The sequence below is a fragment of the Cryobacterium sp. GrIS_2_6 genome, assembly GCF_035984545.1.
Classification (GTDB): Bacteria; Actinomycetota; Actinomycetes; order Actinomycetales; family Microbacteriaceae; genus Cryobacterium.
This window is the reverse complement of the sequence record NZ_JAXCHP010000001.1, coordinates 793418-846807: the sequence shown is the minus strand read 5'-3', so window position 1 is coordinate 846807 and position 53390 is coordinate 793418. Positions and strand designations below refer to the sequence as shown.

Below are 53390 nucleotides of genomic sequence, written 5' to 3'. Positions count from 1 at the left end.
GCCTTTCGACTTGAGTCTGACATGCAAATCCGGGCCCAGGGCGAGAAGCAGGACACCGACTCCGCGCGACTCTCGGACCGGCTGAATAAGTTGGAGCTCCGCCTCACGTCCCGGCTTGACCTCGATCAGGGGCAGGCCACGGGCACCACGGATGCGAGCGCCCTGCACCGGATCGCCATCGCACAAGGCTGGGCGATCGCGGGCGTCGTCGTCGCCATGATCGCCGCCGTCGTATCCCTCGCCATCCTCGTCACCCACCCCTAGGAGAAATCATGTCCACCATCGTCCAAACCATCACCACGAACATCTTGAAGCGGGCGTGGGGTGACATCGAACCGAAGCTGTGGGCGTGGCTCGCGACCGGTGTCACCGCAACTGTCGTCGTCAAGGCGGCCGCGTACGCAGGCATCGCGATCGATCCTGCCGCCGCTCTCGCTGTCTCAACGCTCGTCGGCCTCATCGCGGGTTACCTGAAGTCGAGCACGGAGCGTGTGGCCCCGGTCCTGCCCGCCGTTGAAGTGCCCGCTCAGCCTGCCATCGTGACCCCGGCCGCCCCGATCGTGGACGCCCCGGCCCCTGAGGTTGTCACCATCATCCCGGAGCCCCCCGTCGCAGCGATTGTGACGCCCGTTTCTGTCCCCGCGGTTGTCCCTGTCGTCCCAACCGTCTGATGTGCGAGTGCAAGCACCCCTGCAACCAGCCGGGGTGCCAGCACGACCGCGCCTGTGACTAATGCAAACACCCCAGCTAGGAGACATCATGCCCTTCACCCCCAAGGTCTACCAGGACGGTGCGGCAGGTAACACTCCGATCCTCGCGGCTGACCTCAACGCGCTCGAGAACGAGGCTGCAGCCGAAGACATCCTCATCCTGGGGTCCGCGGCCGCGAATGCATTCGCCGTCCATACCGCCGCCCTTGCCACGCACACGGCACAGATCGCAGCGGGCGATATCACCAACCCGGCATCCCCGGCCGCGGCTGTCATCGTCCCCCGGTGGACCCCCAGCACCGTCTACGCAGCATCCGCCATGGTCACCTCCCCGAACGGCGACAACGTGACCGCCCTGGCAGCGCACACCTCGGGGAGCACGTTCACCCCGGCGAACTGGGCGCTCTCACCCGTGCTATCTGCCACGTTTGCACGATCCGCTGCGGCCCGTTTCGCACCCGGACGGCGATGGGCATTCCTCGGTGATTCGATCACGTACGGCAGCAACGCAGCAGCACTCTACAGCTATGTGGACGTGGCGCTCCGTGGTGCAGGGGCACGAGCTCGAGACATCGCGGACGGGTCGATCAATGCGGGCGTGCCCGGTGATACCAGCAATGGTGCTCTCGGCCGCTTCGATGCGCAGGTGGCCGCATTCGCCCCGCAGGCAGTCCACATTCAGCTTGGGACCAACGACGTAAGTCAGGACGTAACGCTGGCCGTCTACTCCGCCAACATGAAGGCGATCGTTGCGAAGTGCAAGGCCCTCGGCATCCCGGTAACGATCGGGACCGTGCCGCCGCAGGCCGCTGGGACGGCTGGCCTCACGGACGCGCACCGTCTTCTTCGCGACTCGTACAATCTCTGGCTTCGCCTCTGGGCACCGGGCGCAGGGGTGATCCTCGCGGACACTTCTACGGCGGTGACCGACCCCGCGACAGGCGACATGCTCGCCGCCTACAGCAGCGACGGCACCCACCCAACGACGGAAGGGCACCGACTCCTCGGCCTCGCGGTCGCTGCGGCAATGAAGCAGGTTACCGACGTGCAGCCCGCATGGTTCGTATCATCCCCGTCAAAGGGTTGCCTCGTCGCAAACCCGATCATGGCTGGGGCCGGAACCATCCCGACCGGCTGGTCGGACGCGACGTGGCTCGGCGGTTCCGGGACCGTGCCGACATTCAGCCTCGTTGCCGACACGAGCGGAACCCTCACCGCCGGGCAGTGGTCGCAGTTCGCATGGACCGCAGCCGCCGCCGCATCGCAGCGCGTGCTCAGCACGGGCAACTTCCCGGGCAGTCCGTTCGCCGCGGGCACTGTGCTTCTCGTCTGCGGTCGCCTCCAGATCGATGACGTGTCCGGATGGCTCACCGCCCACGTCGTGGGCGGCGGAAATGCCAAGGTGAGCGTGGCGATCATTGATGCCGATTCGGCCGTCAACGTGGCCGTTGCAATGGTGGACGTGGACGCGGCAGGAACGATCAGCTTCGCCAAGCTCGTCACGGTCGCGGCCGCGCACACTAACATGGCCCTGACCCTGCGGGCGAACGTGCCTGTCGGGGTCAGCGTGAACATCCGGATGGGTCAAGTAGGCGTCTACAACCTGACCGCGCTCGGAGTCGGCGCGAACAACTAGGGCGTAGCCGTCAGGCAGGCAACGACGGCGTCCGCCCAGATCGTGTTCCCCTGATCGTTCGGGTGCACGCCGTCGCGGAGCTGAGTGCTCGTATCCGAGAACGCGGCGAACACATCGCAGACAACGTTCGCAGAGGCGAGAGCTTCGCGATCTCCCGCGATGTAGTCGGAGTAGTGCAGGCCGAGGGAATTGCTGCCGAGGTCGGCAATTGGTGAAGGCACGATCCCAACAATGAAGGCGTCGGGAAGTTGTGCGCGGAGATCCGCGATCGTCTGGGCGGTCAGGCTCTTGGAGTCCTTGATGCTGAGCGCCTGACCCATGTTGTTCGGAGTGCCCGGCTCAACGAACACGATGTCAGGATGGTCGGCCTCGACCGCCGCAACGCCGCCGCTTGCGCGGATCGCCTTGATTGTTTGGCCTGGGTAGCCGTGGACGCCGATCGTGAATCGGTCGCCGAGCGTGGTCTTGAGCTTCCAACCCCAGGTCTCCGCGTAGGTGCTCGCGCCGTTACCCGCTGTCAGTGAGCTTCCGAGGCTGGCCATAGCGACCGGTCCGGGCTTCGCCGCAACGAAGGTCTGGAATGCCGTCCTCGCGGCCTCCACTGTGGGCGATGCAGTCTCGGCCGGTCGAGCGTACGAAGACTCGGTGGCGCGTGGACTGAGCGCGACGACGACCAGGGCAAGCGCTGCGACCACCGTCAGGCCGATACCGACCATCGTCAGCATGCGAGTCTGCCTCGACTGGTGGTGGTTCCTCCGGCTGCGTTTCTTCCCCCGTGACATAACTTTGAGCCTACGGGGCTGCTACCCGGCAGGATGCCGAACGAGACCCCCCGAACAAGGGCACACCGCCCTCGCGTAACCCCGTCAATTCGACCCAGTACGTGTGATTCGTCCGCACGCAAATAAGGCCCTCGGCCATCCACTTCGGTGGGTGAGCCGGGGGCCTTTTCGTCGTTAACGCGCGAGCACCGCCGTCAAGCACGACGGGCAGTGACGTCCCCCGCAACTCCCCCATTCCGGGTGACACGGCGTCACATGCCAGTCGCGGCCTCATGGGGTACTGTTTAAAACTCGTTAGGCTAAACGTTAGGCTTACAAACCGTTTCCCGGATGGGGGTCGAACACCCTTGCATCCCTTTGTTTCATTGGTGCCCCCGGTTGGAATCGAACCAACGACAAGCGGATTAGAAGCTCGCTGTTTAATGGTTTTGGGGGCAATGAATCATTGAACATCCGCATGATTACGCGGTTCACATCTCGCTAGCACCCCGTAGCGCGAAGACACTTAGGCTAACGGTTAGGCTAACGTCGTGCTAGGTTCTAGACATGAGCGAAACAGGGAACACCAAGAGCAGCATCTCCCCATCCGGGAACACGGTGCCGAGCATCACCAACGCGAAAAGCCTCGAAATCAAGCTCGGCGACATTGTTGTAACCGCGGGGTCCAAGACGCAACGGGTGGTAGACGGCATTTCGAGGGGCGAGGTTCACGGCACCCGCCTGGACCGGGGCAACGTGGCCCATTCCAGGTGGCTGAACCCGGACAAGCTCACGATTCTCGGATCGGTCCTCTAGACATGCCCACCAAGACGAACACCAGAAGAACCGGAGCCGACCTCGCGCGGGAGCTCATTGCGATCACCCAGCGCATTGACGATGCCAGCTTTGGGGTGGGGGTTTACCAGTTCAACGCCGGCCCTGAACTTGCCAAGTTCCGGGCGCGTTACGCAGCGGCCTACGAAGACATGCGCGCGCTAACCGTCGAGATTTCCCAGATCTAGCTCGCAACAAAAAAGGCCTCACGGGTGTAGGAGCCCGTGAGGCCAGTTCAATCCAAGCTCTCGACAAGGAAGGAACATCATGCACTCTAGCAACCCCCGTAACGCTTCAGTCGGCAGAAGACTGGATAGGTCCGGTGTCATGTGCGGCTCAATGTGGAGCGTGCATGCCAGAAGAATCCCCGAAGGGCCGCGGCCCCCGATCATGGAGAAGGTGGCCAAGATGATGAACGACAGCCAGGAGCGCAAGGCGTGACCAAGCCTCGTGTCCCGAAGCCTGAACCCGAGGCTGTGAAGAAGACCCGCCAGCCGCGTGGGGAGCCCCGACCGTACCAGCGCGCATCCGATGGAATGTGGTGCGTGCCCGTCGAGCTCCCCTCGCGTGACGGCACACGCCGGCGCAAGGTCCTCGTCGCCAAGACCGAGGGCGCCGTGAAGCTCAAGGCAAAGAACGCCAGGCGCGACCTGCTCAAGAACGGGGATCTCTCGACGTCGAGTGTCACCGTTGAGAAGTGGATGAACATCTGGTTTGACACGATCGCGCTGAAGAAGATTGCCCCGCGTACTGCGAGCGCATACCGGGGCCAGATCAACAACTACGTGATCCCCGCGATTGGCAAGATCCGGTTGGACAAACTGACCGCTGTGCACATCTACCGGGTGGCCGATTACATCACGTCAAAGCCGAAGAACCCGAACGACCCGAGCAAGGGTTTCCTGTCCTCGACCACAGCGATGAACACGCACCGGATGCTGACGGTCGCACTCGACTATGCCGAACGCGAGTCACGCATCACGAAGAACCCCGCCAAGCTCGCTGACGCCCCACGTAAGGCCGTGGCGAACCTTGGCGTAATGACAGCCCTTGACGGCGTGAAAGTCCTACAGGCGGTCGCAGGTGACCGGCTGGGATCGCGCTGGGCGACGGCGCTACTCACGGGTGCGCGGCAAGGTGAAGTGATCGGGCTGGAGCTCGACCGGGTAACCGATGTTCTCGACCTGTCCTGGCAGCTGCAACGCATCACCTGGGAGCACGGTTGCGGCGGAACGTGCGGACGCAAGCGCGGCACCGACTGCCCGCAACAGAAGATCACGCACCCCGCCGACTGGGAATATCGACGCCTCGGAACCACCGGTCTGTGTCTCACCCGCCCGAAGTCTGCGGCAGGGTGGCGCATCATCCCCCTCGTGGAACCGCTGCGCACCATCATCGAGCGCCGCATCGCCGTGGCCGCGACCGAACCCAACCCGCACGGCCTCGTGTGGACGCAAGATCCCAAGCTGAACCGGGGCGGCGCTAAGGGTACGATACGTGTCCGGCAGCCCCTTGACGGCTCACCCCTCGACCCCTCCCCCGACAACCTCGCCTGGCACGCCGTACTCGAACGCGCCGGGGTCGCAAGTGTCCCCCTGCACGCCGCACGACACACAACCGCGTCCCTGCTACTCGAGGCCAACGTGCCCGAAGCGATCATCATGAAGATACTCGGGCACAACTCGTTCGCAGTGACCCGCGCCTATCAGACGGTCGATCGCAAGCAACTTGACAAGGCGCTGACGGCAATCTCCGCTTTGATGCCTCTCGACGTACCCCCAAAACAGGGTTAGACATGCCTAAACCCCTGATCAGCTGTCCCCATTAATGAGGACTACACAGCTTTGGGTGTCAGCGGTGGGACATACCGTTGAACCATGCACCGAGAATGGCTCGGCGCAGGGGAAGCACTGGGGTACAAATTGAGCAAGTGTGGATACACAATCACCGAATCAGCGGATGCAGCAGGGGTCGAGGAAAGAGACATCGAAGTCGCGCTCGCCACGAACAAGCTGAGCGCCCGAAGGGTCCCGTGCATGGGATCTGACCGGGCTATCGTCCTGCACGCAGATTTGGTGGCATGGCTGGAAACCATGCCGAGATGGATTGCCTAAAGCGGCGCAATCCCTCGGTCGGGCTCGGCGTTGCGTGAACTGGACGCAGCGTCGGCCTCGGCTATCACGGCCCGAGTTTTCAAGCCGAGCGCCCAGCAGATAGCGTCGATCTGCTCGATGTCGATCTGCTTCTCGCCGGCCAGTATCTTCTGCATTTGCGGTCGCGAGATTCCCACCGCGGCGGCCAGAGCTGTCTTGGTGATGTTGTCACGGCCCATGCGGGCGCGCAGGATAGACGTAATAGCTTCTGTGAGCGGACCTGGCACGCTCTTTGTTCCTCCGGGCATGCCCCCAGTGTGCCACCGATGGAACTAATCCGCTATTTTTCGCCTAAATAGTTCCATATGGTTCCTAAACGTTCCAACGTGTGCCATGCTGTTCTACATGGAACACACCAAGCTAAGAAGAGCAAGGATCGCGACTGAGCTTCGCGCAGAACTTGCCCGACAGAACAAGACCAAGGCCAGCCTGTCACGAGCCACCGACATTGCAGTACCAGTCCTGAGACGCCGCCTAGCAGGCGTCATGCCCTTCTACGTAGATGAGCTTGACGCCTGCTGCGCTTTCCTCGGGATATCAATCTCTGAACTCCTCCAGCGTGCCGACTCCGCTGAGGTTGCAGTATGACCGCCCTCGACCGCTGGTCGAATCTGGCCCCGGCCCCTATCGCCTATGACATTCCAGGCGCGGCCCGCGCTATCGGCCAGTCGGTCGACACCATCAAGAAGGCTATCGCGGCCAACACCTTGACCCCTCGGTTTCGCAACTCGAAGCCGATGATCCTCCACAGCGACCTCCTCGAGTGGGCTGAAACTGCCCCCCTGGACAAGCCGGAACCCCTGCAGAAGTAGGGCATCTGTCCCCCGTCGCTCTCGCCGGCGTCTGGGGATCAGGTTTGCCGAACCTAAAACGGCTGCACGACCAGCTCTGCCCCATGCCACACGCCGCCTCCGGGTCCGCGTGAAGGAGGGGGCGCTCGCTCATTCATAACTACACACGGAACCCCGCGAAATAGATGAGGGGAAGCCTCCGCACGGTTTAGCACCCGGCCGGAGAGGCGCAGCAGATTCGTTGCGTAGAGCGTCAGGCCCGTAAAGCCCTCGCTCACATGACCCAGGCCACAAACGGCAGGGGAGCACGACCGCTGACCCCCTGAGGTTGGTGGGTAAGGCCGTCGATGACCGCTCTAGCGCGATCGGCGGCAGACGTGGTTACAGACGGCCCTCATGGGTACCCGGTAAGGGCTAAGCGGTCACGAGGTAACCAGCCGGTCGGCTTCGAGTCCCGACCAGCCAGTGCGTGCGCTCACTGATCGGCGCACTGGCACTCACCAACAGAGAGGTCCATATGAAATACGTCTTACTCACCCTTGCCGCGATCGTCGTGCTTGTCGGTGCGTGGTTCGGCTACTGGGCGCTCGCTCAGGCCAACCAGACCGCACAGTACGGCGTGAACACGAACGGCCAGCAGTACCAGTCGGGTCTTGTCTCCCAGGAGCGCGACCGCATCGCCGGTTACGACAAGGCGCTCGACCCCGCGCAGAAGGCACAGATCAAGGTCACCTTCTGCCAGGTCTTCCCGGACCTGAAACCGGCCCCCACCGATCTGGTGCAGGCAAACGCCCGCATCTGCTTCTAACAGAAAGAGCAACCATGAACCGCAAGAAAACCATTCTCGCCTTGGCCGCCGTGGTCGCCCTCGGGCTGGCGCTGACGGGCTGCACGGAAACGCCGAGCGCCACGCAGAACGATCAGGTGGCGTCGAACAGCCAGTTGGACCGTTACCAGAAGAACCAACCGATCCCCGCCGCTGACTGGTCCCAATACAGGCAGACGGTGATCGACGTGGAGAACGCGCAGATCCACGGGGTTGCGACGACCACGTTCTTCTTCAATCAGGGCACGCCCAAGCCGATCAAGGTGTGCCCGTCCATCGGGTTCGCCGTCCCGACGACCGCGCAGCTGACCAATCCGGACCAGATCACCAACACCAGCGGGGCGGCGGCCGGCTACGGGGTTGTCGCACAGCAGGAGCCGAGCGGCGTGTACACGGGCGCATCGTCTGGAACGTACGTCGTCTGTGTCGCCTCCGATGGGAGTAAGTACATCTCCTACTGGGAGGGCGACGTGCAGACCGAGGGTGGCGCTGCCCACTGGGACAACACGCAGGGTCTGATCCTGCTCGACGGTGCACCAACCGTCACCGCAAAAACGCAGTAGCACGACGGGCGCCGAGTCGGTCGCGGGGTTGCGGAGGTTCGAATCCTCCCGGCGCTACGCACACACGAAAAAGGCCTCACCGGTTCGAGCCAGTGAGGCCATCACGCACACGAAAGGAACGTCATGGACACCGTACCAACTATCACCGGCGCCGACACGACGAGAGCCCGAGAGTCGGACCCGCTCACCTCCCACGCCGCGGCGGACAGCAACACGAACCGGGTGCACGTCAAGGCCGCCGTACTCCGGCTGATCACGGGCCGCCCGATGACGGACGAGCAGTTGACGGCCGCGTACTTCGCCGAGCTCGACTACGTGCCCGCCGACCTCGACTCACCCCGCAAGCGGCGGTCGGAACTCACCAAGGACGGCGTGATCGAAGCATCCGGCGTCACCGCCACGGGCCGTAGTAACCGACAGGTCAACGTCTGGCGGGTGACCTCATGAGCTTCACGCCCCCGAACTTTGATCCGCACGCCGACAGCATCGACGTGCCCGCCTACGCCTGGTCTGACCCGGAGATCTCCCGCCTGGATCTGATGGAGAACCGTCAGTGGGTACGCGACGCTGTGGCGCGGAGCCTCATGCTCCCGCCCATTGTGACTGCCCCGATTGCCCCGCCCCGGAAGTCGCACAGCGCACTCGCCTGGGCTACCACGGCGCTCCTACTGGCCGTCCTCGGCCTGCTCGTTCTCGCTGTGGCGATCTCCCAGTGACCGCCATCTGGAAGGTCGCACGAGTGCTCGCCGTCGTCTGGACTGTCCTCATCCTCGGCGCGATCGTCGCAGTCGTGTGGCGGGCTGCCTCGTGACCGCCGTCGAGGAGATCCAGGCAGCGATCGAGAAGCTGACTTCGCTTCGAGATGAGTGCGGCTACTTCGAGATGAACGGGTGGCTCGCCGAAGAAGTCCCCGGGGCATCGGGCGCAATCGACGATCCAGGATACGCACCGGTCACGAACGACCCACTAATGGTCACCCTGCACCGCACCATCGACGCGCAGCTCGACATCCTGTCCGATGGGCTGAACGCTCTCATGAATCCCTTGCCGTTCTTTTTCGTGAACGGTAAGGACTTCTCGTCGAACGTCTATCACTTCCACATTGAGCTCGCCCGCGCAATCAACGGGACCGCCTAATGGCTTCCTCAGGTCAGGGCGTCGCCGTCGAGATCGCCAATACCGAGTGCACGGAGCCCGTCATCCTTCTGGGCTTCGAGGTCCCTTGCAACTGGTCGGGCATCTCGGACGTCGACGTGGACTCGGACAATACCGCCTGGTGGACGTGCCCGTACTGCAGAACGCTCCACGAGACGACCGCTGAGGCGCTCGGGATGGGTGAGCCACCTTGCTGAAACTCATCCTCTGGCTCCTCTTCATCGTCGGCATCCTCGTCTTCCTCGTCGGGGCGCGCTTCGTCTGGCCTCTCTGGCCGACCCTCGGCTGGGGATTCGGCCTCATCACACCACTCATCACCGTCGCCTACATCCAGGCGACGTACTTCACAGAAACGGATCACTCATGACACAGGCAATCACCGAGCTCACTGCTCACCAGTACGGCGGCATCGTCGGCACGGCAACGATCCGGCCGGACGGGCCCGGGCTGATCGTCATCGCCGGGCCGAACGGTTCCGGCAAGTCGTCCTTCCTCAACGGCATCGAGGAGATCTTCGCCCCGGGCGGGATCAAGGGCACCCCGAAGCCCATCCACGACGGCGAGACGGAGGCGTACCTCGAGGTCGTCACGTCGAAGGCGCGACTGCGGAAGACGTACCGCGAGGGCAAGGCCATGAAGTTCGAGGTGTGGGCGCTCGACGGCGCCAAGTACCCGTCCGGTCCCGCGTTCGTCCTCGAAGCGGCAGGCGGCCAGTCGTTCAACACGAAGACGTTCATCAACCTGGACGCACCGAAACAGCGAGAGGTGCTGTTGTCCAAGGTGGCCCTGCCGTTCGACCTCGCCAAGTTGGAGGCCGAGCACAAGGCGGCGTACGACGGGCGCACGGATGCGGCACGCGAGGCAAAGCGGCTCACGGCCGTCGTCGAGGCGCTCGTGAAGCCCGCGGCCGGCACGCCCACCGTGGAGGTGTCGGCGACGGCAGTGCTCGCGGAGGCCGAGACGGCCCGCCTGCACAACGCGCACGTCGACCGGCTGCGCGCCGCGGCGATCAACGCGGAGAACGCGAAGTCGGATGCCGAGCGCGAGGTCGCCCGTCTCTCGGATCTGCTCGACGCCGCCAAGACATTCCTGCTCACCGCCACAGAGGTCGCCGCGACGACTCTCGCCGAGGCTCGCACCGTGCGCCCGGTCAACGTGGACGCCATCACCGCGAAGCTGGCGAGCGTCGAAGAGACGAACGCCACCATCCGGGCCGCCCGCGCCTGGCACGACGCCGACGAGCGAGCGACCGCGGCCAACGCTGTGGTCGCCGGGCTGAACGCGAAGCTCGAGGCGATCGCCAAGACGAAGTCGGACGGCCTCAAGGCCGCAGTCTTCCCGATCACGGGCATGTCGGTCGATGACACGGGCATCACCATCGACGGCATCCCGTTCAAACAGCAGGTGAACTCGGCGGCGAAGATCATCACCGCGTTCGACCTGGCCACGAGCGACAAGTCGGACCTGCGACTCGTCTTCATCGAGGACGGCGACATGCTCGACGCGGTGTCGCTCGCCGGGATCCGAAAGCTCGCCATTGAGCGCGAGTACTACGTCATCGTCGAGCGGGACCGGGATGACTCTCGCGAGCTCGGCGCCGTCTTCACCGCTGGGGAGCTGGCGGCATGAGCACACCGATCAAGCGGGAAGACATCCGCAAGGGCGACAAGGTACGCGAGATCCGCGAGTACACCGCAACGTGTGACCAGTTCGTCGAGGCATACCCCGGCAACACCTACGAGCTGATCAACCGCCCCGCCGAGCTGCCAACCGAGTATGGCCTCTACCAGATCAGCAACGGCATGGTGCTGGACCTGAGCATCATGGGGTGGCGCTCCCCGAATCTCATGCACTACATGGAGACCGAGGCTTCCCAGTCGGAGTCCTTCACCCTGCTCCGTCCTGTTGCCGAGGTCGCCGCCGAAGTGATTGCGGACGTGCGCAAGGTCATCCCGGCTACCATGCAGCACCCCTCGATGCAAGCCGTAATCTCCAAGTGGGTCGCCGAGTGAACGCCGCCCAGATGGCCTTCGCCCGCGATCTGGCCGACCCGGATTTCAGCCTCTCGGTACCGAATATCGCCAAGGATGTCATCCGCCAGCTCGTGGAAGAAGTTGAGGCGTTGAGCGCTGCAAACACCCTGGCGATCGGTGCCACCAAGTGACCGACATCGGAACTGACACCGGCCTGATGCCCGCACACTCGCAGCACCTCACCGGCCGCCGCGTGATCGGCATCGACCTGTCAATGACGTCAACCGGGATCGCGGTCATTGCGAACGGGGTGATCGCGACACACACGATCACCTCGAAGCCGGACGCCGGGACGCTGCGCAGCTTCCTTGCTCGGTCCGAAAAGATCGCGGAACAGATCGACAAAGCGGTGATATTCGACCGCACCGACCTTGTGGTCATCGAGGGCATGGCATTCGGCGCCAAGTCCTCCTCCCTCGACAAGATCCACGCGCACTGGTGGCTAGTGGTCAAGTACATCAGCGAGTTCGTTGATCAGGAGCCCGTGGTCATTACCTCGGGCCAGCGCTGCAAGTACGCGACCGGCAAGGGCAACGCGCCGAAGGACAAGGTTCTCGCCGCGGTGATCAAGCGCTACGCACAGGTCGACGTGAAGGGCAACGACGAGGCCGACGCTGTGATCTTCGCCGCGATGGGTGCCCGACACCTCTGGATGCCCGTCGAGGAGTCCCTGCCCCTGCTAAACCTCGAAGCCATGGACGCCGTGAGGTGGGAGGTATGACCGCCTACCGAATCCTGACCGCCACGGCAAATACCCCGGAATGGCTGACGCTCCGCAAGTCGATCATCGGGGCATCCGAGGTCGCGTGCATTCTCGGCCTGTCCCACTATTCGACACCCCTGGGGATCTACCTCGACAAGCTGAACCCGAACGTCACCGACGACATGACCGAGTGGCAGGAATGGGGCCACCGCCTCGAGGATGCGATCGCCACATGGGTCGCTGACAAGAAGGGCCTCACGGTCCTGCCGTCGCCGGGGCTGCTGCAGTCCACGGAATACCCGTGGCTCGGTGCAACCCCTGACCGGGTGACCGACCTCGGAGAACCTCTGGAACTTAAGACGTCGGATCGGTTCATGGCTGATGCGTGGGCTGACGGGGTGCCGGACAACTACCTGATTCAGGTGTTCGTCCAGATGATCGTCCTCGGCGCCCGCCGCGGGTACCTTGCGGTGCTCCACGGTGGCAACCGTCCGGAGTTCTACGTCATCGAGTGGGATCAGCAGGTGGTCGACCAGATCATCAGCATCACGAAGGACTTCTGGCAGAACAATGTCATGGCGAAAACGCCGCCTGAGCCCACAACGAGCGAGGAACTGGCGCTAACCCACCGCGACTCTGGCGAGACGCTGGACGGCGACGAGCGCTTGCTCATGGCGTGGTACCTCGACGGGCAGGAACGCAGCGCGTACAAGGAAGCCGACGCCCGCATCGAATCGGTGAAGGCCGCGTACAAGGAACTGCTCAACGTCACGAACAAGAGCGTCCTCGCCTACCAGGGAAAGGCGCTCTACACGTGGAAGCGCCCGAAGCCGACGACGTCGTTCGACATGGCCCTCTTCAAGGCTGAGCATCCTGCACTCGTGGACATGTACACCCGCGAGCACCCCGCAGCGCCCCGATTCCTCCGCAAGGACACCAAGGCGCTGAACGAAGAATTCGCGACCGACCCGCCCGAGGGCTGGGAGGCAGGACTGACCGTCTCCGACGTGCTCAGCGACTACGGCGAACTCACCATTTGGAAAAAAGAACAGAAGGCACACAATGACTGACCTCTCCGGCAAGATCGCCACCCAGCAGGTAGCGCAGCGGAAGAACCCCACCATCAAGGATCTCGTGCAGGCACAGCAGGCCGCGATCGAAGTGCAGCTGGCCGGCGCGCTCAACTCGGCCGCGTTCGTCCGGGCGGCGATCAGCACCATCGCATCCTCCCCGAAGCTGCAGCAGGCCACCCCGGCCTCCGTACTCGGCGGCATCATGCTGGCCGCGCAGCTCAAGCTCGAGATCGGCCCGGCGCTCGGACACTTCTACCTCACCCCCAGACGTGAGAAGGGCGTCGACATCTGCCTGCCGATCATCGGCTACCAGGGCTACATCGAACTGGCCTACCGGTCCGGGCGCATCGAGAAGATCGAGACGTTCCTCGTCCGCGACGGCGACAAGTTCGACCACGGCGCCAACAGTGAGCGCGGCCGCTTCTTCGAGTGGAACCCCGCCGACTACGACGAGGACCGCGCATGGACGGGCGTCGTCGCAATGGCGAAGATCAAGGGCGCCGGCACCGTGTGGGCGTACCTGCCGAAGGACAAGGTTCTCGCCCGCCGCCCGCACTACTGGGACAAGGGCACCCCATGGCAGACCAACGAGGAAGAGATGGCCCGCAAGACCGGCATCCGCGCTCTCGCCCCATACCTGCCGAAGTCCACCGAGCTCGCCAAGGCAATCGAGGCCGACGAGAACAAGGTGGAGTCGATCGCGGGGATTCACGATCTCGTCGTCACCCGCGACGAACCCGAGGTGATGACGGTCCAGGAACGGCCCGCCGACCCGATGGAGCGCACGGCCGAAGAGCAGGCCGAAGACGCGGCAGGGCAGTGATCACCCCGAAGCCTGACCCTCCAACCCGCCTCGCTGAGAAGGCTGCGTACGAGATTTGCACCTTGCGCGATATGGGCCGGTGTGTAAGGTGTGGCGCGGTCGGGACGGTGCAGCGCGACCATCGCCAGAATCGGATGCGAGGGAACACGGTCGCCTCGAATTTGCAGGCGCTGTGTCCCCGCTGTCACCAGTTCAAGTCGGAGCACCCGATGCTGGCGACGGAGGAAGGCTGGTCAGTCCCACGGTGGGGCGTCCCGTCATCCTGGCCGGCACAACGCATGGTCTGCGGGCCTCACGGTCTGCACCTCGTCTGGGTCCTGTACGACGACCTCGGCGGGGTGCGCACGGTCGACGAGGCCACGGCGCGACGGCTGATGACCGGCGACGGAACGGTGTTCTGATGTCGCTCGACAAGGCAGCAATCCTCGCATGGTTGGCCGAACGTCAGGCATCAAGCAACGACGTCGTGCACGCCGTGTACAGCGGACTCCGCACTCGCATCGAGCGGGGCGATTTCAACGAGAAGGAAGGAGGTAGAAATGGCGTGGTTCAAGGTAGACGACAAACTCCACTCGTCGAGAAAGCTGATGCAGATCCCGCGCCGACACAGGCTGGCGGCGATCGGGCTGTGGACGGTGGCGGGGTCGTGGGCGGCTGATCAGCTCACCGATGGGCATGTCCCCGATTTCATGATCGACGAATGGGGCGGCACAACGACGCTCGTTGACGCACTCGTTTCGGTGAGGCTGTGGGCGCGAGTCCCTGTCGAGTTTCCAAACTCAAGCGTCGAGTCTCGAAACTCGACGGCTGAGTTTCGATTCTGGAACTGGGAGGAGTACCAGCCTACGAAAGCTGAGGTCGAGGCGGGCCGGGAGAAGAACGCCGAGAAACTGCGGAAGTGGCGGGAACGTAACCGGGTTACACAGCCCGATGTAACCGAGTTACAGGGTGGTTACGAACCACTTGGTAACCCTGCCCCCGACCCGACCCGACCCGACCCGACCCCTATTACTTCTAAAGAAGTAATAAAAGAGAGACCCGCTAGTCGCGGTTCTCGTCTCTCTCCCGAATGGATGCCCTCTGCTGCCTCTGTCGCAACGGCGAAGACGGACGCGCCGGACATCGACTGCCAAGCCGAACACTCAACGTTCGTCGACTACTGGATCGCCCAGCCGGGCCAAAAGGGAGTCAAAACGAACTGGGAGTCAACGTGGCGGAACTGGATGCGCCGCAAGCAGGCGGACGTCAAGAGCCGGCCGACACGACAAACCCCCGAACAGCGAGCACGGGCAACCCTGGCGCTCGCAACTGACATCGACATGAAGGGAATCAGCGCATGACGCTCGACGAGTGCAAGCAGGTAGTCGCCAAGGTGCAACTGGGCGACAACAGGCAGGTTGACCGGCTCGTGATCATGGAGTGGTTCGACACCATCGGTCACCTGAACGCGGCGGATGCGATCGCGGCCGTGAAGATGCACCGGCAGGAGTCAACGGACTACCTGCAGATGGCGCACGTCATCCGGAACGCCGTGCGAGTGAGGGCGAAGCGGGCAATCGACAGCGGGCCGGTCTACTGCCGGACTCACGACTTCTACCCGCTGCCTTGCGACCGGTGCAAGGAGCACCCGGAAGAGGTCAGCTTTTGACCACCTACGTCGAAACCCCATCGGATACGGCTTTCACCGTGTTCATCGAAACATGCATGGCCGCGATGCGGATGTCACCTGACCGGTGGCTCGTGTCGCAAACGGACCGGCCTCAGGGCCAGAACAGGAAGTAAGCACATGGCAATCATCAAGATCAGCGGGACCGTCGACAGGATCTTCCAGGACGGCCGCTGCGTGAAGATCACGGAGTCGTGAAAGCGGCTAATGACCAGCGCTTTTCATGCATTTCCGATAGAATGGAGACGGCCCCAAACCGAGTGTTAGTCGCACTCGCCGGGGCCTGACCCACAAATCGTCTAACCGATTGGAGGGCTGCCATGAATGGTACCCGAACCTGCACAATCCCCGACTGTGGGAAGCCATACGAAGCGCGCGGGATGTGCGCTTCGCACTATTCGCACTGGAAGTACGTCACGCCGCCCGACGAACGGAGCCGACCTACCGAGTGCGAGCGATTCGACTCGAAGTACACAGTTGGGTCCCAGTCTGAGTGCTGGGAGTGGAAGGCCGGTGTGACAGAGGACGGCTATGGCCGGTTTAACACGTCTGGTGGGCGACGGGTAATTGCTTCCCGGTATGCGCTCGAACGGGCGAAGGGCGCAGCTCAACAGCCTGAGTTCCGCGCATGTCACACCTGCGACAACCCGCCGTGCGTGAACCCGGCTCACCTCTACTGGGGGACGGAGAAACAGAATTCCCAAGATGCCGTCGTGAGGAATCGCAAGTCGCACGGGAACAGCCACCCGACATCGAGGCTAACGGCAGCGAACGTCCGATCAATCCGTACGCGGTACGCAGCAGGGGATTTCAGCACCGTACTCGCACGCGAGTTCGGAGTCTCCCCAGCATCCATCCGAGAAGCAACGTCAGGCGCGAATTGGAAGCGCGCTGGCGGACCCATAACACCTGTGAAAAAAAGGAGCCGAAATGGCAAAGATTGAAATCGAGTCCGCATTCGTCGAAAGCTGGACAAAGCACTCTGATGAGCACCCCGCATGGGGAATCAAGACCGCCGAACCGCACTCGAAGAAGAACGACGCCGGCAAGTACGAAACGATCGGGCGCACCTTCCGCACGGTGAAGGTGTCGAGAGCGTCAGGGATCGACCTGTCCGAGTTCGTCAAGGGCGACCGGGTGCACGTGTGGGGCACAGAGGCCACGGAGACCCGCGAGCACGAGGGGAAGAAGTACTACGACCTGATCGTGTGGGCCGATCGGGTCGAACCCGCCGAACGGGGCTCTGCAGCCACAGGATCGCCGGAGACGGCTCAGGAAGCTCCGGACGAGGAACCGTGGGCTCAGGCACCCACCGACGACTACGCGGGCGGAACCCCCTTCTAGCCCTGATCCACCGGGGGCGGCACTAGTCGCCCCCGCTTTGACAACTCCACACAGACAGGAAGACACGATGACGATCGCTGACCGCACACTCACGAGAGACGAGGTTGACCGCTGGCTCGCGGCCCACCCGCTCGAACCCACACCCGCACTCTCCTACGAAGCGTTCCTCCGCGAGAAGGTCAACTTCGATAAGTCATTCGGCTTCCACATCGACCAGTCCGAAGTGAACCCGATGCTGAAACCCCACCAGCGCGACCTGGTGCAGTGGGGTGTCGCCGGCGGCCGTCGCGCGTTCTTCGCCGCGTTCGGCCTGGGCAAGACGTTCGTTCAGATCGAGACGCTGCGGCTGATCACGAAGCACCGCGGCGGCCGGGCCCTGATCGTCGCCCCGCTGGGGATGCGGCATGACTTCATCGCTGACGGGCAGAAGCTCGGCGTGGACATCTCGTTCATCAAGACCGCGGCGTTCGGCCTCCCGGCAGAGGGCATGTTCGTCACGAACTACGAGAGCGTGCGGGACGGGAAGATCGACCCGAACCTGTTCACGGCCACGACCCTCGACGAAGCATCCGTGCTCCGCGACTACGGCTCGAAGACGTTCCAGACGTTCCTGCACCTGTTCAAGGACATCGCGTTCCGCTTCGTCGCCACCGCGACGCCGAGCCCGAACCGGTTCAAGGAGCTGTCCCACTACGCCGCCTACCTCGGCATAATGGACTCCGGCCAGATCCTCACCCGATTCTTCCAGCGGGACTCTTCGCAGGCGGGGAACCTCACGCTCCATCCCCACAAGGAGCGCGAGTTCTGGCTGTGGCTGAACACCTGGGCGTGCTTCATCCAGAAGCCTTCCGACCTCGGCTATTCGGATGACGGCTACGAGCTCCCCGAGATCGAGGTCCGGTTCCACCGGGTCGAGGTCACGGACGGCGAGGTCCGCACCGACTCGGACGGTCAGGCTGTCCTCTTCGCGAACGGCGCGCTCGGCCTGTCCGGCGCCGCGCTGGAGAAGCGCAACAGCCTGCCGGCGCGGATCGAGAAGCTCACCGAGATCGTGAATGCCTCCCCCGAAGATCACTTCGTGCTCTGGCACACCCTCGAGGATGAGCGCCGGGCGATCAAGAAGGCGATCCCCGAGGCCATGGAGATCTTCGGCACCCTCGACCTCGACGAGCGCGAGGAGCGCGCGGTGAAGTTCGCCGACGGTGAGTCCCGGATCCTCGCGACCAAGCCGTCGCTGTCCGGGTCCGGGTCGAACTTCCAGCGTCACTGCCACCGGGCGATCTACGCGGGCATCGATTTCAAGTTCAACGACTTCATCCAGTCCGTGCACCGTCTCCACCGGTTCCTGCAGACGGAGCAGGTGCAGATTGACGTGATCCTGGCGGAGTCCGAGGAGTCGGTGATCGAGATCCTGCTGGCGAAGTGGGAGCAGCACAAGAAGCTGACCTCCTCGATGTCGGACATCATCCGCGAGTACGGTCTCGACGCCGGCGCCATCTCGGAGGCCCTCACCCGGACGATGGGTGTCGAGCGGGTCGAGGCGTCCGGTGCTAAGTGGATGTTTGCCCTCAACGATTGCGTTCTGGAAACCCGCGACCACATGGAGACCGACTCGGTCGACATGATCCTTTCGAGCATCCCGTTCGGCACGCAGTACGAGTACTCGCCGAGCTACAACGACTTCGGGCACACGGACGACAACGGGCACTTCTGGCAGCAGATGGACTACCTGACGCCGAACCTGCTCCGGGTGCTCAAGCCCGGCCGGGTGGCGGCCATTCACGTGAAGGACCGGATCCTCTTCGGCAACGTCGAGGGCACCGGCAACCCGACCGTGCAGGCCTTCCACGCCGAGACGATCGCGCACTTCCGGTCGCACGGCTTCGACTACCTGGGTATGCACACCATCGTCACCGACGTCGTGCGCGAGAACAACCAGACCTATCGCCTCGGCTACACGAAGATGCGCGCTGACGCGTCCTCGATGGGCATGGGCATGCCCGAGTACGTGCTCATCTTCCGCAAGCCGCAAACGGACCGGACGAAAGGCTGGGGCGACGAGCGGGTCACGAAGAACGTCTACGACCCGTCGAAGCCTGTCACCGAGGAGAACAACCCGGAGGACGGGTACTCGCTGGCCCGCTGGCAGATCGACGCACACGCGTTCTGGCGCTCGTCGGGCGACCGGCACCTCACCCCTGAGGAGCTGGCGCAGCTCAAGCCCGAGGACATGTCTCGCCTGTTCACCGAGCAGACGAAGCACGAGGTCTACGACTACGCGTCGCACATCAAGGTCGGCGAGCTGCTAGCCGGCCGGAAGCGGCTGCCGTCGACGTTCATGTCGCTCGCCCCGGCGTCCTGGCATCCGGACGTGTGGCATGACGTGAACCGCATGCTCACCCTCAACAGCGAGCAGGCCCGCCGCAACCTGACGATGCACATCTGCCCGCTGCAGTTTGACATCGTGGACCGGCTCATCATCGAGAAGACGAACCCCGGCGACCTGGTCTATGACCCGTTCGGCGGGCTCGGCACGGTCCCGGTGCGCGCCAACAAGCTCGGCCGCCGCGGCCGTGCCGCGGAGCTAAACCCTGAATCGTTCCGCGACGGGATCAAGTACCTCGAAGCGGGCGAGCGAAAGCAGGAGATGCCGTCGCTGTTCGACCTGATCGACCTCGCCATGGAGGAAGCGTCGTGAAACACGCAACCACCGATTCATCCGAGGCACCCGTCACTCCGACTGGGGCCTTTTCCTTTGCCCAGAAAGGGGCCTCATGATCGAGCACGGAACCCCCACGAACACCACATGCCACGGCTCGGATTGCCTCAATAAAGGCTCGGCAACCCTGATGACGTGCGACGAGGCGGTCATCCGGTACCGCGGCGACTACCCGTACATGAATGCCGTGAAGGCGGGCACGGCGACCGCTGAGAAGGAGACGTACACGGTCCCGAAGCCCCCGCGGCTGGTCCTCGAAACGGTGGAGGAAGCGGCGGCACGACCGGCACCGGTGAAGAAGTCCAGACGGGGGACGCTGGGTCGCCGCGTGGTGAAAGTCATGATCGGCAAGGCAGGCGTCACACACGGCACACCGTCCGGGGCGAAGGCGTGCAACACCAACTGTCCGAATGAGGAGGCTGGCGGGATTTCGTGCACGGATGCCCGGCGTGCCTGGCAGCGCGAGTACCGGAAACGGCGAATCGCAGGGGACGGCCCGCCCTTGAATCACGGCACCATTCACGCGTATCAGGGCGGGTGCACGACGGTCGAGGGTTGCCCGCTGCCCGCTGGTGAGACGTGCACTGATGTGAAGCGGGCGGCCGGGAAATTGCAGGACAAGGCACGACGAGAAGGGCGCCCGCGGTGAGCCTCACCTGGCCGCAGATCACCGCGGCCGCAGCATCCCTTCGAACGGTCGGCGGTTGCTACCAAGCACCTTGCCGACGCACTCGAACATGACCACCAACATCTACGGAAGGAAAGCACCATGGGCAAGGAAGATGAGAGCTTGATCACGATTGAGTGCTCACAGCCAGGCGGGGCCTACACGCTGTTCAGCAGCAGCCCGAGGCTCAAGGTTCATCTGGCCGGGCCCGCTGAGAGCGGCGGCACAGGGCCGTGCATCTGCGGATTCGATCGCCATGCGCGAGACGAGAACGGGCGGCACCTCGTCGGGTTCTCGGTCGGCGGCGGAATGACCGGCCCCCGCGTCAATCACGAGGTCTGCTCGGATTGCGCACGACTGGCGGGTGACTCGGCGATACGCGGAACACACGCCGATCTGTTCGCCAAGCACGCCGCCGACCTCCTGTCATCCCAGAATCATGCCGCCCTGAAATCTCAGAGCGACTTCTACCGCAAACACCCACGAACAGACGACACAGGGAGAGACGAATGACGAACCGAGACGAAATCCGCAAGGCCATCATGCAGGAGCGCATCGACCTCGGCCTGCACCCGAAGGTGGGCAATCAGAGCCTCGCAGAATCACGGCGAGTCCTGATGACGTGGACGAAGGCTGAGATCGCTGAGTTCTACATCCGCGCCGAGTCGGACGAGCTCAAGGCCATCGACCGCGCGATCGCTGCCGAGATGGCGCTCCGGGAGCACCGCGCCGAAGCATTCACTCTGAACAAGCGCGACATCCGCGACACCCCCAAATCGCCTGAGCAGAAGCGGGCATACGAGGAATGGATGCACCGAAACAAGGGCAAGAGCCTGCTGGTCGACAGCATCTTCCTTGCCGGATGGAACGCGAGAGCAGCGAGCGACGACACGAAGGACGACGAATCATGAGCGAGAACGACAAGCGTGTGAAGTGTTTCGCGTGCGGACAGCCGGTACTGCCCATGTCTTCACTGGGCGTGTCCAAGACCGAAAACATCGCCCTCTGCAACCAGCACTGGAACTGGTGGATTGCCCGGTGGCTGAACGCTGAGGACGAGCCGCCATGCGGTGCACACCTGATAACCGACACGGAGGGAAACGAATCATGAGCAACCTGGACCGCATTTACGACCAGATCGACAGGGCAGTGGAGCGCGGAGACATGACCGATGAGGAGGCCCGTCAGGAATGGCTTGGTGCCCAGCAGGACGAACGGCGATACGAGGATGGCGAGCGATGAGCAATGACAAGATGGCCAGATTGCAGAACGCGGTGGTGGAACTCGCCGGATGGTCGGGCAACGACATCGCCGGTCTAATCGAGGATGGGCTGATCGAAGGCGGAGACCTCGAATCCATTCCCACCCCTCCCGCAGGAGAGCCGGAACGGGAAGCGCTGCGAGAGGTTGTCGCCGAGTGCCTGCGAGATATCACCTACACATGTGGGCGCGTCTGGGAGGCATGGCAGTACGGGACGATGACGCAGGATGACTTCTCGCCCGCTTGGGAGGATGACGAGGTGACCGGTGGGATTGTCGATGCAATCCTCGCGGCCCTGCCCTACCGTGAGCCTGAGCCGCGAGAGGTCACGACGTTCGAGGAACTGGACGCGCTGCCGCTGTGGAGCATCGTCAAGGGGCTCAATGGCGTCGGACGCAAGACACCGGACGGCTGGTTGCTGGATGGCTACATCTACCCGCGCACGAGCGAGGACCTCGAGGAGTACCTGATCGGGCCATTCCTGATCCTCTTCACGCCGCCCGTCACCCCCAGTACGGAGCAGCCCTCGTGAGCGCGGTCCGCCGCGTGCTGATCAAGCTCGGCATCGTGAAGCGCAAACCGTACACATGCCGTCACTGCGGCTACGTGGTGCCGCTCATGGGATCGCGGCAGTGGCAAGCGGTGGTCGCCTATGACCACTTCGAGAAGCGGCACTGGGAGCCGGACGCGCAAACCCCCACCGCAGCCCACCAGCCCCCAGCACAGCCCGTAACGCCCACACCGGGCACACCGACAAGCGCGGAACCTGAAACGGCCGCAGAGAGCGAAGGAGAGAGCGATGAGTGACACGGTGATTCAGTTCCCCAAGCGACTAGGGCTGCGTTCATCCAGCGAGCAGCTCGACGCCCTGAAGGCGATGTCGATGGGCGAACTGCTGGCGGCATGGATCACGAAATACCCAGACAGCACGTTCAGCGCGGACGAACTACTCGCGGCGAAGGGTAAGCGGATCCGCGTCCAAGCGATCGGCCGAAACGAATGGACCATCGTCCAAACCGAGCACTGCGCACCCACAATTCCGGCGCGTCCTGAGGGCGCAGAGAGCGAGCAGGCACGATGAGCAAGAAGATCAAGATCAAGGTCCACGAGATCGCCACGGATGGCATGCCCCGGATGGACGAGATGACGGGGCGAGTCGCTTTCATCTTCGACGGGTGCATGGTGTCCGGTTGGCCGATCGAGGGCGGCGACCCCCTGTGGGAAGCGAACAGCGACGTTGGCAGCGGCCAGAAGTTCCTCGGCGTCACGCACTGGATCGAGTTCCCGGTTCCGGTCTGGAAGTTGACCCGATGAGCCGTAAGCAGTCATTTCGCCCGGGAGCATGGGCACCGAGCGACCACAACGAACAGGTGGCGTACCGAAAGTACATGAAGGCTCTCGTGCGGGCAACCAAGAACGCGCCCGTGTCGCTGGATAGCGTCCGTGACGCGTTCAAGGCTCTCTCGCTCGCGATCAGCAGATCGGTGTGGCGATGACTGACGCCCGCGTGCACCTCACAGCGAAGGTCAACGGCGGCCACGAGATCCGTATCAAGGAAACCGACCTCGCCGAACTGGGCATGGATGGCCTCGCCGCTGAACTCGAAGCCCGCGGATTCACCGCCGACCAGCTCGGCACCCCCGTGTACAAGCCCCACCGGATGCACTGGGTGATACCCGTGCGAGGAAGAAGCGAAGAATGAGCAACCTCCTCGAAAGGACCAAGCCAGTCACCACGGACACCGGCGACCACGACACCTTCTCGCACTACTTCGAGAAGACCGACCTCGACAAGGCATGGATCGACGGCCAGCCCATCGAAGCCCTCTGCGGCAAGTGGGACATCCCCACGAAGGACTTCACCAAGTACCCGGTCTGCGGGACGTGCAAAGACATCATCGGAAGGATGAAACCATGAGCGGCAGACAGGCCGACTACGTGCTCACCAACGACGTGCCGGAATGGCTCGCAGCCCAGGAGGCGCGCAATGAGTGACGCAGAACTCTTCCCCTGTGCCAGAGGTTGCACCTGGGACCCCATCGACGACGAACCCCCCAGGCCGAAGGGCGCACGTCACGGCATCCTCTGCGACTCGTGCTTCTACCGGATCCGGGGAGCACTGAAACTGGTCCCGGACCTCATGGCGAACATGCGCGCGCAGCTGTTCACCATGGGGACCGCCGACTACTCCGAACGGGTGTCAGGGGGCGGCGGGAATTCGCCCGCGCCGCTGAACATCGGGCCGCTCGACGCGAGTGACGCACTGTTCGCCAAGCTGCTCTCATGGTGCACCGAGTTCGCCGAAGAACTGCACGTCGCCCCGCCAGCCGTCCCGTCATGGGCGAACACCCGCGAGGTCCAAGGGTCCAAGCCCGTATCCGTGGAAGCCGCGCATATGCTCGCATCCTGGCTGTGTGATTGGCTGCTCGACAGGGCCGAAGAGATCGCACAGTCACCGTCCGCGGTCGCCTACCACGATGACCTAACCGCGGGCCACGAGGACGCACGAGGCGTGTTCAGCCTCTCAGCCATGTATGGCGTCGAAGCGCGGCCCGTGCGCCCAGCAGACAAGCGCGAGTGCGAGGTGTGCGGGGAACGTGAGATCTTTTGCAAGCCCCCCGACCTATTCGACCCTGAGGTCTCGATCATGTGCGGTCGGTGTGCTCATGTCGTCACACCGGACGCCAAGAAATATGCGGCCTATCTCGCAGAAATAGCCTGATCGAGGCCGATAACCGATAGAATGGAGACGGCCCCGACGAGTGTTTGACGCACTTGGCGGGGCCTCACCCCACATATCGTCTAACCGATTGGAGGGCTACCGTGAATGGTACCCGAAACGCTCCCGCCGCCGAGAATTGGCTGCCCATTCCAGACTTCCCAGGATACGAGGTTTCCGACCTCGGCCGCGTGCGATCGTTCATGCGCTCGGCACCGATCATCATGCGCCAGCAGTTCACCTCAACGGGCGGCTATGGGCATGTTGGGTTGCATAATGGCACGAGCCACACACGCAAGGTGCACTCTCTCGTCCTACTGGCATTTGTCGGCCCGCTGCCGAAGGGCATGGTGCGGCGCCACCTCGACGGCAACGTTCGAAATAACGCCCTGAGCAATCTGCGGTATGGCACGCAATCTGAAAACTTGCTCGACCAACGGGAACATGGGACTAATGCTCGTTCCAACAAGACCCATTGCCCGCAGGGGCACGAGTACAGTCCGGAAAACACGAAGATGGACGGCGGATCGCGCATCTGCCGGACTTGCCACAACCAGCAGGGCCGTGATGCCTATGTCCCGAAGGTCCGCCGTGATCCAATGGCGAAGACCCACTGCCCAAAGGGGCACGCTTACGACGGGACGGTCAGATCAGGTGGTTACCTGCTGTGCAGGATCTGCCACAACGCCTGGGCGCGCGCCGATTTCGCTAAGAAGATGGCGGCACGGTGATCGTCAACCAGCCGAACTACACGATCCGGAAGGCAGCCGAACGAGCCGGCCGGACAACTCGCACGATCAGCCAGTGGATTCGCGACGGCATGGAGTGCCGCGAGGTCGCCGGAATCATCGTCATCGATCACCGCGTGCTCATGGCTCGGCTCCGGTTGAATGCCGCCGCGAACCCGAGCGTCAAGGGCGGCACAACACGCCGAGAAAATGGATGCACGACTTCATAGTCAGGCAGTATGCTATGCATGTAAGGCATTCCCGTTCCCACGGTGAGTGTCCATCTGACTTTCAAAAGAGAGGGCGGCTACTTCGGTAGTCGCCCTTTTTTTGTGCCCAAAACTTGCCGAAGTGCAGACGCCGGTAGCTCACCGGCAGGCAAGCCAACGAGCGCACGAGAGCACCGAACAGGCATCGTGCACAACTGAACACGCGCTAGCCACGACGGTAGATATCGGGGCTCAAGGGTGGCGAAGTCCCAATGGTGGGGCACTGGTGTCGAATACCAGGGCACGGTTTGTAGCCGTGAGGGGTTCGAATCCTCCGACATCCGCGGATACACATAGCCCAAGCAGGTGTCTAGTCGCGGTAGCACGAGACGAAGCGATCCCCAGAGTGTTCCCCGAATCCACCGTGACTGACTGCTGCTCGACGGCGATTCGCGCAAGGCGAGCATTGGCCCCTCGCTGTATCCACCCAATATTTTCCGCGCCCGCCCACCATGAAATCCCCTGAGAGGCTACGACCTCCCCCGCAGACACTGTGTTTCGTGAGCGGGTGAGCGAGTCCTGGCCTATGCCGTGAAGGCGACTGGAAAACGGGGCGGGCGCGGAAAGCACCTACCGAAAGGCGCGACATGGGCAAGCCGAAGCGCGACCTTACCAAGTCCTACGCTCGACAGGCCAAGGCCCGCAAGCTGCCCCCGGTGACACCCCCGCATCCGTGCATTCACTGTGGCAGCCTTCCAGCGCCGTGGTGCTGGCCCGGTGTCTGGCTGTGTGACGACTGCGCCGGCTAAAGGCACCCCTTGCACGCCTCGTCTACTCCACGGGGCGTTCACCTTTCCGTCATCCCGCGTCAACACCGTCCATAGCGGTGAAGGCAGCCCTGAGGTCGTGTTCCTGTTCACGACTGGTTGACCTGCGCGGGATGACGGAAGTTCTTCGAGAGGGCGAACATGCGGCGGCTCAAATGGCTGTTCACGGCGTTCGTCACGCGCAAATACTGGATCTGGGATTTCGAGTCTTACCCCGAGGCGCATCGGTACCCGAACCGGGACAAGATGCAGCACGAAGCGATCGACTGCTGGTGCGGTCCTGCGTCGTCCGTGCACAACGACGGAGACGGCGACTGCTGGCACGTGCTTCATTGCTCACTCGACGGCAGAGAAGCCAGGGAGCGCGCATGAACCCGTTCCAGTGCCAGTACTGCAACCGCGTCTGGCCCACGATCACACTCGCCACCCTGTGCACGCACAAGGTCAAGCCATGACCGGCCGCGAAGACGACACCGAAGAAGCCTACGCAACCCAGTTCGACGCCGAGCACACGGTAGACGAAAAGTGACACCGATCGAGAGGCCCACCATGGCACTGCTGACCATCGCTGACCTCGACCAGTTCAAAGCCTCCCCCGTCGACCCCACGTACCCTGCGGACACGCGCACGTTCTACTCGCCCATCGATGACGTCCATGGGGCACTCAAGGCCGTCATCGCGTCCGCGCAGCACAGCCTTATCATTTCGATGTTCGGCTGGGACGATGACGAACTCGCCGAGATCATCGCGCACATCATCGACAACCCCGCCATCTTCGTGCAGATCACCCTCGACAAGTCCCAGGCCGGCGGGGTGCACGAGAAGGCTCTGCTGACCAAGTTCAAGCACGAGATGGACTCGAACTCCGTCGCCATCGGCACGTCTGAGCACGGGGCTATCGTTCACCGGAAAATGGTGATCATCGACGGCGTGTGGCGCATCGGCGGATCCACCAACTGGTCCGCCTCGGGCGAGACCCTTCAAGACAACGAAATGACTGTTCACCGAAACGCGGTCATCTGCGCTGAGGCCCGCCCCGTGCTCGACATCTCGCACAACAAGGCGCTCAAAGATATGGCTAAAAGGCTGGCCGTCCGTGTCTGAGCTCGCCGGCCAGATCGGCCTCGTCCGCACGCGCGGCCCGCTTGGCTGGCTGATCCGTGCCGTCACCCGCTCCCCCGTGAACCATGTCGTGGTCGCCGTGGACGAGGTGCTGTGCATTGGCGCCGAGAAGTCCGGGGCCCGCATCCGCCCGATGACACATTTTGGGCACATCGACTGGTCGTCGTTCGCACTCACGGACTCGGAGCGTTCCGGGATCGTCGCATGGTGTGAAGGCATCGAGGGCAGCCCGTACTCGTGGATTGACGACGTGGCGATCGGCCTTGAGCAGATCATGCACGAGCGCACCCCGCGCTGGCTACTCCGCCGGCTATCGGCCACAAAGACACTGCAGTGCGCCGCCCTGGCTGATGCCGCCTACGTGTATGGCGCCGGCATTCAGGTCTTCGAGGACCGCCGTTACTTCGGGTGCGTGTTCCCCGGATCCTACGTGGCCGTTTTCAAGGCGAAGGGCTGGCTGTGATGGTTGAACCTTCCGCCGCGATGCGCTCACACGCCGCTGAAACGTTCCGGATGTTCGTCGCCTACATGCAGGCGGGTTTTCTCGAGGAGCAGGCGCTCGCCCTCGTCATGCAGCACATCAAGCTAAGGACTGACCAGTGACACTCGCAGACATTGAGGCTGAGCACGGCTTCACCTTCGGCGGCAAGGGCGAATCTTCGGGTTCACCGGCCGTCGCCGCCGTCGTGTGCGGGAAGCCCGGCTGTGCGAACCTCGGACATCACGTGCAGGTGCACGCTGATACTCCGCAGCCCGTCCACTGTGGCTCGTGCGGGGGTATCCTCCTCTGCCAGCACACCACGGAGCCTGTTACGCGCTTAGAGGGCACTGTGCAGGCTCCCATCCGGGTCACCGTCGACGTGTGCACGGTGTGCGGGCTCGAAACGAACCCTTCACGGGTGGAACTACCCGCGGTCGACGTCGCAGGTTTGCCCGCTGCAGCGTTCGCCGCTCACATCGGCTGAGGCTGCTCTTTGGTGGCTAACCACTTCTTGTAGGCCTTGTGAACGCCGTTATCGGTCATGCCGAGGATGGCTGCGATCTCGCGCCACGTAACGCCAGACGATCGAGCTGCTTCGATGCGTTGGGCGCGGTCGGCCTCGAAATCGTATGAGGCGAGCGCCTTGAGGTCGTCTACGGCATCATCACGAGTCATCCACACAGTGTACCCGAGTACACAGTGTACTGGAATTGGGTAAACCCAGTCATGTATCCGCCCTCATACGGCATGCCCGACATCCTGGCCAAAACAACAACGGAGCGCACACCATGAACCCCTGGGAAATCGTCAGCTGGATCGGCGCTATCTGCACCGGTGTCATTATCATCACGCTCACTGTCGGCCTCGCGGTCGCCGTCGCTGTCGCCCCGTTCAAGACCGAGAAGACCGCAGCCCCCTCCACGGTCAACATCTTCAAGGGCCACGGCGGCGCCCAGTGACCCCGAACCTGAACGACGACCGGCCCCGTCAGCACGCCACACACTGCCGGGCACTGGCCAACCCGCCCAGCCGTGACCACCTCAGCGGCCCGAAGCTATTCAGGCTCGACGACCTCCGCGAATGCGAACACGGCCGCATCCAAATCGTCGCCAAGACCAACGGCCGCATGCAATGCCCCGGCACATGGGCGTGGGAAGACCTCCCCAAGCTGTTCAACCGCCGCGAATGGAACCGGGCAAGGGACCTCCTCGCGTTCGTACCCGAGCCGACATCTGCACCCACCGCAGTCGCGCCAGCTTCGGACAGCGCAGCGGCAAAGCGGCCTCGCCCCGTCGGAACACCAATCTCCAAAGGTTCGCAGCCCCGCACGAGTAACGCTGGCCCGCAGAACCCGCCACCCTCGCCCGGATCCGGATCTGCGCAGGCAAGCTGCCCACCCCGCGACCTCAACGCCGCATACTTCAGCCCGAGAGGGAAGGCCACCCAGTGAAGACCAGTCACGCACGCGCGATCCGCGCCGGTATCGAAGACGCCCGGGCAGGGTACTGGGACAACAGGGAGGGCTCGCTCCTCCTGAGCTTCACCGAGTACCAGCCCCGCCTGTACAGCGCAGCGTGGGAGCGCACATCCCGCAAGCCTCCGCACGCGACGCCCGTCAAGCCACCATGGCTCACGGACAACACTTCGCGCACCAACGCACACACCAACGCCCCCGAGACACTCTCCACCTGCACCCGCTGCGTCCTAGCGATCATCGGTGGCAGCACGTTGACGTATGACCAGCTACTCGCAGCACACACGGACGCGATACACGGCGCCCATGAGTGACCAACGAGCACAGACGATCACAGCCACCTGCCACCACTGCGGAACACAGGTCGACGTCCGAAGCGTGTGGGACACCACAGAGATAGACCAACACCTGGCCGAAGCGCACCCGAGCACCCGATAAGGGCGAAGGAGACCAATGAGCTACGTCGCCCCGTTCCACGCCAAGATGCACATCTCAGACCCAACAATCATGTTGCAGGCCGAAGCCGAAAGCTGGGCACACGATCAGCTCCAGCGCGAAATGGTCACATACGCCGACACTCACGGCCTCTGCGACTTCGACCCCGAAGCGGTCCAATACTCTGCACGCGAAGACACCGCGACCCTCGAGCGCACCATCACCGCCACATGGCACCCCGAAGACGCCAAGCCCATCGAAATCGAAGGCGGCGCCCACGACGGCATGCTCGTCAAATCACACAACGGGATGGCACACATCATGCTCCCCGTGGTCGTAGTCCCGCAGCTCTTCATGAGCGACGGCCCCGTGACAGTCATACCCGCCAGTGCAGCACGCTACAAGCTCGCAGGCATCAACCCACAAACCAACCGGTGGGTGTACATCCCCGAATGAACGCACACACGACCCGGACGCCTGAGCCTCACCCTTTGGTGAATGTATACCCAGTAGGGAGATTCGATGCCTCGGGCTTACGTCGTCAAGCAGATGTGCACGGCACAGAAGAAAGATGGCGGCGGCCCGTGTGGGCACTCGGCGATTGCTGGGGGGATGGTGTGTCGCTTTCATGGCGGTGCTGCCCCTCAGGTTCGGTCGAGTGCGATGGTGCGCGCGCAGCTGTCGAAGTGGGCTTTGGGTGAGGCTGTGGACGATCCGGGCGAGGTCCTGCTGCGCCTGGTCACTCAGTCGCGGATGCGCGTGGATGCGTACAGTGCCGAGTTGGAGAAGCTGGTCGCTGAGTCCCCCACGCTGCGTGATGCGCTGGTCGGTGATGCGATGGGCGAGTTCGGCAAGGTCGGCGAGTACATTCGCGGTCTTGCACAGTTGGAGTCTTTGGAGCGTGACCGTCTGGCCACCTTCGCGAGTAAGGCGGTGCAGGCGGGTCTTGGTGAACGTCAGGTGCGTCTCGCTGAACGTCAAGGCGAGCTTATGGCCATGGTGTTGACGACGGTCCTCGACTCGGCCCAGCTGGGGTTGAGTGCGGCGCAGAAGTCGCTGATGCCGGGGCTGATGCGGGAGACTCTGGTCCTGGCTGCTGCCGGGGAGTTGAATGCCCGATAAAATGGGGGCATGAACATTTTCAGGTGAGCATTTACCCTGTGGATAACTTCGGTGAAAAAGTGACCGATAAACAGTATTATGTCAGTTTCGGCCTTTTTCCTGTGGATAACCCCGGATTTCAGCCCGGCTAAACCCACCCATTCCCAAGCACTTTCCCCCACCTGATTCGCCCGCCTCACGCCCCGCCCAGTCGACGACACGCCGAACAGGACAGACAACAGGCAACCCCGGGCCGGCCACACCTCGACACGGCCGCCCGCCACGACCTCGCCACCCCAGCGAGCACGCGGCAGAGCACCCACGACCGCACCCGGCAGCCACACAATCACCCCGGCACGCCACCACGGCCACACACGAGCCACAGTGACGCACCGCCGCGACGGACGCACCCGCCGAACATCCAACGCCCCACACAGACGCACAAGGCCGCACACAGACACGACTACGCCGGCCGGTTCAAACTTCCGTCAGTTTTCAGCGCACCCCCCAAAGAGGTGACGGCCAATCCGCAATACCCCCCACACCCATTTCCCCGGTTTTTTCGACTCCAAACCGTTTTCTCCCGGTCTGGTTGGGCTGGTGTGGCGTCCCCCGGGGTTGTGGGTCGATCTGGCGGGGTTTCCGGTCTGGTTGGTCCTGCTCCCCCATAAATATTTTCTTGCCCGTTGGGCAGTCAGGAGGGCTTCCTGATGTCGGGTTTTTCCTCGCTTGATCTGGCTGCGTTTGATGCGGCGTTGGCCCGGTTTGCCCCTCCGGTTGTTCGGTGGGAGACGCCGGGTGATTTGGCTCGGGCGATCGATGTGAAGACGGTGCAGACGGAGGCGCTGTCGGTCATCGATGAGGCGCTGGTGAAGGTGCTGAATACTCCTGATGGCCGCCTGATCGTGTCCCTGCCCCCTCAGGAGGGCAAAAGCCAGAGGGTCACGAAGACGGGCGTGCTGTGGGCGCTGTTGCAGAACCCGGATCTTCGGGTGGGCATCGCTTCGTATTCGCAGACCTTGGCTGAGGGTTTCGGGCGTGAGATTCGCAACTGGATCGCGAACAATAACGGTGACGAGGGTGAGCTGGATCTGGGTTTGCGGATTGCCCCGGACAATGGTGCGGCCAAGCGTTGGCAGTTGAATGGTCACCGCGGCGGCGTCGTCTGTGTGGGTATCGGTTCCGGTTTGACGGGTCGCCCGCTGGATCTGCTGGTCATTGATGACCCGGTGGCTGATGCTGCGCAGGCTGATTCGGAGTATTACCGGAATCAGGCGTGGGATTGGTGGCAGTCGGTCGGTTCGACACGTCTGGCCCCTGGTGCCCCGGTGATTGTCATTCTGACGCGTTGGCATGAGGATGACCTGGCCGGCCGTCTGTTGGCTGCTGATGACGGTCACCTGTGGACTGTGGTGAACATTCCCGCGCTCGCTGATCACAAGCCTGAGCTGGGCGAGACGGATCTGTTGGGCCGGAAGCCGGGCGAGTGGTTGACGTCTGCCCGGGGTCGCACGGTGGAGCAGTGGCAGGCCATTCAGGTGCGTGCGGGCTCTCGAGTGTTCAACTCCCTGTATCAGGGCCGCCCGTCACCGGATACCGGCAACGTGTGGCAGCGACAGTGGTGGCAGCGTTTCACGGAGCCGATGTGGGCGAACGTGAACGGTGTCTGCCGTATGGAGTGCGACGAAATGCTCATGTCTTGGGACATGACGTTCAAGGACACGAAGGGCTCCGACTTTGTGGTCGGGCAGGTGTGGGCACGGAAGGGCGCCGACGTCTTCCTCGTCGATCAGGTACACCGCCGGATGTCATTCACGCAGACCATTGCCGCGTTCGAACGGCTGGTGCTGAAGTGGCCGCAGGCGACCGCCAAGCTCGTCGAGGACAAGGCGAACGGTTCCGCTGTCATCGACACGTTGAAATCAAAAATTGGCGGGATCGTCCCGATCACCCCGAAAGAGTCCAAGTATTCCCGCGCGAACGCTGTGGCCCCGTTCATCGAGGCGGGCAACGTGCACGTGTGGGCGGGCCAGTGGGGTGACGAGTTCGTGGACGAGTGCGCTTCCTTCCCGAACGGCGCGCACGACGACCAGGTGGACGGCGCGTCTCAGGCCTTATACCGGATGTTCATTCAGGGCACCGGGGCGGGTGTGGTGTTCCTGTCGGCGTGGAAGCAACAGGCCGCTGACCGTGCCATCGAAGTTCCCTCTATCGCGCGCAACTGGCGCGAAATCGCTAATGATCTGAAAGCCCGGAGGTAACGCATGGGTATCTTCGAACGGCTTGCAAAGTCCTTTGGTTTCGGCGTCCCGGCTGCGATCGATCAGGCCATGACCGATCAGGGCATGACGGGTTCCACGATGATGGGCCCGGGTCGCCCGGCTGTCCCGTCGACGGGGTACTCGCAGGTGCCGCGGGCGATGGACTTCCCGGTTGGGGTGAACCTTGCGGTTCGGTCCCGGCAGGCGTGGGGCCGCACCTCGTACGATACTCTGCGCGAGATGGTCAACTCCTACGACGTTTCTCGTATGTGCATTAACCATAAAATCGATGAGATCCGGTCGATGGGCCTCCTGTTTCAGGCGGCCACCGGCGTGACCTCGGATGTGAAGGATGCCATCGAGGCGGCGCGCGCGGTGCTGGCTTTCCCGGACCGGGAGCACCCGTACGACGAGTGGCTGTCGATCTGGATGGAAAACCAGCTGCGCTACGACGCCGGGGTGCTTTACCGCCGCCGGAACATGGCCGGGCAGATCATCGGCCTGGAAATTCTCGACGGTTCGACGGTGTTCCCGAGCATCGACGCGCACGGCCGCCGCCCTCATGCCCCCGCCCCTGCCTACTACCAGGTGATCAAGGGCCAGTCGTGGTCGTCGTACACGGCCGAGGATCTCATTTACGCCCGGTTCCGCCCGCAGGGGGATTCCCCGTTCGGTTTGGCGCCGCTCGAGTCGATCATGCTGACCGCGAACACGGACATGCGTTTCCAGTGGCACCTGTTGCAGATGTTCACGGACGGGTCTGTCCCGGCCGGGTTCATGGAGCTGCCCCCGGATATTTCGTCGCCGGATCAGGTGGCGGAATGGCAGGACTACTACGACGCTGTGGTGCAGGGCGATCAGGCCAAGCTGCACCAGCTCGTCGCAGTGCCGGCCGGTTTCAAGATTTCGGAGACCCGGCCCAAGGGTTTCGACCCGCTGTTCCCTGACTACCTCGTGACGCGTGTCGCCGCGGCGTATGGCGTGGTCCCGCAGGATCTCGGTCTTCTGAAAGACGTGAACCGGGCCAACGGTGAGACGCAGGTCGACATCCAGTTCCGCGTGAACACCCTGCCGTGGGTGCGGTTCGTGGAGCAGATCCTGAACCGTTACCTGCAGCACGACCTCGGCCTGCCCGTGCGCGTGTCTCTGGACACCGGCCGGGACAAAGAGGACCGTCTCATGGAGGCGCAGGCGTGGGAGGTGTACGTCAAGACTGGCGCGGCGTCCATGGACGAGATGCGTCAGGAGCTCCTGGGCTTGCCGGTGGATAACGAGCGCCCGATCCCTCGCGGCATCATCACCGCTCGCACCGGGTTCGTCCCGTTGACGTCGATCCTGGCCATTTCTGGCACGATCGACGGACAGACGGGCGCGCCGAGCGACGCGCAACCGTTGGGGTTGGACGCGTTCGCGGGCGCCGGCGGGATCCTGCCGGACAAGCTGCCAGGCGGGACCGATTTCAAACGGGCCCCGACGAACCCGGACGAACCCGCGTTCCCGGACCTTGAGCACATCATCCCCGGGTCCGATGTCGTGAATGGCATGCCCACGGTGGGCGGTGCGATCACGAAGGCCGAGACGGCCGGGGTCACCGCTGCAACCGGGCTGACGGGTTCCTCTTTGGAGGGGCCGGTGAAGATGAAGGATGCCACGGACGCTTTGCAGGCTGAGCTGGTGAAATTCCGCTCGTTCACGAAGACACGGGTGAAGGCGGGCAAGTGGCGAGATTTCCAGTTCGAGGTCGCCCCGCCGGACATTGCGGAGATGCTGAACAAGAAGGGACGTGAGAGCGTCCCTTTTTTAGTGCCCGCCGCGATTGAGAAGTCGTGGCGCGATTCTTCGGACAAAGTGCCCCAGCATGCATTCGATCTGCGCCTGACCGACCACTACACGCCGCTTGTGGCAACCGCAATGCGGGCGCTGCTGGCGTCGATGGACGTGGCCGGTGTGATCGGTTCGCTTTCGGGCGCACTGGTCAAGGATGCGGCCAGCGATGCGATGTTCGCACGGGCCCGGCAGATGTTGGGCGCGAACGCGGACAGTTCGCAGATCGAGTCGGTGCTTCGGCAGCTTCTCGCGGACGGGTATCTGACGGGTGCTCATGGTGCGGCGCAGCAGTTGGGCGCGCATGCGGTGAGTGTGGCCGGGATGACCGGTCAGGCCGTTGCTGACGTCAATTGGGACGCCTGGGTGCCCGGTGATGCGCAGGCTGCCTCACTGGTCGCTGACGGCGGCCTGAGGGCGCTGCTGGATAGTGCTGGGATCACAGTCAAGGGCATCGAAGACACGGTGCTCGATCAGGTCGGGAACCGGATCAGCTCAGGGCTTGACTCTGGCTGGTCGTCAGAGAAGATCGCGGGCACCATCAGCGACCTGATCGGCTCGGATTCCCGGGCTCAACTGATCGCTCACACGGAGATCGCCCGCGCGCAAACCCTCGGCTCCCTCGACTCCTACTCCGCCAGCGGGGTCGGTTCCTGGGATCTGATCCTCTCCGACGACGCGTGCTCCGAGTGTGTCGACGTGGCGGCCGCCAACCCGCACCCGGTCACGGACACGGACAATTCCCCGCCTGTGCACCCGCGCTGCTTACCTGCCGCGACGGGCCTGGTTGTGCCCGCTGATATAAGTCATCGGTTCGCCCTTGAGGTGGCCTCGTCGGTCGGATTTGGCGATGGCGGTCGTGCGACCGCATCCGCAGTGGCAGATTCCGTAGGGCACGGTAGCTGGCTCGGTCTCGGGTCGGTCACTGAACGGCACTATGTCGGGGATTTCATCGACATTGTGACGGAACTCGGCCAGAAACTGACCATTACCCCGAATCACCCGGTAGCGACGGTTGATGGATGGGTCCCGGCCGGCGACCTCCGTGAAGGCGATTACGTGCTCAGCCGTGGCGCTGTCGACCCTGTACTTGAAGGCGGACCAGATGTAGAGAACATCGAAGCCACTATCAAGGAGGTAGCGGATGCGCTCCCCGTGAGATTTGGACCGATGCCAAGCGCCGCCGAGGACTTCCACGGCGACGGTTCCGAGGGCCACGTCTACGTTGTACGGTCCGCAGGCGAGCTGCCTCGTGAAGGCAACCTCGCGCGTGACAAGTCCGGCGACGAGGGCGTCCTCATAAACGCTCACGTTGGGCAAGTAGATCGCGTTGCGTCTAGCTCTCTCGGCCTTGATGCTATCGCTTTGAGTGCTGCCCCGGACGGCCTCATGAGCAGCGGTCGTGAGGGACAGCCTGCCCTCGACGCCCAAACGGGACATGCGAACAAGCATGGCGGAACTCCTATCTCGGGGCTGGATGTTGGCCTCGATGAGATGCCGACGGATCACGCGGCGGTCGACGCCGAAGGATACTGCGAGAGCCTTCTCGCTAGTTCCCCCGAGGTATTCGCGAACAAGGTATTGAGTGTCAAGAGATATTTTGCTCATACCCAAGTGTACAACTGCAACACCACGCACGGGTGGTATTTGGCAAATGGAATTGTGGTTCACAACTGTCGGTGTGCGGCCTCCCCGGTGGTCGAGTCAATCAACGGGTCCAACATTCGCACCATCGACGCAACCGAGTAAGGACTGACATGGCCAAGGAACTCCGGATCGTGCTCGGCGTCGCATATCAGGCGGGTCCGGATCCGCGCATCAAGAAGGGCGCGGATGGCTCCCGGGACTATTTCACCGCTGACGAGTTGGAGAAGGCCGCCGCCACGTTCCTCCGTGACGGCGGCCGGCAGATCGGCATCGAGCACATGGACGGGACGATCGGTCATGCCGAGGTGTGCGAGTCGTACACGTGGCCGTCCGATGACCCGTTCGTCATCGACGGCGAAGTGGTCGCCTCCAAGGGTGACTGGCTGATCAAGGCGCTCCTCGACGAGGTGTCGTGGGAGCTCGTCAAGTCAGGAAAACTAACCGGCTTCAGCCCACAGGGCTCTGCCACTCGCAAGCGAAGGGCATAACCCATGCACACTCTCATCGACGATGAACTCACCGAAGTGATCGACGCGAAGATTCCCCGCGTCGACCTCGTATCCAAAGCGGCGAACGGCCTCGACTTCATCTTCATGAAGTCCGACAGCACACCCAATCTTCTCCCCGCAGACGCGGTGCGGGAACTTCTCAAACAAGCCCAGGAGGGCGAAGACATGACTGAACCCGTGATCAAGGCTGACGAGGAAGTCCTCGAGGCTCCCACCGCAACCGCAGAAGGTGACGTGAACGAGCCCGGTTCCCCCGCATGGGAGGCCGTGGACGCTGCCACCGCATGGGAGCAGCTCGCTGTTCTCACGGGTGTGAAGCGCGCCCTCGACCTGCTCTCGCAGCGGGAGGCCGAAGAGGTCTTCGCTGGCGCCGAGGCTTGCGACGACAACTCGTGGGATCTGCAGACGGCGTGCGAGCTCGTGGATCAGGCCATCGACCTGATCGCCCCGTATGCGGTCGGCGAGCAGGCGGAGTCGGAGCAGCCGGTGGCGAAGTCCGCTGAGGATGCCCGCGCGGTCCTGTCGGCGTTCGTGAAGGCTGGCCGTGCGCTGTCCTCGGCCAACGAGTCTGCCCTGCGCGGTGCGGCCGCGGCGATCCAGAACGTCCTTGCGAGCCTGCCGCCCGTCGCCGAACCGGTCATGAAGGCCAAGGGTGACCCGCAGGTGCTCGTCTACGATGCGAGCGGGCGCGTGCTCGGCTCCGTCGACGCGGCCAATCTGACCACGTTCGCCCCGGAGGCTCCCGCGGAGGATTCCCCCGCCGAGGAGGCTGCTGAGACCCCCGCCGAGGAAGCTGCCGAACCCGATGCGACCTCCGACGAGGGTGCGGAAGACCTCACCTCCGGCACCGAAGACGTGCCAGCCGTACCTGACGCGGCCGAGCCCACCCCCGAGGTGGCCCCCGCTGAGGCTGTCATCCCCGGCACCAAAACTGTCCAGTCGCCTGTGGTGACGGACCCCGAAAACGTCACGAAGGCACTCCATAACGAGTTCACCCTCGCGCTCACAGAAGCTCTCGCCCCGTTCGCGAAGCAGGCCGCAGAAAATGCGGACCTGGTGGACTTGGTGAAGAGCTTGCAGGAGCGCGTCGAGCACCTCGGCAAGATGCCTGACGATCGCAAGAGCCCACTGCTGAACGGGAGCACCGGTACCGCCGGAATGCCTGCCCGCGACGCTTCCACTGACGAGTTCGCGGATCTCCGCAAGGCCGTCGAGGATGCACCGCCCGCGCAGAAGGTGGCGGCGCAGCAGGCCCTCACATACGCGGAGCTTCGGAGCCGTTTCGTCTAGCTCCAACTGAACCACACCCCCTAAAACCCTCTTCGACAAGCCCTCCACCGCGGGGGTTTTTTGTCGTGCCCATTTTGAAAGGCATCATCGTGAATCTCGATTCCGTTTCCCGCGACACTCTCGTGCAGCTGTACAAGGCGCAGTCCTCCGGGGTGACCACCGCGACCGGCCTCACCGGCGTGGACCTCACCGGCTGGATCAGCCAGATCCCCGTCAACACGCCGTTCCTCGACTCCCTGGCGCGCTCCACGCCCGAGGTCGCCGGTCCCGCGGCCCTGTGGCGCGTGCTGACCAACGTCAACAACCTGCAGTCCGACCCCGGAACCGCGTTCGACGCGCCGGCCCCGATGGCCATCCTGAACATGATCAACGCGTCCAGCCAGTACGCGAAGCTCGGTTACGGCTACACCGTCACCCAGGACGCCATCGACCTCGCCAAGGGCTTCGCGGACGCGCGCACCATCGCCGTCATCAACGCGATGAACCAGTGGAAGATCGGTTCGGACAAGAAGCTGCTCGGCGGCCAGAACTTCGCCCTGCCGACTCCCGCCGTGCCCACCACGGCCACCGCGGCCACGGGCGGAACCGTCGCAGCGGCCACGTACCTGATCAAGGTCGCGGCGCGCACCGGCTCGAACTACTCCTACGGCGGATCCACCATCGCCTCCGCGCAGGGTTCGCAGATCACGACCGGCGCAACCTCGACGCTGACCGCAACCGTGGCCAGCATCCCCGGCGCTGTCGCCTATGACTGGTTCGTCGGCGGTTTCTACATCACCACGACCACCGTCAACACGGTCACGTTCCTGACGACCCCGGCCGGTTCCAACCAGCCCGTCCCGAACCTCCCCGGCATCTACGGTGTCGCGCCGACCTCTGTCCCCGTCGCTGATTCCTCGGCCAAGGCGACGGACTTCAACGGCCTGCTCGCCACCCTCGCGGGTGACTACGTGACCGGTGGTGCAACGGGCCTCGTCACCCGCGGCTCCGGCATCAACTCGGGTGCCGGGTTCACCAGCCTCGGCGGTTCCACATTCACCAGCTCGGGCCAGTCCATCAACGAGCTCGACGCGCTCAACACACGCATCTTCAACACGGTGCAGCTCTCCCCGACCCGCTACCTCGTGTCCGCGCAGGAATCGAACAGCATCAGCAAGCTGCTCCTCGCCAACGGTGCCGCGAACACGTTCTTCACCCCGGGCGCCGAAGGACGCACGGACGTGACCGGTGGCGGCTACGTCACGCACTACGTGAACAAGGCTGCCGGCGGTGTCCCGGTCCGGATCGAGGTTCACCCGAACCTCACCCCCGGAACCCTCATCGCCGTCAGCGACACGGTGCCGTTCCCGAACTCGAACATCAGCAACGTGCTCGAGGTCCGCTCGCTGCACGACGTCGCCGACTACGAGTACGCGACCAACCGTGGCACGGGCGTCGGCGGCGGCCCCCGCTTCGACGGTGAAGTCTTCTCCACCTCGACGCTCATCAACCGGGCTCCTGTCGCCTGCGCGGTCGTGCAGGACATCGCCGCTAACTAGCGGCCTCCGGTGCCGCCGTGACCTTCGGGCCGCGGCGGCACCACCCCACTACCCCCGGCGCCCTCTGGTGTCTGCCTCCCATCGGGGGGTGTCGGGTTTCACCTCAACACTTTGGAGTGCGCAATGGTTGTCACCCCCGCCTCGGCGCTGTACGTCCCCACGTACGCCTCCCGGTCGCCCTATCTGACCCCGGCCGAATATCTGGCCTCCCCCACGGGCGTGAACGTCTCCCAGCTCGTTGTGGGCGGCACCCCGCAGCAGAACGCGGACGCCCTCTCCCAGACCATCGCCCGCGCATCTTCGCTTGCTGACGACTACTGCTACCAGATTCTCGGCGCGACCTTGGACACGCAGGCGGGCCGGTACCGGGTGAGCAACGAGGGCACCCTCAAGGTTCCCCTCGCCTTCACCCCTGTCATTCAGGTCACGAACGTGTCTGTCGGCCCGCAGCCGAGCATGATGGCCTCCCTGCCGGACCTGTCCAACGTGTGGGTTGGCCGCAAGGTCACCGAGATCCCCATTCTGGCCATGTCGTTCCCGATGCCCGGCGCAACGTCGCGCACCGCCTCCGGGTACCTGTACGCCGCGGTCACCTACGTCAACGGGTACGCGAACAGCGTCCTCACGGCGGCCACGAACGGCGGGGCAACGACAATCCTGGTCGACTCCACTCTCGGCGTCCTGCCGGGCATGCAACTGACCATCCATGAACCGGGTGTGAGCGAGCGTGTCAACGTGCTCTCCGTGACCGGCAACACTGCCACACTGGCCGCCCCTCTCGTCAACCTGCACTCTGCGGGCGCGAACGTGTCCGCCCTCCCCGAGGCGATCAAGCAGGCTGTCGTGCTCCTCACCTCGGCGCTGATCAAAACCCGCGGGTCGGAGGCGCTCGTCATGAGCTCCATGCGCGGCCAACCCGCCAAGACAGCCAAGGTCGAGGATGGCGGCCTCGAAGAGATCGACCTCGCCGTCGAATGGCTGTCCCGTCACCGGAGGACGCAGTGAGCGACGGGGCGGTCCGGGTCGCCCTCCGGAACTTCTTCCAAACCCCGGCAATCGTGGGCATGCCGAAGGTGTATTTGGACCAGCCGACCATCATCCAAGGCGCGAACTGGAATGTTCAAGTCAATCTTGGCTGGGGTGCGGTCGGGTTCGTGCACCTGGACACGTCGCACGAATCCCGGGTGACTTTGGGCGCTGCGATCGGCGGCTCCAAACAGGTCAACCACACCGTGGGGCTCGTCGTCCAGTATCAGTTCCTCGTCCCTGCCGCCTACCCGGACGGCACTGACGAGGACGCCTGGGTGACACCGTTCGACTCCATCATCGACGCGATCAAGACGCGGATCCGCTCGGACCCGACGATGGGAAATTCGGCGGTGATCTTCCAGGGCGGTCAGGACCAGAACGACATTCGGGTCACCCGCGATCTTCCCCAGGATGATGTCGGCCGGGTCGTCGTCTTCGCCGTCGTCGAGTTCGACGTGACCGAGATTCTTCAAGCCTGATGGGGCGCGCACGTGCAACATCCACCCGGCACGGCCGGACCGGCAAGAAGGTTCGGAAGCGCCGCCCGGTTCGCCGCTCCACCCGTGTCATCCGTGTCAAGCGCGGCCAGAAGGCCCGCCATACCGGCAAGAAGGCGACGACCGGCCGTCTTCGCCTGGGCCACACCGCCCGCGTCTCAACAGCCCTGAAGGCGCGCGCCGCCAAACGCCACAAGTAACTCTCACTCAACCCCGTTAGGAGCCCCCGTGGCCCGATACAAATTTGTCCACGATTTCGCCGAAGTCTTCGCCCACCTCGTACACGGCCCCGATGCTCTCGTGCACCGCGACGGCGACGACGCGGAAGGCTCCACCGTCGTCCTGAATCCGGGCGACGAGATCACCCTCACTGAACCTCTCGAACACGCGCACCTGGTGCCGGTCGAAGAGCCCACCAAGCCCACCAAGGCTCCCAAGTCGACCGAATCGAAGGAATAACACATGCCCGCATCGACGTTTGCCCCGGCGAATCTGCAGTGGATGGGCCTCGCAAAAGAGACCACCCGCGGCGTCGCCATGGCCGCCCCCACATTCTGGGTCCCGGTCGACTCGCCCACATGGGTTCCGACCCGCCCCCCGATCGTCGACGGCGCCCTCCGCGGTTCCATGGCCGGTGAGTACGAGCAGCAGCAGGGCCAGGGCCACGACACCATCGCCTACAAGACGTACTTCTACCTCGACTCGGTGTACCCGCACCTGCTCGCCGTCCTCGGTAACCCGGACACCATCGGCGGTGCCGGCCCGTACACGCACAAGACGGCCCTATACAACGGTTCTGGCGGGGACGCGGCCCAGCCGCCGTCCTACACCGTCTTCTACAACGACGGCGCGGGCAAGGTCCTCGCCATGCCCGGCGCCATCCCGTCGACGGTGAAGATCACCATCAAGCCTGAGGGCCTCGCCGAGCTCAACGTCACGTGGGTGGGTCTTCCGGCCACGGCGATCACCCCGCCCGCCAACACTCCGACGACGGCCAAGCCGATGCCGGGCTGGAATACCATCATCACCCTCGGCGGAACCGCCCTCTCGACCTTCTCCGAGGTTGACGTCGAGTACAAGCGTGCCACCGAGATCATCCCGGCGGTCACGGGCACGCAGACACCGTTCGCGATCTTCGGCGGCCCGGTCACCGTGGCCGGTTCCATCACGGCGATCTACCAAGGGTACACCGCTGACACGAACCTCCAGGATTACCTCACCAACACCCAGCCGACCCTGCTCGTGAAGGTCGCCCCGGCCGGCGACGCGGTGAATTCGATCCTGTTCCAGCACTCGAAGGTCACCTACGACGTCGCGGCCCCATCCGGCACGAACAAGTGGATGGAAGTGAAGGCGACCACAAAGATGCTTGCCAACGCCACGGACGCTCTCGGCGGCGGATTCTCTCCCGCCCAGGTGATCCTCACCTCCGCACAGTCCACCGCCTACTAACCCACCTATCGGAGGCAATCATGGCAGCACAGAAAGATGATCTATACCGGACTCGCATCCCTGGCGGGTCCGCGTCGTTTTACAAGCTCAAGGAGCTTTCGAACCGTCGCGAGGAGGAGCTGGCTGTGGCCGGGACCCCGGCCGAGGGTGCGATTCGGAAGATTCAATCGGCCCGCTCGGTGACCGCGGACGGGTTCGAGCCGGCCGAGTCGGCTGCGCTTACCGGGGCGGACGTGCACCTCACCCGTGAGGAGGCCCGCGACATCCTGTATCTGAACAACACGGTTGCGTGGGTGCTGCTGAAGTCGTGGACGCTCAAGCGTGACGGCAAGCCGATCCCTCTCCCGCAGTCCGTCGATGATCTTCTGGACCTGCCGAAGGACACGAAGAAGGCGATCGCGGACCACGCGCAGAAGATCTTCGCGGCCGAGCGTGTCGTCGCCGAAGATTCCTTCCAGATCGACCCGGGCATCGAGGAGCCGGACTCCCCTACTGGGGCCTCCGACACCTAGAGTCTGCGCTTCGGGATGGGGGCGCAATGCCCCTGTCCCTGCGTGCGTCGAGGGCGAACAACGAATATCTGTTTCGCAAACTCATCCCGATGACTCACGACGAATACATGGACGAACCGGGCGACGTCATCGAGTGGACGCTGCGAATCGACCAGCTGTACAAGGCGGAAGAAGCACGGCACAACTCGTGATTTGAGGGTGATTCTGTGGGCTGGTTGGGGATCTCCGAATTCGAGTCCGCGCTGAAGAAGGTTGCGGCTCAGGCTGACGACGCCTCGAAAATCATTGTCGCTAAGTCCGCGGCGGTCGTGGTCAAAGAGGCCATGAGCAACTTCGAGGGCACCCGTAAACGGATCATGGGCCCGCGGGCCGAGAAATACGGGCATCTCGTCGCGGACCGTCACGTGGGCGGCGATAAGCCGAATGTCATCTCGGGCGACCTGCGCCGCTCGATCAAGGCGGACCCGATCACCCGGTTCGGTTTCACCGAGTACGGCACCAAGGTCGCCCCGCGGATGGCTTACGGCCGTCGTGTCGAGCTGGGTCTGAACGGGTCCAAGGGCTACCCGTTCTTCGAGCCCGGAGTTCTGAATGCCCGGCCGTTGCTTGCCGCAATTGCACGGGATGCCTGGGCGGAAATCGTCCGCCTCTGATTTTTCACAACTCAAAACTGATCGAGGTGCCCCGTGGAAATGTTTCCCCCGCTGGTTTTGGAGCTGAGGGCAAAGGCTGGGGAGCTCTACAGCGAGCTCGGCAAGGTCAAGGGCGAGGTCTCCAAGATGGAGAAGGAGACTGACGGGTCTTCCTCCAAAATGCAGCACGCTTTCCAGACGACGGCAGTTGCTGGCAAGGCGATCACGTTCGGCGTCGTCGCCGCTGGCGGGGCAATCGCCGGTTTCAGCCTGGAGGCTGGGGCTGCCGCCGAAGTCGTGGACGCGAAGCTGAAAACGGCTGTCCAGAACGCGGGCGGTTCCATGGAGGAGCTAGAACCGAAGGTTGCCGGGCTCGACTCGACGATGCGCGGTTACGGGTTCACCAACGACCAGACGAACACCGCCCTCGCGACCCTCACTATGTCTTTGAAGGACCCGGAGAAGGCCATGTCCGTCATGGGTGTGGCCGCGGACCTCGCCAAGGCGAAGAACATGGACTTGAACGCCGCAGCGCTCCTCGTTGCGAAGGGCATGGAGGGGCAGACGAAGCCCCTGAAAGCTCTCGGCATCGACATGCCCATTTATGCGGGCAACGCGCAAGCGGTCCGTCTCGCGCAGGATGCTCTCGCGAAGGCGCAAGACAACGTGAACGCGATCCTCGCGAAGACCCCGGGCGCGGCCGACTCGGCATCGAAGGCTCACGGCGCGTACGAGAAAGCTGTCGCCGCCAGCCAGCTCGCACAGGAGAAACTCACCGAGAAGCAGGGCGCCGGCGACGAGATCCTCAAGACCCTCTCCGACAGGGTGAAGGGTTCCGCGGACGCGTTCGGCGATACTTTCGCGGGCAAGCTCGCGCAGGCCAAGGCTGGCGTAGAGGCCATGGGCGAGAAGCTCGGCGGCATGCTCATCCCCATCGTGGAGAAGGTCATCACGGTCGGGTCTCAATGGGCCGACTATCTCGACCAGAACAGGCCGCTGCTATACACGATCGCGGGAATCATCGGCGGCGTCCTCGTGATCGCCATCGGCGCGTACACAGTGTCCATGATCGCCGCGGCCGTAGCGACAATCGCCGCAACATGGCCGATCCTGCTCATCATTGTGGGCATCGGATTGCTGGTCGCCGCGATCCTCTGGCTCGTCGCGAACTGGGATCAGGTGACGTCATTTCTGCAAACCACTTGGCAGGCTGTCGCCGGATTCTTCGTATCTGTCGGTGACGGTATCGCGTCGTGGTGGAACGGATTATGGTCCGGGATCGGCCAATTCGCGTCGGACACATGGAACGGACTCGTCGGATTCGCCCACGATTCCTTCAATAACCTGTGGCTGGGCCTGCGCATCATCGGCGACGGGATCTCGTCCTGGTGGTCTGGATTGTGGCGGGGTTTCGGCGGCATGGTCGGCGACGGCTTCAACGGTGTCGTCGGCTTCGTCAAGGGAATCTTCAACAACGTTATTGACGTCGTGAACGGGCTCCTCGGGCCGATCAACGGCATCTTGTCGGCCGGGTCGGTGATCGGCATCCACCTGGCCCTCCCGACCCTGCCGCACTTTGATATCGGCACCGACCGGGTGCCTGGCGCGGATGGCACTCCGGTGCCTGCTGTCATCCACGGCGGCGAGGCGGTCCTGTCCACGGACATGCTCGCCGGTCGGAAGGCCATGCCCTCCCGGGTCACGGCTGCGGTGAACGCACAGCAGGGCCAGCAGGGCGCAACAGCAGCCCCGGCCACTCGCTCACAAACGGTGCAGGTGTTTGCGCAAACCAACGCGGACCCGCACCGGATCGGGGCTGAGGTCGGCTGGGTCCTCCGCGGCCTCGGATGAACAACACGAAACGGCGGAGGTAGCCCATGCCATACTCTGGCGCAACGCTTTACCCCGGGGTCACCACGTATCCCGGCAGCACTCTCGTGGCCGCGTTCCAGGGGTCCTTCAACGGGCTCCTGTTCGGTCCAGGCACGGACGTGCAGTTCACGAAGATCGACGGATTGCGCGCCCTGCCCGCACTGCGGTCCGGTGACGTTGTAGTTCCGCGCCGGGACGGCTCGTATCCCGGCGTGAACCTGCTGGGCTCACGGATCTTTGTTGTCGACCTGATGGTGACCGTCACCTCGCAGCCGTTCGAAACAGTCCTGTCGGGTGTGGCGAACGCCTTGCAGAACATCTCGGACCCGGCGAAGCAGCTGCAACTGCAGTTCCTCGCCCCGGGGTGGGCCGGACCGCGGCAGATCACGTGTCGCCCTACGAAAGCGGCCCTGCCGATCGACTTGGACTATTCCTTTCACAAGGCTGTCATCCCGGTCGAGTTCACCGCGGCCGATCCGCTCCTGTATGACACGGTGCTCCAAACCGCGTCCGCCGGACTGCCGTCGCCGACGGCCGGAATCACGTTTCCGCTGACGTTTCCGGCATCGTTCGGAGCGTCCACAGGTGGTTCCATGCAGGTCAACAATGCGGGGAACTACGCGACCGCCCCCGTCTTCACCATCACCGGCCCGTGCACGAACCCGAGCCTCACGAACTCATCAACGGGCCAGTTCATGAAGCTGAACCTGACCCTGGCAGCCTCCGACTCGGTGGTCATTGACATGGGCACGCGGAGCATCATGCTCAACGGCACGGCTACACGGTTCAACGCTGTGGCAACCGGGTCCAACTGGTTCACGCTGCCGCCCGGGTCATCCACGATCCGTGTGGCCTCAGCGGATAGCGCACAAGTCGCTGCCCGGTTCAGTATCGGTTTCCGCTCGGCTTGGGGGTTTGCCTGATGGTCGAAACGTTCCGGGTGTTCGCGTACGACTTGAACACGAACACAAGACTGACTGAGCTTTCCGTGCAGAATCTGTCCTTTGATACCCGGCTCAACGATTCCGGTTCGATCGGGTTCGAGATCAATTTGCAGAACCCTGACAGCGCCCTCTCGGCCGGCCCGATCCTCAGCTACGACGGCATCCCCTTCGCCGTGTATGTGGACCGGAATGGCACCATCGTGTGGGGTGGGATCGTCTGGACAGGCGCGTTCGCGCGATCGAGTGGGATGCTTCCCGTCACGGGCAAGGAGTTCGGCTCCCATTTCAACCAGCGTGTGATCGCCGCCGACTATTCCGCGATCACCTACCCGGCGGGGATTGACCCGGCGCAACTGGTGTTCAAGGCGTACACGGACGCGCAGAACGTGGCCCTGTGCGGGCCCGGAGCATCCATCGGACTGACCGTGGTCGGGGGCACGTCGACGATCCCGCCGTTCATCCCGGGGTACCCGGTCACGCAGCACACGACGGTCTCGCAGGTTGCTGCCGACATGGCCTCCGTTTCCGCCCCCGGCGCGGGGTCGGTGGACACGACCATCACCTGCTACTGGGATGCCAACGGCAACCCGCAGCGTGTTCTAAGAATCTGGTCGCCGCGCGCCGGCCGGACGGCAGCGTTCACCGGGCTCGCCTTCGACATGACCTCGTGCCTGGACTACACGTGGCCGACGGACGCCACGAAAATGGGCACGACCATCATTGCGACGGGCTCAGGGACCGGGGCAGCCACCCCCACGGCAACGGTCTACTCTGCCGCCCCAGTCGGTGGCCTCGGCCAGGCACCCCGCCTCGATCAGGTCATCTCGTTCAGCAACGTGGAATCCGTGGCGCAGGTGACTGCGATGGCGAACGGGTACGCGCTCCTCAACGGCCTCCCTGTCGCCACACCCACCCTCACCCAGCCGACCGCGGCAGAGCCACAGCTGGGATCCTGGCTTGCAGGCGACGACGCCCGGCTCTGGACGCCCGGCGATGGGCGATTCCCGAACGGCAAGGACCAGTTCTGGCGCATCATCCAGTTCTCCACGAAGGTTCCTGACGCGGGCGTTGCCACCGTCACTCTCACCTTCAACCGACCGCCGATCATTTAGGAGCAGCGTGCAGATAGATCTCGGCCCAGCGCACGACTTGGCCAAACGACTGTCCACGATGGAATCCAACATCGCCAAGCTCTCCACCCGCGACGTGTTGCAGAACGCGTCCATCGGAACGGGTGGTCTGACCGTGAACGGCGGCTCGATCAACATCACGGGCGGCGGGGCTCTGACTGTCTCCGGCACGGCTACCTTCTCAGGCTCGCTCACGGTGCCTGCTGGGTCGTTGAACACGGGTGGCGCGATCACCGCGGGCACGTCAGTCACAGCAGGAACATCCCTCAACGGGCAGTCGTTGGCGCTCTCGGGCGGGTCAGGGGCGGTCACGGGTGTTTCTTCCCTGGCTGCGACCGGGGCGCTCAGCGGGGCATCTCTCGCCGCCTCCGGTGCGGTCACGGCCGGGTCGCTCTCCTCCGTGGGCGGGGTCGCGGTCGGCGGCGCGGTCACCGGTGCGACGACCATCGCTGCCTCCGGCGCGGTCAGCGGAACCACGGGAACGTTCAACTCCGGGATCTACTCCACGGACGCCCGCAACTTCACCGTCGTCACCGGGTATGCGTCGAGCTGGATCGACTCGAGCGGGCACCTCGGCATCTCCGCATCGACAGAACGCTTCAAGAAGGACATCGCGCCCTGGGCTGGCATTGACCCCGAAGTTGTGCTCAGCATTCTTCCGATGCAGTACCGGCTGGCGATTCCCGACCGGATCGTCCCCGTCGTCGACGAATCCACCGGCGTGCAGGCCCTCGACCCCGAGACTGGTCTCCCCGTGACACGGATCATCGCAGGATTCGAGGAAGCCGAGACCGACGCACTCCACGTCGGATTCATCGCCGAGCGACTCGTCGAGGCTGGCATTCCGCAGACCGTCGTCTACGACTCGGACGGGCTCCCAGTCTCACTCAACTATTCGGAATGGGTCATTCCGCAGCAGGTAGCCCTCCGTTACCTGCGCGGACTGGTCACGGCCCAGCAGGTCCAAATCGATGCGTTGAGTCTGCGACTGACGAACGCGGGAATCGTTTAGGGCTTGAATGGTGTCGCGCACTCGGGGTGAGCGGGGTCCGGGAGTGTGATGTGGAAGCAGATATCAGGGAAGCAGCTGGTGTCGTTTCCGGCATCCCCGGAGTTTGCTGAGCTTCCTGCTGGGCACTTGACCAGGCCTGAGGGCGCGGCAACCGTTGGGGCGGCGCTCGCGTGCGAGGTTGACGCGACGGGCACAGACGCGGCATGAGCGGCGACAGTGGCCGCCTGGGCATCCGCGGCCGCCTGTGCGGCAGCAGCAGCCTGAGCTGCGGCCTGAGCCGCCGCAGCGTCCGCGGCAGCCTGAGCCGCGGCGGCAGCCTGAGCCGCGGCGGCAGCCTGCTCGTCCGCGAGGACGGCCGCGACCTGCTCCGCGGTCTGCGCCGTGTAGTCGGCCCGCTGGCTCCCCGCGGTGTCCGTCATCGACGGGTTCGCCGGGGCTGTTTCCGCCGTCGCCGTAGACAACGCACCGAAGCCCGCACCCGCCACCACCAACGCGGCCACAACCATCCCGACCTTCGCGGCCCGGCTGAATTTGTTCATCGTTCCCCCTCATCCAATGACGACACCTTACGCCCTGCCGCGCACCCGCGATCAGCAATTTCCGCAAACCCACTATTAGGGAGCCCACATTGGCTATTCAGCTTGTACCTTTCGCCCTCCAGAATGCTTCGCATTCGGCGGCTCTCTTCCGCCAGTCGGCAAGCGCAGGATGGTCGACCGCGGGCGTGATCGGTCTGGGCGAGCTCTCCGTCACCGCGCAGAGCACACCGAATATGAGCGTTCAAATCTCGGCCGGGCGGGCGAAGGTGCTCGGTTCGAGCATCGCGCCGCCGTCCGGGTTCACGTTCACCACGCAGGGGTTCTACGACGTCCTGAACGACGCGGCCGCAACGGTCACTGTCGCGGCCGCCGACGCGACGAACCCGCGCATCGATGTCGCGTACGTGCAGGTGCAGGACTCGTACTACGCGGGGGCAACAAATCAGGCCGTCCTCGGTGTTGTGACCGGCACCCCGGCAACATCGCCAGTGGCACCGGCGACCCCTTCCAACGCTCTCGCCCTGGGGACGATCGCCGTTGCCGCGAACGCGACCGTGATCGTCGCCGGGAACGTCGCGAGGGTCGCCGCCATGGCGATCCCCACGCCCACGCCCGCGTCAGTGAATTCGGGGGGCCTCACCCTGGTCAAACCCACGTCGGTCTCTGGTGCTGGCTCGCCCACAGTGTCCGCCCTCGGGACGGTGACATTCTCGGCAACGACGGCGGTGGGCATCAACGGTTGCTTCTCCGCCCTGTACGACAACTACTGCGTGCTGCTGAACGTGACGTCCGCCAGCGCCCCGGATGATGTCGCCGTGCGAGTGAGCGCGGCAGGGGTCGCCCAGTCCGCTGCGAACTATGTCCGGGCGGCCGCGGCGATGGTCTCCGTCTCCCCGTCATACACGTACACGTCCGGGGCGACTTTCACAGCCATCGGCAGGGTCGCGACATCGGGCGGCGACATCAAGGCGGAGATCCTGTCCCCGTTCAACATGCGTCCGACACGGCTCACGGCTTCAGCGATGGATGGCGATGGGTACTACGAGCAGTTGGGCGGATCCCACAACGCGGCGTTCTCCGCTGACGGGCTCACCCTCTTCGCGCTCGCGGGCTCCACGTTAGCTGGCACGGCCCGCATCTACGGCTACAACAACGGCTAGGAGATCCCATGCTTGACGGCATCGACGCGGCAACCCCGCAGAGCTCACTCGACTGGGCGCTCGCGCACGCGCAGGGGTTCCGGCACCCCTACATCAAACTCGGCGGCGACAACAATGGCCGGTATGTTGCGCCGCACTACGCGGCCGAGTGCGATCTCGCCCGGAGTGCGGGAGAGGGCGGCATCGGGCACTACTGGGTGCCCTCCGCAGCGAAGGACCCGACTGAGGCCGCCGACTACTTCGTGGACCACCTTCACGGGTGGGCTCCCGGCGACTTCTGGGTCTTGGACAACGAGCCCCTCGACGGGTGCCGGCAGTACAACGACGGCCAGGCGGCAGCGTTCGCGAACCGGGTCAACGCGCGTCTGCGAACCAGCGGGCTGCAGGGGAAGACCTACCTCGGGCTGTCGGTCGCGAACTCGCAAAGCTGGCCGGCACTTCTCGCCACCGGTTGCGACATTGTCATCGCCGCGTACTCGTACGCACCATTCGCCTACACGCTGGCCACGATCCCCGCCGACCGCAACCACGGGCACCAGACGGGCGGCGTCACCATCGGCGGCATCGCCGTCGACCACGACGTGTGGAAAGACGACGCGTTCAACTTCGCCGCCACCGCGGCCACCACCATCACCCCGCTTGCACCCCCGACACCGAAGGACGACGACATGACCGTTTACCTCAAGCCCACCGACAATTCCAGCCCGCTCCCTGACGGCACCAGTCGCATCTGGACCGGCTACCGCACCCTCGACGGCATCGAGTACGCCGACGTGTGGGGCGTTGACGGCAACGGCACAGCACGCCGGCTGACCGCGATCCAGTGGCGCATCCTCAACGCCCTGCCCAAGACGGCGATCACCCTCAACGTGGTCGAAGTCACCGGCAACGAGCTCGAGCAGATCGTCTTCGCACCCGCATTCTGACCCCCCACTCGCGCCGTCGAGAGGCGGCCTCACCCCTGGAGGGGAAATGCAAACCCTGAATCAACGTATCGGTGCACGCATCACCCGCATCGTGGGCACCATGTGGGCGGCATACCTGTTCACCCTGCTCGCCCTCGTCTCACTGCCCGCTGTGATCGCGTCGGGCGATTCTGTGATCCTCGTCGCATGGATCGCCCAGACGCTGTTACAGCTCGTCCTGCTGCCCGTCATCATCGTGGGCCAGAACTTGCAGGCCGCGAAGGTTGAAGCCCGTGACGCCGAGCATGCGGCGAAGGTCGAAGCTCGCGACATCGAAATGTGGACGACGATCATGCGCGACAGTGCAGAGAATCACGCAGCCGCATCGTTAGAACGCGACGAGATGACGGAGATCCTGACGGACCTCCGCGAGATGGTCAAGGCACAAGCATGACCATCGCTCAGGAGTGGACACCCGACATGCTGCGAACCCTCATGCAGCAGCAGATCGACTCACTGCAAACCCTCATGACCCAGCAGGTGTCTGACCTGCGGACCATGCTCGACGAGCGGTATGCGACCCAGACCCGCGCCGTCGACGCCGCCTTCTTGGCCCAGTCCACCGCCATGGCAACCGCGCTCACCGCCGCCAAACAAGCTGTGGAGACGGCCCTGCAGGCGCAGGAGAAAGCCGTCGACAAGGCCGAGGCTGCCGCCGAAAAGCGCTTCGATGCCTTTCGACTTGAGTCTGACATGCAAATCCGGGCCCAGGGCGAGAAGCAGGACACCGACTCCGCGCGACTCTCGGACCGGCTGAATAAGTTGGAGCTCCGCCTCACGTCCCGGCTTGACCTCGATCAGGGGCAGGCCACGGGCACCACGGATGCGAGCGCCCTGCACCGGATCGCCATCGCACAAGGCTGGGCGATCGCGGGCGTCGTCGTCGCCATGATCGCCGCCGTCGTATCCCTCGCCATCCTCGTCACCCACCCCTAGGAGAAATCATGTCCACCATCGTCCAAACCATCACCACGAACATCTTGAAGCGGGCGTGGGGTGACATCGAACCGAAGCTGTGGGCGTGGCTCGCGACCGGTGTCACCGCAACTGTCGTCGTCAAGGCGGCCGCGTACGCAGGCATCGCGATCGATCCTGCCGCCGCTCTCGCTGTCTCAACGCTCGTCGGCCTCATCGCGGGTTACCTGAAGTCGAGCACGGAGCGTGTGGCCCCGGTCCTGCCCGCCGTTGAAGTGCCCGCTCAGCCTGCCATCGTGACCCCGGCCGCCCCGATCGTGGACGCCCCGGCCCCTGAGGTTGTCACCATCATCCCGGAGCCCCCCGTCGCAGCGATTGTGACGCCCGTTTCTGTCCCCGCGGTTGTCCCTGTCGTCCCAACCGTCTGATGTGCGAGTGCAAGCACCCCTGCAACCAGCCGGGGTGCCAGCACGACCGCGCCTGTGACTAATGCAAACACCCCAGCTAGGAGACATCATGCCCTTCACCCCCAAGGTCTACCAGGACGGTGCGGCAGGTAACACTCCGATCCTCGCGGCTGACCTCAACGCGCTCGAGAACGAGGCTGCAGCCGAAGACATCCTCATCCTGGGGTCCGCGGCCGCGAATGCATTCGCCGTCCATACCGCCGCCCTTGCCACGCACACGGCACAGATCGCAGCGGGCGATATCACCAACCCGGCATCCCCGGCCGCGGCTGTCATCGTCCCCCGGTGGACCCCCAGCACCGTCTACGCAGCATCCGCCATGGTCACCTCCCCGAACGGCGACAACGTGACCGCCCTGGCAGCGCACACCTCGGGGAGCACG

Annotated in this window: 74 protein-coding genes, 1 tRNA gene and 1 pseudogene (2 of these 76 running past the window's edge); 71 read left to right on the top strand and 5 right to left on the bottom strand. The window is 63.9% G+C overall.

Features of this window, described 5'->3' with window-relative positions:
- From RCH22_RS04200 to RCH22_RS04190, 3 genes are all read left to right on the top strand, one after another.
- Positions 1–264, top strand: the end of a protein-coding gene (locus RCH22_RS04200) for a hypothetical protein (RefSeq protein WP_327012917.1). It extends 282 nt beyond the left edge of the window; the window shows 264 of its 546 coding nt (coding positions 283–546); its start codon lies beyond the left edge, outside the window; the stop codon is at positions 262–264.
- Between the two features lie 8 nt (positions 265–272).
- On the top strand, positions 273–671 hold the full coding sequence (locus RCH22_RS04195) for a hypothetical protein (protein WP_327012916.1): 399 nt from the start codon (positions 273–275) through the stop codon (positions 669–671).
- Between the two features lie 88 nt (positions 672–759).
- Positions 760–2346 carry a GDSL-type esterase/lipase family protein gene (locus RCH22_RS04190; protein WP_327012915.1) on the top strand — a complete coding sequence of 529 codons (1587 nt, stop codon included), beginning with the start codon at positions 760–762 and terminating at the stop codon, positions 2344–2346.
- Here RCH22_RS04190 and RCH22_RS04185 read toward each other — a convergent pair.
- Positions 2343–3071 (bottom strand): SGNH/GDSL hydrolase family protein, encoded by a 729-nt coding sequence (locus tag RCH22_RS04185; RefSeq protein ID WP_327012914.1) that lies wholly within the window; start codon positions 3069–3071, stop codon positions 2343–2345. The genes RCH22_RS04190 and RCH22_RS04185 overlap by 4 nt on opposite strands.
- A gap of 423 nt (positions 3072–3494) precedes the next feature.
- Positions 3495–3564: transfer RNA gene (locus RCH22_RS04180), tRNA-Ser, on the bottom strand.
- A 110-nt stretch (positions 3565–3674) separates the two neighbouring features.
- On the opposite strand from RCH22_RS04180, the gene RCH22_RS04175 reads away from it, so the two are divergent.
- The 3 genes from RCH22_RS04175 to RCH22_RS04165 all read left to right on the top strand — a co-directional run bounded on the left by RCH22_RS04175 (position 3675) and on the right by RCH22_RS04165 (position 5734).
- The gene (locus RCH22_RS04175) at positions 3675–3923 is read left to right on the top strand and encodes a hypothetical protein (protein WP_327012984.1); all 249 of its coding nucleotides are present in this window, start codon (positions 3675–3677) and stop codon (positions 3921–3923) included.
- 2 nt (positions 3924–3925) lie between these two features.
- Complete coding sequence (locus RCH22_RS04170; RefSeq protein ID WP_327012983.1) at positions 3926–4129, top strand: hypothetical protein; 204 nt, start codon at positions 3926–3928, stop codon at positions 4127–4129.
- A gap of 249 nt (positions 4130–4378) precedes the next feature.
- Complete coding sequence (locus RCH22_RS04165; protein ID WP_327012982.1) at positions 4379–5734, top strand: site-specific integrase; 1356 nt, start codon at positions 4379–4381, stop codon at positions 5732–5734.
- A gap of 317 nt (positions 5735–6051) precedes the next feature.
- Here the strand turns inward: RCH22_RS04165 and RCH22_RS04160 are convergent, their stop codons facing one another.
- Entirely contained in the window at positions 6052–6273 is a 222-nt protein-coding gene (locus RCH22_RS04160) for a helix-turn-helix transcriptional regulator (RefSeq protein ID WP_327012981.1), read from the bottom strand.
- Between the two features lie 166 nt (positions 6274–6439).
- Here RCH22_RS04160 and RCH22_RS04155 point away from each other — a divergent pair, with 166 nt between their 5' ends.
- The 39 genes and pseudogenes from RCH22_RS04155 (at position 6440) to RCH22_RS03970 (ending at position 28287) form a co-directional block, all read left to right on the top strand.
- Positions 6440–6682, top strand: a complete 243-nt coding sequence (locus RCH22_RS04155) for a helix-turn-helix transcriptional regulator (protein WP_327012980.1) — start codon at positions 6440–6442, stop codon at positions 6680–6682.
- Positions 6679–6906 carry a hypothetical protein gene (locus tag RCH22_RS04150; RefSeq protein WP_327012979.1) on the top strand — a complete coding sequence of 76 codons (228 nt, stop codon included), beginning with the start codon at positions 6679–6681 and terminating at the stop codon, positions 6904–6906. Before RCH22_RS04155 ends, RCH22_RS04150 begins: the two co-directional genes overlap by 4 nt.
- 496 nt (positions 6907–7402) lie before the next feature.
- Positions 7403–7693, top strand: coding sequence for a hypothetical protein (locus RCH22_RS04145; protein ID WP_327012978.1), 291 nt, complete (start codon positions 7403–7405; stop codon positions 7691–7693).
- A 14-nt stretch (positions 7694–7707) separates the two neighbouring features.
- Positions 7708–8274 (top strand): hypothetical protein, encoded by a 567-nt coding sequence (locus RCH22_RS04140; protein ID WP_327012977.1) that lies wholly within the window; start codon positions 7708–7710, stop codon positions 8272–8274.
- A 123-nt stretch (positions 8275–8397) separates the two neighbouring features.
- The gene (locus RCH22_RS04135; RefSeq protein ID WP_327012976.1) at positions 8398–8721 is read left to right on the top strand and encodes a hypothetical protein; all 324 of its coding nucleotides are present in this window, start codon (positions 8398–8400) and stop codon (positions 8719–8721) included.
- Positions 8718–8990 (top strand): hypothetical protein, encoded by a 273-nt coding sequence (locus tag RCH22_RS04130; protein WP_327012975.1) that lies wholly within the window; start codon positions 8718–8720, stop codon positions 8988–8990. Before RCH22_RS04135 ends, RCH22_RS04130 begins: the two co-directional genes overlap by 4 nt.
- A gap of 91 nt (positions 8991–9081) precedes the next feature.
- A complete protein-coding gene (locus RCH22_RS04125) occupies positions 9082–9411 on the top strand; it encodes a hypothetical protein (protein ID WP_327012974.1) in 330 nt (109 codons plus the stop codon).
- A gap of 208 nt (positions 9412–9619) precedes the next feature.
- Complete coding sequence (locus RCH22_RS04120) at positions 9620–9796, top strand: hypothetical protein (RefSeq protein ID WP_327012973.1); 177 nt, start codon at positions 9620–9622, stop codon at positions 9794–9796.
- The gene (locus tag RCH22_RS04115) at positions 9793–11058 is read left to right on the top strand and encodes a hypothetical protein (RefSeq protein WP_327012972.1); all 1266 of its coding nucleotides are present in this window, start codon (positions 9793–9795) and stop codon (positions 11056–11058) included. The genes RCH22_RS04120 and RCH22_RS04115 overlap by 4 nt, the downstream gene beginning before the upstream one ends.
- Positions 11055–11441, top strand: a complete 387-nt coding sequence (locus RCH22_RS04110; protein ID WP_327012971.1) for a hypothetical protein — start codon at positions 11055–11057, stop codon at positions 11439–11441. Before RCH22_RS04115 ends, RCH22_RS04110 begins: the two co-directional genes overlap by 4 nt.
- Positions 11438–11593, top strand: a complete 156-nt coding sequence (locus RCH22_RS04105; RefSeq protein ID WP_327012970.1) for a hypothetical protein — start codon at positions 11438–11440, stop codon at positions 11591–11593. The genes RCH22_RS04110 and RCH22_RS04105 overlap by 4 nt, the downstream gene beginning before the upstream one ends.
- Positions 11590–12183 (top strand): hypothetical protein, encoded by a 594-nt coding sequence (locus RCH22_RS04100; protein WP_327012969.1) that lies wholly within the window; start codon positions 11590–11592, stop codon positions 12181–12183. Before RCH22_RS04105 ends, RCH22_RS04100 begins: the two co-directional genes overlap by 4 nt.
- Positions 12180–13235 (top strand): lambda-exonuclease family protein, encoded by a 1056-nt coding sequence (locus RCH22_RS04095; RefSeq protein ID WP_327012968.1) that lies wholly within the window; start codon positions 12180–12182, stop codon positions 13233–13235. Before RCH22_RS04100 ends, RCH22_RS04095 begins: the two co-directional genes overlap by 4 nt.
- Positions 13228–14061: a recombinase RecT gene (locus tag RCH22_RS04090; RefSeq protein ID WP_327012967.1), complete on the top strand. Its 834-nt coding sequence runs from the start codon at positions 13228–13230 to the stop codon at positions 14059–14061. The genes RCH22_RS04095 and RCH22_RS04090 overlap by 8 nt, the downstream gene beginning before the upstream one ends.
- A 71-nt stretch (positions 14062–14132) precedes the next feature.
- A pseudogene (locus RCH22_RS21140) lies at positions 14133–14249 on the top strand (HNH endonuclease signature motif containing protein); the annotation flags it as partial.
- A gap of 21 nt (positions 14250–14270) precedes the next feature.
- Positions 14271–14462, top strand: coding sequence for a hypothetical protein (locus RCH22_RS04085; protein ID WP_327012966.1), 192 nt, complete (start codon positions 14271–14273; stop codon positions 14460–14462).
- 138 nt (positions 14463–14600) lie between these two features.
- The gene (locus tag RCH22_RS04080) at positions 14601–15401 is read left to right on the top strand and encodes a hypothetical protein (protein ID WP_327012965.1); all 801 of its coding nucleotides are present in this window, start codon (positions 14601–14603) and stop codon (positions 15399–15401) included.
- Complete coding sequence (locus RCH22_RS04075; RefSeq protein WP_327012964.1) at positions 15398–15709, top strand: hypothetical protein; 312 nt, start codon at positions 15398–15400, stop codon at positions 15707–15709. Before RCH22_RS04080 ends, RCH22_RS04075 begins: the two co-directional genes overlap by 4 nt.
- Before the next feature lie 948 nt (positions 15710–16657).
- A complete protein-coding gene (locus RCH22_RS04070) occupies positions 16658–17071 on the top strand; it encodes a hypothetical protein (RefSeq protein WP_327012963.1) in 414 nt (137 codons plus the stop codon).
- 67 nt (positions 17072–17138) lie between these two features.
- Positions 17139–19769 carry a DNA methyltransferase gene (locus RCH22_RS04065; protein WP_327012962.1) on the top strand — a complete coding sequence of 877 codons (2631 nt, stop codon included), beginning with the start codon at positions 17139–17141 and terminating at the stop codon, positions 19767–19769.
- Between the two features lie 76 nt (positions 19770–19845).
- Entirely contained in the window at positions 19846–20439 is a 594-nt protein-coding gene (locus RCH22_RS04060; RefSeq protein ID WP_327012961.1) for a hypothetical protein, read from the top strand.
- A gap of 120 nt (positions 20440–20559) precedes the next feature.
- Positions 20560–20970 carry a hypothetical protein gene (locus RCH22_RS04055; protein WP_327012960.1) on the top strand — a complete coding sequence of 137 codons (411 nt, stop codon included), beginning with the start codon at positions 20560–20562 and terminating at the stop codon, positions 20968–20970.
- Positions 20967–21368 carry a hypothetical protein gene (locus tag RCH22_RS04050; RefSeq protein WP_327012959.1) on the top strand — a complete coding sequence of 134 codons (402 nt, stop codon included), beginning with the start codon at positions 20967–20969 and terminating at the stop codon, positions 21366–21368. The genes RCH22_RS04055 and RCH22_RS04050 overlap by 4 nt, the downstream gene beginning before the upstream one ends.
- Positions 21365–21568, top strand: coding sequence for a hypothetical protein (locus RCH22_RS04045; protein WP_327012958.1), 204 nt, complete (start codon positions 21365–21367; stop codon positions 21566–21568). Before RCH22_RS04050 ends, RCH22_RS04045 begins: the two co-directional genes overlap by 4 nt.
- Positions 21565–21699 carry a hypothetical protein gene (locus RCH22_RS04040; RefSeq protein ID WP_327012957.1) on the top strand — a complete coding sequence of 45 codons (135 nt, stop codon included), beginning with the start codon at positions 21565–21567 and terminating at the stop codon, positions 21697–21699. Before RCH22_RS04045 ends, RCH22_RS04040 begins: the two co-directional genes overlap by 4 nt.
- Positions 21696–22250, top strand: coding sequence for a hypothetical protein (locus RCH22_RS04035; protein WP_327012956.1), 555 nt, complete (start codon positions 21696–21698; stop codon positions 22248–22250). The genes RCH22_RS04040 and RCH22_RS04035 overlap by 4 nt, the downstream gene beginning before the upstream one ends.
- The gene (locus RCH22_RS04030; protein ID WP_327012955.1) at positions 22247–22525 is read left to right on the top strand and encodes a hypothetical protein; all 279 of its coding nucleotides are present in this window, start codon (positions 22247–22249) and stop codon (positions 22523–22525) included. Before RCH22_RS04035 ends, RCH22_RS04030 begins: the two co-directional genes overlap by 4 nt.
- Positions 22518–22799, top strand: a complete 282-nt coding sequence (locus tag RCH22_RS04025) for a hypothetical protein (RefSeq protein ID WP_327012954.1) — start codon at positions 22518–22520, stop codon at positions 22797–22799. Before RCH22_RS04030 ends, RCH22_RS04025 begins: the two co-directional genes overlap by 8 nt.
- Positions 22796–23032: a hypothetical protein gene (locus tag RCH22_RS04020; RefSeq protein ID WP_327012953.1), complete on the top strand. Its 237-nt coding sequence runs from the start codon at positions 22796–22798 to the stop codon at positions 23030–23032. Before RCH22_RS04025 ends, RCH22_RS04020 begins: the two co-directional genes overlap by 4 nt.
- Positions 23033–23210: 178 nt before the next feature.
- Complete coding sequence (locus RCH22_RS04015; RefSeq protein ID WP_327012952.1) at positions 23211–23420, top strand: hypothetical protein; 210 nt, start codon at positions 23211–23213, stop codon at positions 23418–23420.
- Complete coding sequence (locus RCH22_RS04010) at positions 23417–23635, top strand: DUF3039 domain-containing protein (protein WP_327012951.1); 219 nt, start codon at positions 23417–23419, stop codon at positions 23633–23635. Before RCH22_RS04015 ends, RCH22_RS04010 begins: the two co-directional genes overlap by 4 nt.
- Positions 23636–23704: 69 nt before the next feature.
- Complete coding sequence (locus RCH22_RS04005; RefSeq protein WP_327012950.1) at positions 23705–24439, top strand: hypothetical protein; 735 nt, start codon at positions 23705–23707, stop codon at positions 24437–24439.
- A 101-nt stretch (positions 24440–24540) separates the two neighbouring features.
- Entirely contained in the window at positions 24541–25167 is a 627-nt protein-coding gene (locus tag RCH22_RS04000) for an HNH endonuclease (protein ID WP_327012949.1), read from the top strand.
- Positions 25164–25394, top strand: a complete 231-nt coding sequence (locus RCH22_RS03995; protein WP_327012948.1) for a hypothetical protein — start codon at positions 25164–25166, stop codon at positions 25392–25394. Before RCH22_RS04000 ends, RCH22_RS03995 begins: the two co-directional genes overlap by 4 nt.
- Positions 25395–26341: 947 nt before the next feature.
- A complete protein-coding gene (locus tag RCH22_RS03990) occupies positions 26342–26572 on the top strand; it encodes a hypothetical protein (protein ID WP_327012947.1) in 231 nt (76 codons plus the stop codon).
- Between the two features lie 177 nt (positions 26573–26749).
- On the top strand, positions 26750–27304 hold the full coding sequence (locus tag RCH22_RS03985) for a phospholipase D-like domain-containing protein (protein ID WP_327012946.1): 555 nt from the start codon (positions 26750–26752) through the stop codon (positions 27302–27304).
- Positions 27297–27785: a hypothetical protein gene (locus tag RCH22_RS03980; protein ID WP_327012945.1), complete on the top strand. Its 489-nt coding sequence runs from the start codon at positions 27297–27299 to the stop codon at positions 27783–27785. Before RCH22_RS03985 ends, RCH22_RS03980 begins: the two co-directional genes overlap by 8 nt.
- Positions 27785–27925, top strand: a complete 141-nt coding sequence (locus RCH22_RS03975) for a hypothetical protein (protein ID WP_327012944.1) — start codon at positions 27785–27787, stop codon at positions 27923–27925. The genes RCH22_RS03980 and RCH22_RS03975 overlap by 1 nt, the downstream gene beginning before the upstream one ends.
- On the top strand, positions 27922–28287 hold the full coding sequence (locus tag RCH22_RS03970; protein ID WP_327012943.1) for a hypothetical protein: 366 nt from the start codon (positions 27922–27924) through the stop codon (positions 28285–28287). The genes RCH22_RS03975 and RCH22_RS03970 overlap by 4 nt, the downstream gene beginning before the upstream one ends.
- Here RCH22_RS03970 and RCH22_RS03965 read toward each other — a convergent pair.
- Entirely contained in the window at positions 28275–28478 is a 204-nt protein-coding gene (locus tag RCH22_RS03965) for a hypothetical protein (RefSeq protein WP_327012942.1), read from the bottom strand. The genes RCH22_RS03970 and RCH22_RS03965 overlap by 13 nt on opposite strands.
- A 113-nt stretch (positions 28479–28591) precedes the next feature.
- Between RCH22_RS03965 and RCH22_RS03960 the strand changes: the two genes are divergently transcribed.
- From RCH22_RS03960 to RCH22_RS03865, 20 genes are all read left to right on the top strand, one after another.
- Positions 28592–28762, top strand: a complete 171-nt coding sequence (locus RCH22_RS03960) for a hypothetical protein (protein ID WP_327012941.1) — start codon at positions 28592–28594, stop codon at positions 28760–28762.
- 487 nt (positions 28763–29249) lie between these two features.
- A complete protein-coding gene (locus RCH22_RS03955; protein ID WP_327012940.1) occupies positions 29250–29591 on the top strand; it encodes a hypothetical protein in 342 nt (113 codons plus the stop codon).
- Between the two features lie 139 nt (positions 29592–29730).
- The gene (locus RCH22_RS03950; protein WP_327012939.1) at positions 29731–30168 is read left to right on the top strand and encodes a hypothetical protein; all 438 of its coding nucleotides are present in this window, start codon (positions 29731–29733) and stop codon (positions 30166–30168) included.
- Between the two features lie 207 nt (positions 30169–30375).
- Positions 30376–30834, top strand: coding sequence for a hypothetical protein (locus tag RCH22_RS03945; protein ID WP_327012938.1), 459 nt, complete (start codon positions 30376–30378; stop codon positions 30832–30834).
- Positions 30835–31523: 689 nt separating this feature from the next.
- Positions 31524–33074, top strand: a complete 1551-nt coding sequence (gene terL / locus RCH22_RS03940; RefSeq protein ID WP_327012937.1) for a phage terminase large subunit — start codon at positions 31524–31526, stop codon at positions 33072–33074.
- A 3-nt stretch (positions 33075–33077) separates the two neighbouring features.
- Positions 33078–36647, top strand: coding sequence for a phage portal protein (locus RCH22_RS03935; protein ID WP_327012936.1), 3570 nt, complete (start codon positions 33078–33080; stop codon positions 36645–36647).
- A gap of 8 nt (positions 36648–36655) precedes the next feature.
- Entirely contained in the window at positions 36656–37033 is a 378-nt protein-coding gene (locus RCH22_RS03930; protein WP_327012935.1) for an XkdF-like putative serine protease domain-containing protein, read from the top strand.
- Between the two features lie 3 nt (positions 37034–37036).
- A complete protein-coding gene (locus tag RCH22_RS03925) occupies positions 37037–38344 on the top strand; it encodes a hypothetical protein (RefSeq protein WP_327012934.1) in 1308 nt (435 codons plus the stop codon).
- An 89-nt stretch (positions 38345–38433) separates the two neighbouring features.
- Entirely contained in the window at positions 38434–39882 is a 1449-nt protein-coding gene (locus RCH22_RS03920) for a hypothetical protein (protein ID WP_327012933.1), read from the top strand.
- 123 nt (positions 39883–40005) lie between these two features.
- Positions 40006–40887: a hypothetical protein gene (locus RCH22_RS03915; RefSeq protein ID WP_327012932.1), complete on the top strand. Its 882-nt coding sequence runs from the start codon at positions 40006–40008 to the stop codon at positions 40885–40887.
- Positions 40884–41390 carry a hypothetical protein gene (locus tag RCH22_RS03910; RefSeq protein ID WP_327012931.1) on the top strand — a complete coding sequence of 169 codons (507 nt, stop codon included), beginning with the start codon at positions 40884–40886 and terminating at the stop codon, positions 41388–41390. Before RCH22_RS03915 ends, RCH22_RS03910 begins: the two co-directional genes overlap by 4 nt.
- On the top strand, positions 41390–41608 hold the full coding sequence (locus RCH22_RS03905) for a hypothetical protein (RefSeq protein WP_327012930.1): 219 nt from the start codon (positions 41390–41392) through the stop codon (positions 41606–41608). Before RCH22_RS03910 ends, RCH22_RS03905 begins: the two co-directional genes overlap by 1 nt.
- Before the next feature lie 28 nt (positions 41609–41636).
- Positions 41637–41867: a hypothetical protein gene (locus tag RCH22_RS03900; RefSeq protein WP_327012929.1), complete on the top strand. Its 231-nt coding sequence runs from the start codon at positions 41637–41639 to the stop codon at positions 41865–41867.
- 3 nt (positions 41868–41870) lie between these two features.
- Positions 41871–42860 carry a phage tail tube protein gene (locus RCH22_RS03895; protein ID WP_327012928.1) on the top strand — a complete coding sequence of 330 codons (990 nt, stop codon included), beginning with the start codon at positions 41871–41873 and terminating at the stop codon, positions 42858–42860.
- Between the two features lie 20 nt (positions 42861–42880).
- Complete coding sequence (locus RCH22_RS03890; RefSeq protein ID WP_327012927.1) at positions 42881–43372, top strand: hypothetical protein; 492 nt, start codon at positions 42881–42883, stop codon at positions 43370–43372.
- Between the two features lie 206 nt (positions 43373–43578).
- Positions 43579–44025: a hypothetical protein gene (locus RCH22_RS03885; RefSeq protein ID WP_327012926.1), complete on the top strand. Its 447-nt coding sequence runs from the start codon at positions 43579–43581 to the stop codon at positions 44023–44025.
- A gap of 39 nt (positions 44026–44064) precedes the next feature.
- On the top strand, positions 44065–45855 hold the full coding sequence (locus RCH22_RS03880; RefSeq protein WP_327012925.1) for a hypothetical protein: 1791 nt from the start codon (positions 44065–44067) through the stop codon (positions 45853–45855).
- 26 nt (positions 45856–45881) lie between these two features.
- Entirely contained in the window at positions 45882–46799 is a 918-nt protein-coding gene (locus tag RCH22_RS03875; protein WP_327012924.1) for a hypothetical protein, read from the top strand.
- Positions 46799–47932 (top strand): hypothetical protein, encoded by a 1134-nt coding sequence (locus RCH22_RS03870; protein WP_327012923.1) that lies wholly within the window; start codon positions 46799–46801, stop codon positions 47930–47932. Before RCH22_RS03875 ends, RCH22_RS03870 begins: the two co-directional genes overlap by 1 nt.
- 7 nt (positions 47933–47939) lie before the next feature.
- On the top strand, positions 47940–48962 hold the full coding sequence (locus RCH22_RS03865) for a hypothetical protein (protein ID WP_327012922.1): 1023 nt from the start codon (positions 47940–47942) through the stop codon (positions 48960–48962).
- Here RCH22_RS03865 and RCH22_RS03860 read toward each other — a convergent pair.
- Positions 48959–49501 (bottom strand): hypothetical protein, encoded by a 543-nt coding sequence (locus tag RCH22_RS03860; RefSeq protein WP_327012921.1) that lies wholly within the window; start codon positions 49499–49501, stop codon positions 48959–48961. The genes RCH22_RS03865 and RCH22_RS03860 overlap by 4 nt on opposite strands.
- Before the next feature lie 89 nt (positions 49502–49590).
- On the opposite strand from RCH22_RS03860, the gene RCH22_RS03855 reads away from it, so the two are divergent.
- The 6 genes from RCH22_RS03855 to RCH22_RS03830 all read left to right on the top strand — a co-directional run.
- Complete coding sequence (locus tag RCH22_RS03855) at positions 49591–50661, top strand: hypothetical protein (RefSeq protein ID WP_327012920.1); 1071 nt, start codon at positions 49591–49593, stop codon at positions 50659–50661.
- An 8-nt stretch (positions 50662–50669) separates the two neighbouring features.
- Positions 50670–51587, top strand: coding sequence for a GH25 family lysozyme (locus RCH22_RS03850; RefSeq protein ID WP_327012919.1), 918 nt, complete (start codon positions 50670–50672; stop codon positions 51585–51587).
- A gap of 46 nt (positions 51588–51633) precedes the next feature.
- The gene (locus tag RCH22_RS03845) at positions 51634–52020 is read left to right on the top strand and encodes a hypothetical protein (protein WP_327012918.1); all 387 of its coding nucleotides are present in this window, start codon (positions 51634–51636) and stop codon (positions 52018–52020) included.
- Positions 52017–52562, top strand: coding sequence for a hypothetical protein (locus tag RCH22_RS03840; protein WP_327012917.1), 546 nt, complete (start codon positions 52017–52019; stop codon positions 52560–52562). The genes RCH22_RS03845 and RCH22_RS03840 overlap by 4 nt, the downstream gene beginning before the upstream one ends.
- A gap of 8 nt (positions 52563–52570) precedes the next feature.
- Positions 52571–52969, top strand: coding sequence for a hypothetical protein (locus RCH22_RS03835; RefSeq protein WP_327012916.1), 399 nt, complete (start codon positions 52571–52573; stop codon positions 52967–52969).
- Between the two features lie 88 nt (positions 52970–53057).
- Positions 53058–53390, top strand: the start of a protein-coding gene (locus tag RCH22_RS03830; RefSeq protein WP_327012915.1) for a GDSL-type esterase/lipase family protein. 1254 nt of this gene lie beyond the right edge of the window; only the first 333 of its 1587 coding nucleotides appear in the window; the start codon lies at positions 53058–53060; its stop codon lies off the right edge, out of view.

Coding starts and splice junctions, on each gene's coding strand:
- RCH22_RS04195 (WP_327012916.1), top strand. CDS start 273: ATGTCCACCATCGTCCAAACCATCACCACGAACATCTTGAAGCGGGCG.
- RCH22_RS04190 (WP_327012915.1), top strand. CDS start 760: ATGCCCTTCACCCCCAAGGTCTACCAGGACGGTGCGGCAGGTAACACT.
- RCH22_RS04185 (WP_327012914.1), bottom strand. CDS start 3,071: ATGCTGACGATGGTCGGTATCGGCCTGACGGTGGTCGCAGCGCTTGCC.
- RCH22_RS04175 (WP_327012984.1), top strand. CDS start 3,675: ATGAGCGAAACAGGGAACACCAAGAGCAGCATCTCCCCATCCGGGAAC.
- RCH22_RS04170 (WP_327012983.1), top strand. CDS start 3,926: ATGCCCACCAAGACGAACACCAGAAGAACCGGAGCCGACCTCGCGCGG.
- RCH22_RS04160 (WP_327012981.1), bottom strand. CDS start 6,273: ATGGGCCGTGACAACATCACCAAGACAGCTCTGGCCGCCGCGGTGGGA.
- RCH22_RS04155 (WP_327012980.1), top strand. CDS start 6,440: ATGGAACACACCAAGCTAAGAAGAGCAAGGATCGCGACTGAGCTTCGC.
- RCH22_RS04150 (WP_327012979.1), top strand. CDS start 6,679: ATGACCGCCCTCGACCGCTGGTCGAATCTGGCCCCGGCCCCTATCGCC.
- RCH22_RS04145 (WP_327012978.1), top strand. CDS start 7,403: ATGAAATACGTCTTACTCACCCTTGCCGCGATCGTCGTGCTTGTCGGT.
- RCH22_RS04140 (WP_327012977.1), top strand. CDS start 7,708: ATGAACCGCAAGAAAACCATTCTCGCCTTGGCCGCCGTGGTCGCCCTC.
- RCH22_RS04135 (WP_327012976.1), top strand. CDS start 8,398: ATGGACACCGTACCAACTATCACCGGCGCCGACACGACGAGAGCCCGA.
- RCH22_RS04130 (WP_327012975.1), top strand. CDS start 8,718: ATGAGCTTCACGCCCCCGAACTTTGATCCGCACGCCGACAGCATCGAC.
- RCH22_RS04115 (WP_327012972.1), top strand. CDS start 9,793: ATGACACAGGCAATCACCGAGCTCACTGCTCACCAGTACGGCGGCATC.
- RCH22_RS04110 (WP_327012971.1), top strand. CDS start 11,055: ATGAGCACACCGATCAAGCGGGAAGACATCCGCAAGGGCGACAAGGTA.
- RCH22_RS04095 (WP_327012968.1), top strand. CDS start 12,180: ATGACCGCCTACCGAATCCTGACCGCCACGGCAAATACCCCGGAATGG.
- RCH22_RS04090 (WP_327012967.1), top strand. CDS start 13,228: ATGACTGACCTCTCCGGCAAGATCGCCACCCAGCAGGTAGCGCAGCGG.
- RCH22_RS04085 (WP_327012966.1), top strand. CDS start 14,271: ATGCTGGCGACGGAGGAAGGCTGGTCAGTCCCACGGTGGGGCGTCCCG.
- RCH22_RS04080 (WP_327012965.1), top strand. CDS start 14,601: ATGGCGTGGTTCAAGGTAGACGACAAACTCCACTCGTCGAGAAAGCTG.
- RCH22_RS04075 (WP_327012964.1), top strand. CDS start 15,398: ATGACGCTCGACGAGTGCAAGCAGGTAGTCGCCAAGGTGCAACTGGGC.
- RCH22_RS04070 (WP_327012963.1), top strand. CDS start 16,658: ATGGCAAAGATTGAAATCGAGTCCGCATTCGTCGAAAGCTGGACAAAG.
- RCH22_RS04065 (WP_327012962.1), top strand. CDS start 17,139: ATGACGATCGCTGACCGCACACTCACGAGAGACGAGGTTGACCGCTGG.
- RCH22_RS04060 (WP_327012961.1), top strand. CDS start 19,846: ATGATCGAGCACGGAACCCCCACGAACACCACATGCCACGGCTCGGAT.
- RCH22_RS04055 (WP_327012960.1), top strand. CDS start 20,560: ATGGGCAAGGAAGATGAGAGCTTGATCACGATTGAGTGCTCACAGCCA.
- RCH22_RS04050 (WP_327012959.1), top strand. CDS start 20,967: ATGACGAACCGAGACGAAATCCGCAAGGCCATCATGCAGGAGCGCATC.
- RCH22_RS04045 (WP_327012958.1), top strand. CDS start 21,365: ATGAGCGAGAACGACAAGCGTGTGAAGTGTTTCGCGTGCGGACAGCCG.
- RCH22_RS04040 (WP_327012957.1), top strand. CDS start 21,565: ATGAGCAACCTGGACCGCATTTACGACCAGATCGACAGGGCAGTGGAG.
- RCH22_RS04035 (WP_327012956.1), top strand. CDS start 21,696: ATGAGCAATGACAAGATGGCCAGATTGCAGAACGCGGTGGTGGAACTC.
- RCH22_RS04025 (WP_327012954.1), top strand. CDS start 22,518: ATGAGTGACACGGTGATTCAGTTCCCCAAGCGACTAGGGCTGCGTTCA.
- RCH22_RS04020 (WP_327012953.1), top strand. CDS start 22,796: ATGAGCAAGAAGATCAAGATCAAGGTCCACGAGATCGCCACGGATGGC.
- RCH22_RS04015 (WP_327012952.1), top strand. CDS start 23,211: ATGACTGACGCCCGCGTGCACCTCACAGCGAAGGTCAACGGCGGCCAC.
- RCH22_RS04010 (WP_327012951.1), top strand. CDS start 23,417: ATGAGCAACCTCCTCGAAAGGACCAAGCCAGTCACCACGGACACCGGC.
- RCH22_RS04005 (WP_327012950.1), top strand. CDS start 23,705: ATGAGTGACGCAGAACTCTTCCCCTGTGCCAGAGGTTGCACCTGGGAC.
- RCH22_RS03990 (WP_327012947.1), top strand. CDS start 26,342: ATGCGGCGGCTCAAATGGCTGTTCACGGCGTTCGTCACGCGCAAATAC.
- RCH22_RS03985 (WP_327012946.1), top strand. CDS start 26,750: ATGGCACTGCTGACCATCGCTGACCTCGACCAGTTCAAAGCCTCCCCC.
- RCH22_RS03975 (WP_327012944.1), top strand. CDS start 27,785: ATGGTTGAACCTTCCGCCGCGATGCGCTCACACGCCGCTGAAACGTTC.
- RCH22_RS03965 (WP_327012942.1), bottom strand. CDS start 28,478: ATGACTCGTGATGATGCCGTAGACGACCTCAAGGCGCTCGCCTCATAC.
- RCH22_RS03960 (WP_327012941.1), top strand. CDS start 28,592: ATGAACCCCTGGGAAATCGTCAGCTGGATCGGCGCTATCTGCACCGGT.
- RCH22_RS03950 (WP_327012939.1), top strand. CDS start 29,731: ATGAGCTACGTCGCCCCGTTCCACGCCAAGATGCACATCTCAGACCCA.
- RCH22_RS03945 (WP_327012938.1), top strand. CDS start 30,376: ATGGTGCGCGCGCAGCTGTCGAAGTGGGCTTTGGGTGAGGCTGTGGAC.
- terL (WP_327012937.1), top strand. CDS start 31,524: ATGTCGGGTTTTTCCTCGCTTGATCTGGCTGCGTTTGATGCGGCGTTG.
- RCH22_RS03935 (WP_327012936.1), top strand. CDS start 33,078: ATGGGTATCTTCGAACGGCTTGCAAAGTCCTTTGGTTTCGGCGTCCCG.
- RCH22_RS03930 (WP_327012935.1), top strand. CDS start 36,656: ATGGCCAAGGAACTCCGGATCGTGCTCGGCGTCGCATATCAGGCGGGT.
- RCH22_RS03925 (WP_327012934.1), top strand. CDS start 37,037: ATGCACACTCTCATCGACGATGAACTCACCGAAGTGATCGACGCGAAG.
- RCH22_RS03915 (WP_327012932.1), top strand. CDS start 40,006: ATGGTTGTCACCCCCGCCTCGGCGCTGTACGTCCCCACGTACGCCTCC.
- RCH22_RS03905 (WP_327012930.1), top strand. CDS start 41,390: ATGGGGCGCGCACGTGCAACATCCACCCGGCACGGCCGGACCGGCAAG.
- RCH22_RS03895 (WP_327012928.1), top strand. CDS start 41,871: ATGCCCGCATCGACGTTTGCCCCGGCGAATCTGCAGTGGATGGGCCTC.
- RCH22_RS03890 (WP_327012927.1), top strand. CDS start 42,881: ATGGCAGCACAGAAAGATGATCTATACCGGACTCGCATCCCTGGCGGG.
- RCH22_RS03880 (WP_327012925.1), top strand. CDS start 44,065: ATGTTTCCCCCGCTGGTTTTGGAGCTGAGGGCAAAGGCTGGGGAGCTC.
- RCH22_RS03875 (WP_327012924.1), top strand. CDS start 45,882: ATGCCATACTCTGGCGCAACGCTTTACCCCGGGGTCACCACGTATCCC.
- RCH22_RS03870 (WP_327012923.1), top strand. CDS start 46,799: ATGGTCGAAACGTTCCGGGTGTTCGCGTACGACTTGAACACGAACACA.
- RCH22_RS03860 (WP_327012921.1), bottom strand. CDS start 49,501: ATGAACAAATTCAGCCGGGCCGCGAAGGTCGGGATGGTTGTGGCCGCG.
- RCH22_RS03850 (WP_327012919.1), top strand. CDS start 50,670: ATGCTTGACGGCATCGACGCGGCAACCCCGCAGAGCTCACTCGACTGG.
- RCH22_RS03845 (WP_327012918.1), top strand. CDS start 51,634: ATGCAAACCCTGAATCAACGTATCGGTGCACGCATCACCCGCATCGTG.
- RCH22_RS03840 (WP_327012917.1), top strand. CDS start 52,017: ATGACCATCGCTCAGGAGTGGACACCCGACATGCTGCGAACCCTCATG.
- RCH22_RS03835 (WP_327012916.1), top strand. CDS start 52,571: ATGTCCACCATCGTCCAAACCATCACCACGAACATCTTGAAGCGGGCG.